The 45,554-nt window shown below is 70.7% G+C and carries 41 protein-coding genes and 4 pseudogenes (1 of these 45 cut by a window edge); 23 read left to right on the forward strand and 22 right to left on the reverse strand.

All coding sequences use genetic code 11. The features are described from left to right. A protein-coding gene (locus ACFYUY_RS30985; RefSeq protein WP_387905560.1) for an ABC transporter ATP-binding protein crosses the window boundary here: on the reverse strand, positions 1-23 show its start. It extends 889 nt beyond the left edge of the window; 23 of the gene's 912 nt are visible here — the first part of the coding sequence; the start codon lies at positions 21-23; its stop codon lies beyond the left edge, outside the window. Positions 24-156: 133 nt separating this feature from the next. Between ACFYUY_RS30985 and ACFYUY_RS30990 the strand changes: the two genes are divergently transcribed. Together ACFYUY_RS30990 and ACFYUY_RS30995 are read left to right on the forward strand one after the other, a co-directional pair. Continuing rightward, positions 157-1,353, forward strand: a complete 1,197-nt coding sequence (locus ACFYUY_RS30990) for a sensor histidine kinase (protein WP_387905563.1) — start codon at positions 157-159, stop codon at positions 1,351-1,353. After that, on the forward strand, positions 1,350-2,060 hold the full coding sequence (locus ACFYUY_RS30995) for a response regulator transcription factor (RefSeq protein ID WP_360209738.1): 711 nt from the start codon (positions 1,350-1,352) through the stop codon (positions 2,058-2,060). The genes ACFYUY_RS30990 and ACFYUY_RS30995 overlap by 4 nt, the downstream gene beginning before the upstream one ends. Before the next feature lie 15 nt (positions 2,061-2,075). On the opposite strand, the gene ACFYUY_RS31000 is transcribed toward ACFYUY_RS30995, so the two are convergent. The 6 genes from ACFYUY_RS31000 to ACFYUY_RS31025 form a co-directional block, all read right to left on the reverse strand. Then, a complete protein-coding gene (locus ACFYUY_RS31000) occupies positions 2,076-2,915 on the reverse strand; it encodes an SAM-dependent methyltransferase (RefSeq protein WP_360209740.1) in 840 nt (279 codons plus the stop codon). A 189-nt stretch (positions 2,916-3,104) separates the two neighbouring features. After that, positions 3,105-3,869, reverse strand: a complete 765-nt coding sequence (locus ACFYUY_RS31005) for a hypothetical protein (protein WP_387905566.1) — start codon at positions 3,867-3,869, stop codon at positions 3,105-3,107. A gap of 116 nt (positions 3,870-3,985) precedes the next feature. After that, entirely contained in the window at positions 3,986-4,612 is a 627-nt protein-coding gene (locus tag ACFYUY_RS31010) for a hypothetical protein (protein WP_387905569.1), read from the reverse strand. After that, positions 4,609-5,649 carry a DUF1648 domain-containing protein gene (locus ACFYUY_RS31015; protein ID WP_360209746.1) on the reverse strand — a complete coding sequence of 347 codons (1,041 nt, stop codon included), beginning with the start codon at positions 5,647-5,649 and terminating at the stop codon, positions 4,609-4,611. The genes ACFYUY_RS31010 and ACFYUY_RS31015 overlap by 4 nt, the downstream gene beginning before the upstream one ends. Then, positions 5,646-5,993, reverse strand: a complete 348-nt coding sequence (locus tag ACFYUY_RS31020; protein WP_360209748.1) for a GntR family transcriptional regulator — start codon at positions 5,991-5,993, stop codon at positions 5,646-5,648. Before ACFYUY_RS31020 ends, ACFYUY_RS31015 begins: the two co-directional genes overlap by 4 nt. Positions 5,994-6,091: 98 nt before the next feature. Beyond that, positions 6,092-7,606, reverse strand: coding sequence for a purine-cytosine permease family protein (locus ACFYUY_RS31025; protein WP_387905571.1), 1,515 nt, complete (start codon positions 7,604-7,606; stop codon positions 6,092-6,094). A 358-nt stretch (positions 7,607-7,964) separates the two neighbouring features. Between ACFYUY_RS31025 and ACFYUY_RS31030 the strand changes: the two genes are divergently transcribed. The 5 genes from ACFYUY_RS31030 (at position 7,965) to ACFYUY_RS31050 (ending at position 13,271) form a co-directional block, all read left to right on the forward strand. Further along, positions 7,965-8,519 carry a universal stress protein gene (locus ACFYUY_RS31030; RefSeq protein WP_360209752.1) on the forward strand — a complete coding sequence of 185 codons (555 nt, stop codon included), beginning with the start codon at positions 7,965-7,967 and terminating at the stop codon, positions 8,517-8,519. A gap of 179 nt (positions 8,520-8,698) precedes the next feature. Continuing rightward, entirely contained in the window at positions 8,699-10,264 is a 1,566-nt protein-coding gene (locus tag ACFYUY_RS31035) for an APC family permease (protein ID WP_387905573.1), read from the forward strand. Between the two features lie 148 nt (positions 10,265-10,412). Beyond that, complete coding sequence (locus tag ACFYUY_RS31040) at positions 10,413-11,444, forward strand: Clp protease N-terminal domain-containing protein (RefSeq protein ID WP_387905576.1); 1,032 nt, start codon at positions 10,413-10,415, stop codon at positions 11,442-11,444. A 3-nt stretch (positions 11,445-11,447) separates the two neighbouring features. After that, positions 11,448-12,128: a GPP34 family phosphoprotein gene (locus ACFYUY_RS31045; protein WP_360209758.1), complete on the forward strand. Its 681-nt coding sequence runs from the start codon at positions 11,448-11,450 to the stop codon at positions 12,126-12,128. A 177-nt stretch (positions 12,129-12,305) separates the two neighbouring features. Further along, positions 12,306-13,271 carry a right-handed parallel beta-helix repeat-containing protein gene (locus ACFYUY_RS31050; RefSeq protein ID WP_387905658.1) on the forward strand — a complete coding sequence of 322 codons (966 nt, stop codon included), beginning with the start codon at positions 12,306-12,308 and terminating at the stop codon, positions 13,269-13,271. A 21-nt stretch (positions 13,272-13,292) separates the two neighbouring features. On the opposite strand, the gene ACFYUY_RS31055 is transcribed toward ACFYUY_RS31050, so the two are convergent. Beyond that, positions 13,293-13,523, reverse strand: a complete 231-nt coding sequence (locus ACFYUY_RS31055; protein ID WP_387905579.1) for an oxidoreductase C-terminal domain-containing protein — start codon at positions 13,521-13,523, stop codon at positions 13,293-13,295. Positions 13,524-14,333: 810 nt separating this feature from the next. Between ACFYUY_RS31055 and ACFYUY_RS31060 the strand changes: the two genes are divergently transcribed. Beyond that, positions 14,334-14,912 carry a GIY-YIG nuclease family protein gene (locus ACFYUY_RS31060; protein ID WP_387905582.1) on the forward strand — a complete coding sequence of 193 codons (579 nt, stop codon included), beginning with the start codon at positions 14,334-14,336 and terminating at the stop codon, positions 14,910-14,912. A gap of 317 nt (positions 14,913-15,229) precedes the next feature. On the opposite strand, the gene ACFYUY_RS31065 is transcribed toward ACFYUY_RS31060, so the two are convergent. From ACFYUY_RS31065 to ACFYUY_RS31075, 3 genes are all read right to left on the reverse strand, one after another. After that, positions 15,230-15,445: a hypothetical protein gene (locus tag ACFYUY_RS31065; protein WP_387905585.1), complete on the reverse strand. Its 216-nt coding sequence runs from the start codon at positions 15,443-15,445 to the stop codon at positions 15,230-15,232. A gap of 251 nt (positions 15,446-15,696) precedes the next feature. Continuing rightward, the gene (locus tag ACFYUY_RS31070) at positions 15,697-17,061 is read right to left on the reverse strand and encodes a hypothetical protein (protein ID WP_387905586.1); all 1,365 of its coding nucleotides are present in this window, start codon (positions 17,059-17,061) and stop codon (positions 15,697-15,699) included. Beyond that, a complete protein-coding gene (locus ACFYUY_RS31075; RefSeq protein WP_387905589.1) occupies positions 17,051-17,821 on the reverse strand; it encodes a hypothetical protein in 771 nt (256 codons plus the stop codon). The genes ACFYUY_RS31070 and ACFYUY_RS31075 overlap by 11 nt, the downstream gene beginning before the upstream one ends. Before the next feature lie 29 nt (positions 17,822-17,850). Here ACFYUY_RS31075 and ACFYUY_RS31080 point away from each other — a divergent pair, with 29 nt between their 5' ends. Next, a complete protein-coding gene (locus tag ACFYUY_RS31080; protein ID WP_387905591.1) occupies positions 17,851-18,729 on the forward strand; it encodes a glycosyltransferase family 2 protein in 879 nt (292 codons plus the stop codon). A gap of 25 nt (positions 18,730-18,754) precedes the next feature. Here the strand turns inward: ACFYUY_RS31080 and ACFYUY_RS31085 are convergent, their stop codons facing one another. Genes ACFYUY_RS31085 through ACFYUY_RS31095 form a run of 3 tightly spaced genes read right to left on the reverse strand, consistent with a single transcriptional unit; the run spans position 18,755 to position 22,017 of the window. After that, complete coding sequence (locus tag ACFYUY_RS31085) at positions 18,755-19,900, reverse strand: DegT/DnrJ/EryC1/StrS family aminotransferase (RefSeq protein ID WP_387905593.1); 1,146 nt, start codon at positions 19,898-19,900, stop codon at positions 18,755-18,757. After that, the gene (locus ACFYUY_RS31090; protein WP_387905596.1) at positions 19,897-20,952 is read right to left on the reverse strand and encodes an NAD-dependent epimerase/dehydratase family protein; all 1,056 of its coding nucleotides are present in this window, start codon (positions 20,950-20,952) and stop codon (positions 19,897-19,899) included. The genes ACFYUY_RS31085 and ACFYUY_RS31090 overlap by 4 nt, the downstream gene beginning before the upstream one ends. 18 nt (positions 20,953-20,970) lie before the next feature. Continuing rightward, positions 20,971-22,017 (reverse strand): NAD-dependent epimerase/dehydratase family protein, encoded by a 1,047-nt coding sequence (locus ACFYUY_RS31095; RefSeq protein ID WP_387905599.1) that lies wholly within the window; start codon positions 22,015-22,017, stop codon positions 20,971-20,973. Positions 22,018-22,141: 124 nt separating this feature from the next. Here ACFYUY_RS31095 and ACFYUY_RS31100 point away from each other — a divergent pair, with 124 nt between their 5' ends. The 8 genes and pseudogenes from ACFYUY_RS31100 to ACFYUY_RS31135 all read left to right on the forward strand — a co-directional run bounded on the left by ACFYUY_RS31100 (position 22,142) and on the right by ACFYUY_RS31135 (position 29,077). Further along, positions 22,142-23,497, forward strand: coding sequence for a tetratricopeptide repeat protein (locus ACFYUY_RS31100; protein ID WP_387905602.1), 1,356 nt, complete (start codon positions 22,142-22,144; stop codon positions 23,495-23,497). 228 nt (positions 23,498-23,725) lie between these two features. Continuing rightward, positions 23,726-24,010, forward strand: coding sequence for a hypothetical protein (locus ACFYUY_RS31105; RefSeq protein WP_387905604.1), 285 nt, complete (start codon positions 23,726-23,728; stop codon positions 24,008-24,010). Continuing rightward, positions 23,980-24,300 (forward strand): hypothetical protein, encoded by a 321-nt coding sequence (locus tag ACFYUY_RS31110; RefSeq protein ID WP_387905606.1) that lies wholly within the window; start codon positions 23,980-23,982, stop codon positions 24,298-24,300. Before ACFYUY_RS31105 ends, ACFYUY_RS31110 begins: the two co-directional genes overlap by 31 nt. A gap of 17 nt (positions 24,301-24,317) precedes the next feature. Beyond that, positions 24,318-24,647: a hypothetical protein gene (locus ACFYUY_RS31115; protein ID WP_387905609.1), complete on the forward strand. Its 330-nt coding sequence runs from the start codon at positions 24,318-24,320 to the stop codon at positions 24,645-24,647. Next, positions 24,620-25,129 carry a hypothetical protein gene (locus ACFYUY_RS31120; protein WP_387905612.1) on the forward strand — a complete coding sequence of 170 codons (510 nt, stop codon included), beginning with the start codon at positions 24,620-24,622 and terminating at the stop codon, positions 25,127-25,129. Before ACFYUY_RS31115 ends, ACFYUY_RS31120 begins: the two co-directional genes overlap by 28 nt. Positions 25,130-25,239: 110 nt before the next feature. Then, the gene (locus ACFYUY_RS31125) at positions 25,240-25,674 is read left to right on the forward strand and encodes a hypothetical protein (RefSeq protein WP_387905613.1); all 435 of its coding nucleotides are present in this window, start codon (positions 25,240-25,242) and stop codon (positions 25,672-25,674) included. After that, positions 25,674-27,683: pseudogene (locus tag ACFYUY_RS31130) on the forward strand (DNA translocase FtsK); the annotation flags it as partial. The gene ACFYUY_RS31125 and the pseudogene ACFYUY_RS31130, both read left to right, overlap by 1 nt. Before the next feature lie 65 nt (positions 27,684-27,748). Continuing rightward, complete coding sequence (locus tag ACFYUY_RS31135; protein WP_387905616.1) at positions 27,749-29,077, forward strand: protein kinase; 1,329 nt, start codon at positions 27,749-27,751, stop codon at positions 29,075-29,077. A gap of 97 nt (positions 29,078-29,174) precedes the next feature. Here ACFYUY_RS31135 and ACFYUY_RS31140 read toward each other — a convergent pair whose 3' ends face one another. From ACFYUY_RS31140 to ACFYUY_RS31155, 4 genes are read right to left on the reverse strand one after another with little or no spacing between them, the layout of a single operon-like run. Then, positions 29,175-29,735 carry a DUF3732 domain-containing protein gene (locus tag ACFYUY_RS31140; protein ID WP_387905618.1) on the reverse strand — a complete coding sequence of 187 codons (561 nt, stop codon included), beginning with the start codon at positions 29,733-29,735 and terminating at the stop codon, positions 29,175-29,177. A gap of 12 nt (positions 29,736-29,747) precedes the next feature. Beyond that, entirely contained in the window at positions 29,748-31,139 is a 1,392-nt protein-coding gene (locus ACFYUY_RS31145) for a DUF3732 domain-containing protein (protein WP_387905621.1), read from the reverse strand. Continuing rightward, complete coding sequence (locus ACFYUY_RS31150; RefSeq protein WP_387905623.1) at positions 31,136-31,612, reverse strand: three component ABC system middle component; 477 nt, start codon at positions 31,610-31,612, stop codon at positions 31,136-31,138. Before ACFYUY_RS31150 ends, ACFYUY_RS31145 begins: the two co-directional genes overlap by 4 nt. Beyond that, positions 31,609-32,748, reverse strand: a complete 1,140-nt coding sequence (locus ACFYUY_RS31155; protein WP_387905626.1) for an ABC-three component system protein — start codon at positions 32,746-32,748, stop codon at positions 31,609-31,611. The genes ACFYUY_RS31150 and ACFYUY_RS31155 overlap by 4 nt, the downstream gene beginning before the upstream one ends. 590 nt (positions 32,749-33,338) lie before the next feature. On the opposite strand from ACFYUY_RS31155, the gene ACFYUY_RS31160 reads away from it, so the two are divergent. After that, positions 33,339-33,899 (forward strand): hypothetical protein, encoded by a 561-nt coding sequence (locus tag ACFYUY_RS31160; protein WP_387905628.1) that lies wholly within the window; start codon positions 33,339-33,341, stop codon positions 33,897-33,899. A 71-nt stretch (positions 33,900-33,970) separates the two neighbouring features. On the opposite strand, the gene ACFYUY_RS31165 is transcribed toward ACFYUY_RS31160, so the two are convergent. Together ACFYUY_RS31165 and ACFYUY_RS31170 are read right to left on the reverse strand one after the other, a co-directional pair. Then, entirely contained in the window at positions 33,971-35,698 is a 1,728-nt protein-coding gene (locus ACFYUY_RS31165; protein ID WP_387905630.1) for a pentapeptide repeat-containing protein, read from the reverse strand. Positions 35,699-36,610: 912 nt separating this feature from the next. Next, the gene (locus ACFYUY_RS31170; protein ID WP_387905633.1) at positions 36,611-38,461 is read right to left on the reverse strand and encodes a hypothetical protein; all 1,851 of its coding nucleotides are present in this window, start codon (positions 38,459-38,461) and stop codon (positions 36,611-36,613) included. Positions 38,462-38,633: 172 nt separating this feature from the next. Here ACFYUY_RS31170 and ACFYUY_RS31175 point away from each other — a divergent pair, with 172 nt between their 5' ends. From ACFYUY_RS31175 to ACFYUY_RS31185, 3 genes are all read left to right on the forward strand, one after another. Next, a complete protein-coding gene (locus ACFYUY_RS31175; RefSeq protein WP_387905636.1) occupies positions 38,634-38,966 on the forward strand; it encodes a hypothetical protein in 333 nt (110 codons plus the stop codon). A gap of 440 nt (positions 38,967-39,406) precedes the next feature. Beyond that, complete coding sequence (locus ACFYUY_RS31180) at positions 39,407-40,471, forward strand: hypothetical protein (RefSeq protein ID WP_387905639.1); 1,065 nt, start codon at positions 39,407-39,409, stop codon at positions 40,469-40,471. Between the two features lie 146 nt (positions 40,472-40,617). Continuing rightward, positions 40,618-41,049, forward strand: a complete 432-nt coding sequence (locus ACFYUY_RS31185; RefSeq protein WP_387905641.1) for a hypothetical protein — start codon at positions 40,618-40,620, stop codon at positions 41,047-41,049. A gap of 446 nt (positions 41,050-41,495) precedes the next feature. Here the strand turns inward: ACFYUY_RS31185 and ACFYUY_RS31190 are convergent. Next, positions 41,496-41,735, reverse strand: a pseudogene (locus ACFYUY_RS31190) (oxidoreductase C-terminal domain-containing protein); the annotation flags it as partial. A gap of 48 nt (positions 41,736-41,783) precedes the next feature. Further along, a pseudogene (locus ACFYUY_RS31195) lies at positions 41,784-41,994 on the reverse strand (transposase); the annotation flags it as partial. 456 nt (positions 41,995-42,450) lie between these two features. Here ACFYUY_RS31195 and ACFYUY_RS31200 point away from each other — a divergent pair. Continuing rightward, positions 42,451-44,931 (forward strand): tetratricopeptide repeat protein, encoded by a 2,481-nt coding sequence (locus ACFYUY_RS31200; RefSeq protein ID WP_387905644.1) that lies wholly within the window; start codon positions 42,451-42,453, stop codon positions 44,929-44,931. A 139-nt stretch (positions 44,932-45,070) separates the two neighbouring features. Then, positions 45,071-45,471: pseudogene (locus ACFYUY_RS31205) on the forward strand (transposase); the annotation flags it as partial. Between the last annotated feature and the right edge of the window lie 83 nt (positions 45,472-45,554).

Consider the following 45,554-nt stretch of genomic DNA (forward strand, 5'->3'; position numbering starts at 1 on the left):
GTCAACCCGGTGACTTCGATCATGGGGTCCACGGTGCCCGGGCGGGCCGGGCCGCCGCATCCGTCCTGGGAGGACACCGGGCGGCGGCGGGTGTCCTCCCAGGCCTTACGACCACGGTCCGATGACGGCTCCTCAGCTCGTCGATACGATCTTCGGATGCTCCCTTCACCCGCTCCGCCGCTGCTCCGGCGCATCCCGCCCGAGGCCTGGGTCGGGCTCGCCTGGTGCGTGGCCGCGGCCTACCCGGCCGTCCTGCTCGGCGGCTCCGCCCGCTACCACGGCGGCGCCGCCGCGCACGGCGGGCTGGCCTTCACCCTGGCCGACACCGCGGTGGCCTTCACCGGCGCCGCGCTGGTGCGCCGGCTGCCGGTGCTCTCGGTCGCGCTGCTGCTCGTCGCCGCCTACACCGAGACCGACGGCTGGGCCGCGAACACCCAGGTGCCCCCGGCCGCACTGCTGGCCGTCTACACGGCGCTCGGCGTGATCACCGCGACCCGGCCGCGCCGCAGCTCCCGCGCCGCGTTCGCGCTGGTGGCGGCCTTCCTGGTGCTGCACATCGGCCTGGTGAACGGCGCCACCGTGGGCATCTTCACCGGGACCCACCTCGGCTCCGCGGACGGCGCCGCCCTGCTCGCCCTACTGGCCTGGCTCGTCGGCCGCTCGCTGCGGCAGGGCCGGGAGCACGCCCGGGCGTTGAGCGCCCGGGCGGCCGCCGAGGCGGTCACCGCCGAGCGGCTGCGGATCGCCCGCGAGATGCACGACACCGTCGCGCACACCATCGGCATCGTCGCCCTGCAGGCGGGCGCCGCCCGCCGGGTCATCGACAGCCGGCCGGAGCGGGCCCGGCAGGCGCTGGGCGAGATCGAGGCCGCCGGCCGGGAGACCCTGGCGGGGCTGCGTCGGATGCTCGTCGCCCTGCGGCAGGCGGACGGCGGAGCCCCGGACGTGCTGCCGCAGGGCCTGGCCGACCTCGACCGGCTGGCCGGGGCGACCACCGCGGCCGGTGTCCGGGTGGAGGTCCGGCGCCGGGGTGAGCAGGGGCCGCTGCCGCCGGAGATCGACCTCTCGGCCTACCGGATCATCCAGGAGTCGGTGACCAACGTGCTGCGGCACGCGGACGTCCGCGACTGCGTGGTCTCCGTCGACCGCAGGACGGCGGGCGAGGTGTCCGTGGAGATCACCGACCGGGGCCGGGGCCGGGGCGGCGGCGCCGACCGGGGTGCCGGCTTCGGTCTGGCCGGGCTGCGTGAGCGGGTCGCCCTGCTGCACGGCGAGTTCACCGCCGGCCCGCTGCCCGGGGGCGGCTTCCGGGTCGCCGCGCGGCTGCCGATCCCGGTGGGGGTGGACGGATGATCCGGGTCCTGCTGGTCGACGACCAGCCGCTGGTGCGGGCCGCGCTGGAGATGGTCATCGCGGAGACCGCTGACGTCGAGGTGGTCGGCGAGGCCGGCACCGGCGCGGAGGCCGTCCGGCTGGCCGCCGAACTGCGCCCGGACGTGGTGGTGATGGACCTGCGGATGCCCGGCATGGACGGCATCGAGGCCACCCGCCGGGTGACGGCCGGCGGCGGGCCCGGCCGGGTGCTGGTGCTGACCACCTTCGACGACGACGACCACGTGTACGGGGCGCTGCGCGCCGGGGCGTCCGGCTTCCTGGTGAAGGACATGGCGCTGGACGACATCCTCGCAGCCGTCCGGGTGGTGGCCGCCGGGGACGCCCTCATCGCGCCGAGCGTCACCCGCCGGCTGATCTCCTCCTTCGCGAGCCGGGCCCCGGATCCCGCCGCGGCAGCCGGCGCCTCCGGTCCGGCTGCGGCGGGCGTGGCGGGCGTGTCGGCCGTGGCGGCCCGGCGGCTGGAGGCGATCACCGGCCGGGAGCGGGAGATCCTCACCCTGGTCGGCCGGGGCCTGTCCAACCCGGAGATCGCCGCCGAACTGGTCCTCAGCACGGCCACGGTGAAGACCTACATGAGCCGGCTGCTGGCCAAGCTGGACGCCCGCGACCGGGTGCAGCTGGTCATCCTCGCCTACGAGGCGGGCCTGGTGTCCGTCCCGGGGTGACGGCGACCCGGGGGCTTAGCGCTTGACCGCCACGCCCGCGTACATCGCGATGTCCTGGTCGCGGACGGGCTCGGCGTCCGGGTCCGGGTGCCAGCGGTGGACCAGGGCGACCCCGGGTTCGAGCAGCTCGTAGCCGTCGAAGAAGGCCTCCGTCTCGGCCTTGTCGCGGATCTGCAGCGGAATGCCGCGCGCGTTGTACTCCCGGCCGACGCCGCCCACGCCGACCGGGTCGGTGTCGCCGGTGAAGACGGTCAGCACCAGCATGCTGCCGGGGGCCAGGGCGTCCATGAAGCGGCGCACGATGCCCTGCGGGTCGTCGGCGTCCAGCACGAAGTGCACGATGGCGACCAGCGAGAGCGCCACCGGCCGGGACAGGTCGAGGACCTCGCGCAGCCGCGGGTCGTCGAGGATCGACGCCGGGTCGCGGAAGTCGGCGTCCACGTAGCAGGTGCGGCCCTCCGCGGTGCTGGACATCAGGGCCCTCGCGTGGGTGAGCACGATCGGGTCGTTGTCGACGTACGCGACCCGCGCGTCCGGGGCGACGGCCTGGGCGATCTCGTGCACGTTGGGGGAGGTGGGGATGCCGGTGCCGATGTCGAGGAACTGGCGGATGCCGTGCTCCTCGGCGAGCCGGCGCACCGCCCGCTGCATGAAGTCGCGGGTGGTGCGCATGGAGACCGGCAGGGCCGGCCAGGCCTCCACCGAGGCGTGCGCGGCCACCCGGTCCGCCTCGAAGTTGGTCTTGCCGCCGATGAGGTAGTCGTAGACCCGGGCCGAGTGCGGGACGTCCATCCGCAGGTCCACCGACGGGTATTCCTGCTGCGCGCCGCGCTGCGCCCGGACCTCGTTCGACATGCTCGTCCTCCCGTTGACTGGTGCTCCGTCACCGGCCGCCGCGGTGGCGGACCATGGTGCGCATGGTAACGGTGCTCCGGTACGACGAGATGACGATCCCTCGGCCGTCGGCTCAGGGGACGCCCGACGGCCGGGGGCACGGGGCCGGCTCGTGACGCCCCCGGGCCGCCGGCCCACCGGCCCACCGGCCTAACGGGGTTGGGGCTCCGCGCCGTCCGCGGCGGCGGAGGACTGCCGGGGCAGCGCCGTCGCGCGGGTGAACGCGCCGCCGGCCGAGGCGAGTTCGAGCGCCGCGCCGATCCAGGCGGCACCGAAGGCCCAGGTCGCGAGCCACTCGCACAGGTAGACCGGCCGGACGGACCAGTCGTCGCCGAAGCCCGTCACCGCCGCGAGGACGGAGCACAGCAGCGCGACCGGGATCACCACCCCGGCCGCCAGGTAGCCCGCACCGACCCAGGACGCCTGGCTGGAGCGGGGGTTGCGGAAGGAGAAGAGGCAGAACATCGCCAACATGGCGAACAGCAGCCCCGCGAAGACGAGGTGCAGCACGCCGACCGTGGTCTGGAAGGCGGTCGGGTGGTCCGGGGTGGTGGGGCACAGCGCGACCCCGAGGGCGAACACGCCGGCCGCGGTGCTCCAGCGGTCGTCCCGCCGGTCGAAGCGGTAGCAGATCAGGAACACCCCGAGTGCGCACAGGCCGCCGACGAAGAGGTTGCGGGTGCTGGTGTAGTACGAGCCGCTCATCGACACCGGCCAGAAGCCGGCCGTGCTGCGCCCCGTCAGTTCGGCGAACAGCCAGTTGCCCGCGGGCAGGGCCGGTGGCAGCAGCACGCCGATCAGGCCGACGCCGAGGCGCAGCGAGCCGACCGTCCGTTCGTCCTGGATGCCCCTGCCGTTCCGGGTGTCGAGCGAGTCCTGTCGAAGGGTTCTCTCCGCACGCCAGTCATGGGTCACGGCCGCCTCCTTGCTTCCGAGAGCCGCTGTCACCTGGTGTACCCGCTCAACTACCCCGCGCCACACCGCGGGGCCGGGCGGTTTCCGGCCGCCCGGCCCCGCGGTGTGGCGCTCCGTCAGGCCTTGAGCGGGTTGGCGGTGAGGTCCACCACGGCCTTGCGGGGGTCGGCGGTGCTGTAGGTGTTGAAGTGGGCGACGCAGGCCAGCACGAGGAGGCGGGAGATCCGCGGGTCGTGGATCCGGACGCCGTAGGTGGCCCGGACGCCCGCGTGGCGGGTGAGTTCGAAGCCCGCCGACTCCGCGGAGCGGTAGTGCACCCGGAAGGCCAGGGCGGTGTCGACCACGCCGCGGTCGAGCAGCGGCAGGCTGCGGCGGGCCCGGTTGGCGAGGCCGACCGGCTCGCCCTCCAGGGCGGCCAGGCCGTGCTGTTCGAAGGTCCACAGGTCGGGCCGCCAGGACCGGGAGCGGTGGTCGACCCGGCCGATCGGGGAACGGTCGGCGGCGGCCGCGGAGAAGTTGTCGACGTGGCCGAGCAGCTGGTCGAGCCGGGGCCCGCCGAACACCCGGTAGGCGGCGCTGTGGTCGTAGGCCGCGTCCTTGTGCATCCGGGCCACCGGCTCGCGGGAGCCGTCCGCGTGCACCAGGAAGGTGGTGTGGGCGCGGCCGTAGTCCACGGCGACGGTGAGCTCGGTGAGCTCGGTGAGGGCGGCGAGGGCGCCGAGGTCGGCGTGGGAATCGGTCATCGGTGATCGTCTCCGTGCGTCACGGCCGTCCGGTCGGACCGGGCGATCAGGGAGTTGAGCAGGGCCGCGCCGCGCTCGGCGTCGTCCAGGCTGACCGCGAACTCGGCGCCGCGCCGGTTGCGGACGACCAGGCACGTCCCGCGCCGCAGCATCACGGTGGTGCCCAGGCCGTTGATCCGGTAGCCCCAGCCGCCGGCCTGGGCGGGGCCGCGCTGCTCGGCGCGGGCCGACTCGAGGTCGGCGGGGGACCAGCGCCGGGCGGGCCAGCCGAACGGGCCGAAGCCGAGGTGCAGCCCGCGGGCGGTCACCCGGGCCCGGACCGAGGAGCAGGCGAGGACGATCACCGAGGTGGAGGCGAAGGGGACGACCAGCGACCAGTTGAGCGCGATCAGCCCGCTGGCCGGCGCGAGCAGCCCGCCCATCGCGCAGACGCCCAGCACGGCGGCCGTCAGCTGCAGCCACGGGTTGACGACCCGGGAGAGCCAGACCACCTGCTCGCCCGGTGGGACGGCCATCACCGGGGCCCCGGGCGTCGGGCGCGGCCCGGCCGGGGTGGCGCCGCGCGGACGGGCGGCCAGCCAGGTGAGCAGGCCGGCGAGCGCGCTCGCCGCGACGACCGCCGCCACCGCGGTGCCGACCGGATCGGCGTCCTGCCAGCGGGCGTGGTCAAGGTTGGCGTGCACGATGGAGGCCTGGGCCCCCGTCAGCAGCACGCCGCCGGCGGCCAGCGCGGCCCCGGTGGCGCCGCGCGCCCGGCCGGTGGCCGCCCGGCGCCCGAAGCGGTGCAGGGCGGCGGTGGCCAGCACCAGCACCAGCCATGTCCCGGCCGGGAACAGTGCGGCCCCGGTCGCCGTCATCGAGCCGTCCGGGTCGTGGCCGCCCCAGTGGGTGGCGAGCGGGTCGGGCAGCCGGTGCCGGGCCGCCCACGGCAGGGCGACCAGCAGCACCAGCACGCCGGCCGACCAGGCCGCCGCTCCCCAGACCGCGCCCCGGTGCGGTGCCCCGCGCTCCTCGGGTATCGGTTCCCCGTCCGTCACGACATCCCCCTGATCATGTCCACGAGATCGTTGCCGCTGTAGCCCGCCCGGGCCGCGTCGGCGACCAGCCGGCGGACCCGCTCGACCAGTTCGGAGCGGGTGTCGGCGTCCGCCGCGACGGTGATGCCGCGGCCCCGCCGGAACTCCAGCACGCCCTCGTCCCGCAGCGTGCGCAGCCCGCGCAGGACGGTGTTGGTGTTCACCCCGAGCGCCCGGGACAGGTCCCGGGCGGGTGGCAGCCTGTCCCCGGGGGCGCACTCGCCCTCGGCGACGGCTCGACGGATGGCGCCCGCCACCTGCTCGTGCAGGGGGCGGGCGTCGCCGGTGTCCAGCTTCAGCAACATGGTGCCAATGACGATAGCACTATTCGATTGTCGTTGATCATCGCGGACGGGGTCGGGCCCCTCCGCCGGGCCCGTCCGGCGGGCCTCGCCGCGGAGCCTCAGACCGCAGGGTCCCGGACCGCGGCGCCGCGCCGGTCGCCCGGCACCGGCACCGGCTCCGCGGCGGAGCGCTTCGGCGCCCGGCCGCGTGCCCCGCGGGAGAGCAGCAGGTACAGCGCGGCGGCCAGCGCCCCCGAGAACAGGAAGCTGAGGTCGATCCCGCCGGTCAGCGACAGCAGCGGCCCCCGGTAGGCCGGGGTGTCCACGGCGGCCAGCCCCAGCACGCTGCCGGCCGCCCAGGCGGTCGTCGCCGGGACGTTCCAGCCCGCGCGGTACCAGTAGACGCCGCCCCGGGTGCGCTGGTTGAGCACCTGCAGCGAGTGCCGGTCGTAGTCCCCGCGGAACCGCCGGTGACCGATCAGGGTGATCACCGCCCACGGGGTGCCGATCGCCGTCAGCACCAGCACGAACGAGGTGACGGCGTCCTGGGCGTTCCAGACGAAGTGGCCGAGGAAGACCAGCACCGCCGCCAGGGCCGCCACCACGTAGGTGGCCTGCAGCCGGGTGGCGCGCGGCAGGATGGCGTCCAGGTCCAGGCCCATGCTGTAGAGCATCAGGCCGGTGTTGCCGGCACTGCCCAGCAGGCCGTTGAGCAGCAGCGGCAGCAGGAACCAGGCCGGTGCGCCGGCGATCAGGCCGTGCACGTAGTCGTTGCCGGCGCCGGTGGCCACCGCGGTGAAGGTGCCGAACACCTGGGGGATCAGCAGGCCCAGGAACAGCCCCAGGCAGGTCGACCGGAGCACCGTGCGCCCGGAGTGCCGGGCGGGGGAGACGTACCGGGTGTAGTCGCCGAGCAGGGTGATGAAGGCGATCGGGCCGCTCAGCCCGGCCGCGACCACCGCCAGCAGCCAGGTCGGCCAGAACCCGCCGAGCAGGTAGGCGCCGTGCGCGGAGCCGTCGAAGTGCGGGGCGAAGGCGAACAGCCCGGCCAGCAGCAGTGCGCCCATGGCCCACATCAGCACCCGCTCCAGCTTCAGCAGCAGCCGGTAGCCGAAGACGGCGGCGGTGGCGCTCAGCACGGCCAGCACGGTGTACGTCGCCACGTACGCCACGCCGTCCGCGGGCAGACCGAGCATCCGGTTGAGCGCGCCCACCACCACGTCGCCGCCCACCCAGAGCGACAGCGCCGTGTAGCCGAGGGACAGCAGCAGCCCGACCACCGAGCCGATCAGCCGGCCCCGCACGCCGAAGAACGCGCCGGAGCTGGTGGACAGGTTGGTCGCGGTGCGCAGCGAGACCAGGGCCAGCGGTGCGGTCAGGGCGATCCCGGCGACGGTGCCGACCAGCAGGGCGGCGATGCTGCTCCAGAAGGACAGCCCGAAGGAGACCGGCAGCCAGCCGAAGACGACGACGCCGAACGCGAGGTTGGAGCCGATGAGGATGCTGGCCACGTCGCGGGGGGTGCTGGTCCGCTCGGCGTCGGGGATGGTGTCCACCCCGTGCTGCTCGACGAGTCCGGAGTGCCCGGCCCGGGCGCCCTGATCGTGGGCGGTCTGCGGCACGGTGTTCGGCATGAGGGAGGCCTTCTGGTGCAGGGATCCGCCCGGAGTCGGTCCCTCCGGACGGCCTGGCAATCCTTCGCCGCGCGGGCCGGGCGGAACAAGGGCGATCCGGACGAACTGTCACGTCCGGAATCCGGAGCCCGCTTGTCGTTTTCCACAAGGCCGCAGGTCGGACGGTGTGGGGCGGGCCGCGCGCGGAGCGGCCCGGCCGCCGGTGGACGGGCGGCGTACGGAACGCGTTCGGAACGGGCCCCCGGGCGTCAGGAGTCCGTCAGGGCCGGCCGGCGGCGGGCCCGGGCGCGGTTGGCTGGAGGCCGGCACACCGGGCCCGGCAGGGCGGCACCGGGACGCGACGAGCGAGGACGGGACCATGGACGGCGACGGGCGGCACCAGGACGGCGGCACGGGCAGGGTGGTGGTCGGGGTGAGCGGCTCGCCGGGCAGCCTGGCCGCCCTGCACCTCGGCGTGGCCGAGGCCCGCCGCCGGGGCGCCGTGCTGGTGCCGGTGCTGGCCTGGGAGCCGCCGGGCGGCGAGTACGGCTACCGGCGCTCGCCGTGCCCGCCGCTGCTCTCGGCGGCGCGCGAGGCCGCCGGGCAGCGGCTGCGGGACGCCCTGGACGCCGCGTTCGGCGGGGCCGACCCGGGCGTGCCGCTGCACCCGACGGTGTTCCGCGGCGAGCCCGGGCCCGCCCTGGTCGCGGCTGCCGACCGGCCGGCCGACCTGCTGGTCCTCGGCCGCAGCGGGGGGTTGCTGCGGCGGGGCTTCCGGCGTCCGGTCGCCGCGTACTGCGCGGGCCGGGCCGGCTGCCCGGTGCTGGCCGCCCCGGTGCCCGGGCTGCTGCACGACCTGGAGGCCCTGCACCGGCGCACCCGGTGGCACCTGCCGGTCGGCCCGGTGCCCGGGCTCCTCGGCCCGAGGGGCTGAGCGCGCCGACGCCCGGCCCGGGCGGTCCGCCGCCGGTCACGGCGCCCGCCCGGCCGCGCCCGGCCGGGGCTCCCGCCCGGTCGGCGTACTCGCCCGGCCGTCGCGCGGCACCGGGGTTACGCTGAGACGGCCAGATCGGCCCTCGTGGCCCCCGCTGCGTACACAAGGGGGTGGGATCCGTGTCGGTCTCCCCGACCAGCCCCCCAACCGGCGTTCCCACCGGCTCCGGTGCGGGCGAGAAGGGTCTGAAGACCGGCGCCCTGGGCCTGTTGTCCTCGGTGTGCATCGGTCTCGCCTCGACCGCTCCCGCCTACAGCCTGGCCGCCACGCTGGGCATCATCGTGGTCGGTGTGGGGCTCCAGGCGCCGATCATCACCATCCTGGCGTTCGTCCCGATGCTGCTGATCGCGTACGCCTACAAGGAACTCAACGCGACCGACCCGGACTGCGGCACCACCTTCACCTGGGCCGCCCGCGCCTTCGGCCCGCGCACCGGGTGGATGGGCGGCTGGGGGATCGTCGTCGCCGACATCATCGTGATGGCCAACCTGGCCCAGATCGCCGGGGTGTACGGCTTCCGGCTGATCGGCCTCGACTCGTTCGCGGACAGCAAGGCGTGGACGACCGCGGCCGGGGTGCTGTGGATCGTGGTGATGACGGCGATCTGCTACATCGGCATCGAACTGTCGGCCGCCCTGCAGCGCTGGCTGCTGGCCGTCGAGGTGGTCATGCTGGTGGTCTTCTCGGTGACGGCGCTCGTCAAGTCGTACGGCTCGGGCGCGCCCGCGACGGCCATCCCGGTGGCCGCCTCCTGGTTCAACCCGTTCAACATCCCGTCGACCTCGGCGTTCACCGCGGGCATGCTGGCCGCGGTCTTCATCTACTGGGGCTGGGACACCGCCGTCTCCGTCAACGAGGAGACCGCGGACTCGAAGCGGACGCCGGGCCGGGCGGCGGTCATCTCCACCGTGCTGCTGCTGCTCATCTACGCCCTGGTGTCCACGGCCGCGCAGTCCTTCGCCGGGGTCGGGACGGACGGCATCGGGCTCGGCAACCCGGACCACTCGGGGGACGTGCTCTCCGGCCTGGGCGACGCCGTGTTCGGCACCACCGGCTTCGGAGCGGTGCTCAGCCGGCTGCTCATCCTGATGGTGCTGACCTCGGCCGCCGCCTCCACCCAGACCACGATCCTGCCCACCGCCCGCACCACCTTCTCGATGGCCAGTCACAAGGCCATCCCGACCGGCTTCGCCAAGGTGCACCCGCGGCACCTGACCCCGACCTGGTCGACGGTCGCGATGGGCCTGGTCTCGATCGCCTTCTACGTGCTGCTCACCGTGATCAGCGACAACGTGCTGGCCGACTCGATCGCCTCGGTCGGCCTCGGCATCGCCTTCTACTACGGGCTGACCGGCTTCGCCTGCGTCTGGTACTACCGCCGGGTGCTCACCCGCAGCGTCCGGGACTTCGTGTTCAAGGGCGTCCTGCCGTTCGCGGGCGGCCTGATGCTGCTGTACTTCTTCGCCTACGGCGCCTTCGACGTGTACGCCGACCCGGACTACGGCGCGACCTCGATCGACCTGCCGGTCATCGGGAGGGTCGGCGGGGTCACCGTGATCGGGCTGGGCGCGCTGCTGCTGGGCGCGGTGCTGATGCTGGTGCAGTGGGCCGTCCAGGGGTCCTGGTTCCGCCGCCCGGACGTCCCGGTCGGCGTCGCGGACCGGGAGACCGCGCCGCCGTCCTGACGGCGCGTCCGCCGGTACCGCCGGCCGTTCTGCCGACCGTCCCACCATGGTGCCGCCGTACCACCGCAGCCCGGATCCGGGAAACCACGTGTAAAGCCATCGCAAAGTGGAAGTATGGTTCCGGCAAAGGAGTGCGGTGGGAGGGGCGATGGAGACGACGCTGGAACCGGACTGGCGCACGCTCGGCGTCCTGGGCGCGGCCCGGGACGCGCGCGGCGCGCAGGGGACGCGGCTGGGGACGGAACACCTGCTGGCCGCCGTCGCCGCGGCGAAGGGCCCGGCCGGCGAGGCCCTGGCCGCCGCCGGAGCGGACACCCCGGTGCTGCTCGCGGCCCTGTGCGCGCGCCGGGGCGCGGCCGGCTGGGCCGAGGGCGACGACGCGGGGGCCAGCGTGCCCGCCCGGGAGGTCCTCGGCGCCACCGGCGAACGCGGGGACCTGCTCAGCGGCGCCGCCGCCCGCGCCCTGGCCGGCGCCATGGAACGGGCCAGGCTGGACGGTGCCCGCAAGTTCACCGCGGAACACCTGCTGCGCGCCCTGCTCGCCGACGGCCGGGCCACCCGCGCCACCGAACTGCTGCACGCGGTCGGCGCCGCGCCGCGGGCGGTGCTGGAACGCCTGGACGCCGCCGAGCCGCGCGCCGTGCCGCCGGGCCCGGGCGCCGCGCCCGGCCCCGCCACCGGCCTCGACCCCCTGCTGCGCCCGACCCGGGACGCCCTCCTCGCCCGCGGGGCGCACCCCGTCCCGCGCTGGCGGCGGCTGCTGACGCCCGGTGCGCCGGGCACGGCGGCTCCGGCCGGGCTCCTCCGGGCGGAGGCCGACGCGCAGGCCGAGCGCCTCGGGCGCCGCGCACCGGGCACCGAGCACGTCCTGCTCGCGCTCCTGGCGGTCCATGAGGTCACCCGCCGGCAACCGGAACTGGCGGCCCCGCAGACCGCCGACGACGGCGGCGGTGCGGCGGTGGCCGGGCTCGGCGTCGACTACGCCGGGGTGCACGCCGCCCTGACGGCCGGACAGGTGCCGCTCGCGGCCGACCCGAGGTCCGTCGAGGCGTACCTCTCCGAGGCCGGGCGCGGCCGGGGAACGAATGCGCTGGTACGGGCGTTGCTGGCCGAGGACACCCGGGCGCGGCGACTGGTCGAGGCGCTGGGGGGTGGCCGGTCCGTACAGGGAAAGGAATAGCACATGCACGTCACCCTCGCCGAGGAGCTGATGCTGCTCTCGCTGGACGACGAGTCCGGTGTGGCGAAGGACGGTTCGAGCGCCGGATGGGCGGTGGCGGGCGGCCTCCTGGCCGATCTCGCACTGGCCGGGAGGATCGCCGTGGAGGAGGGCCGGATCACCGTCACCGACCCCACCCCGACCGGCGAACCGCTGCTCGACGAGCGCCTGGAGCGGCTCGCCGAATGGGTCGGGCGCAAGGCCCCCGGCAAGGCGAAGGCGACGGACTGGCTGACCAAGGACCACCTGACGGCGGTCCGGGCCACCGTGCAGCGGCTGTGCGAGCGCGGCCTGGTCGTCGAGGAGCGCCACCGCGTCCTCGGCCTCTTCCCGGTCCGCCGCTACCCGGAGGCGGACGGCTCCGTCGAGCGCGAACTGCGGGCGCGACTGGCCGACGTGATCCGCCACCACGTGACGCCGGACGTGCGCACCGCGACCCTGATAGCCCTGCTGCACTCGGCCCGGCTGCACGGCCTGGCCTTCCCGGACCTGCCCCGCAAGCGGGTCGAGCCGCGCTTCGCGGAGATCGCCGCGGGCGACTGGGCGGGGGACTCCGTCGGCCAGGCGATCCGCAACATGCAGGCGGCCGTCGCGGCCATCGCCGTGGTGACCGCGGCCACGGCCGCCACCACCGTCGTCACCTGACGGGCGGTGCCGCCGGGCCCGCCCTCCGCACGGCGGGCCCGGCGGGCGGCTCGGCTCGGCGGACGGGCGCAGGGCCCTCTTGACGCTCCGGATTGGTCCAGTCCATGGTGAGCGGCGGCCAGTTCGCCCCCACCGCAAGGAGCGCCGCCCGTGACCTCCCGCCTCCCCGCCCTCGCCGTGCTGACCGCCCTCACCCTGGCCTGCGTGCCCCCGGCCACCGCCGCGGGGCCCGGGTGGGCCGTGGACACCGCCGCGCCGGGCGGCACCGTCGTCACGGTGAGCACCGCCAAGCAACTCCAGGCCGCGCTCGCGGCCGCGGTGCCGGGTCGGACCATCCGGCTCGCCGACGGCACCTACCGCGGCACCTTCCGGGCCGCCGCCCCGGGCACCGCGGCGGCCCGGATCACCCTCACCGGCTCGGCCGCGGCCGTCCTCACCACCCCGACCGGCGGCGGCTACGGCCTCCACCTGGACGGCGCGAGCTACTGGACCGTCCAGGGCCTGACCGTCACCGGCGCCCAGAAGGGCATCATGGTCGACGCCGCGACCCACGTCGTCCTCGACGGCGTGACGGTGCACCACACCACGATGGAGGGCGTGCACTTCCGCAACTCCAGCAGCGACGGCACGCTGCGCGACTCGCGGATCCACGACACCGGCCTCGACCGGGACGGCCTGGGCGAGGGCGTCTACGTCGGCACCGCCAACACGCTCTCCGACCACAGCGACCGGGTGCGGATCACCGGCAACACCTTCGGCCCGAACATCGGCGCCGAGAACGTCGACCTCAAGGAGGGCACCACCGGAGGCCTGGTCTCCGGCAACACCTTCGACGGCGACGGCCTCACCGGGCGCAACTACGACGACTCCTGGGTCGACGTGAAGGGCAACGGCTACGTCGTCGAGAACAACACCGGCGTGCGCACCACCGACGACGGCTACCAGACCCACAGCGTCCAGCCCGGCTGGGGCTGCGGCACGGTGTTCCGGGGGAACCGCTCCGACCTCACGGGCGCCACCGGCCCGGACCGCTACGCGATCGACGTCACCGACTACTCCGCCGCCTGCCCGGTGACCATCGGCCCCGGCAACACCGTCACCGGGGGCCGGGGCCTGGTGAACCCCGGCGTCCCGGTCGGCTGACCCGCGCGGGCGGCCGCCGCCTCAGAGCTCCCCGAGCGGGGCGCCCGGGTCGGCCAGGGCCTTCGGGTCCACCGTGCGCCCGGAGCGGACGAGTTCGCGGACCGGGTCGGTGACGTCCCAGACGTTGACGTTCATGCCGGCGAGGATGCGGCCGTCCTTGAGCCAGAAGGCGAGGAACTCCCGGGTGGCCGGGTCGCCGCGGGAGACCACCCGGTCGTAGCCGCCGGGCTCGACGTAGCCGACGTACTCCATGCCCAGGTCGTACTGGTCGGCCCAGGACCCGGGAACACCCTTGCGAGGGGAGAACGGACTTGTCGCTGGTCAGTGTCGACTCCACGACCGTGCGCGCCCACCACCACGCCGCCGGGATGCCCGTAGGCGAGGACTTCATGACGGCCCTGGAGGAGGCCGCGCGGGAGCAGGAGATGGCCCGGCAAAAGAGGGCAAGTCGTGGGAACAGAACTGACAGGACGAGCGCGGACGCATCGGACGGCTGCGCAGGATCCGCGTGAAATAGGCCCGTTCAGCCGGCTGACTGACCAGCAAAGGTCTATCTCGGCGCCGACCGCCGGTGCGGTCGTCTCGGGGCCGCGCTGAAGGCGGCGGCGGGGCGTAGTCGTCGCTCGGGGCGCCGGCCGCAGCGCGGTCCTGCGCTCCGAGGTCCAGATCAAGGGTCGTGCCGCGCGGCGCAGCGCCGCCCATGGGCGGAAGCGCTCAGCGTGCGTTCTCCGGGGAGCGCCGGGTTCTCGGGGGTGACCGGTGCGCCGTCCCGGTGCACGGGTGATTGCCGTGAAGGGACTTGCCGTAGGCATCTCGACCGGCCTGCGCTCACTGGCTGGCGAGGGGTCTCCGTAGACGGCGAGGAACGCGCCGAAGAGGGCGAGGTGTCGAGTGGTGGTGTCGCTGTTCATGGTGTCCTTTGAGGTCGGTCCTGACGGCCGGTCGGGGCCGGCGGCCGCGTGTCGCGTGGAAATGGCTCGGGCTGCTCGCCGTCGGCGAGCAGCCCGAGTTGGACGTGGGGAACGGTCCTACCAGGGTGGTTAGTTGTGCAATGCTTCCGAAATGGCGCCCTTATCCGAGTCCCAGTACGCAGCCCGGCTCGCGCAGTGCGAAATCGATCCCGAGGAGTTGTTGGGCCTCCTTGAGGAGGAGCAGGTCCGCACGGTACTGCTGGACAGGCTTCGTACCGAAGGAACGAACCGCGAGTCCGGAGAAGTAGCCAATCTGGTGCACTTCGTGGAGTGGCTGGCGTTGCGGCGACTCGGGCCGGCTGCCGAACGGCCCCAGATTCCGGGAACGGACCAGCTCTACGTTCTGTCGTTCGCCAGGGCGACCAGTTCGTACGTGAAGGTCGGACGTACCACCCGCTTCGGTGCGGGTCGGCTACGTGAGCTTCGGGCCGAAGCGGAGCGCGGCGGGTACGTGCTGCTCGAGGCCTGGGTCTCCGAGCTGGTCGCCGACGCGCACCCCTGGGAGCACGTGGTGCTCGGAGAGCTTCGGCGCCGACATCCGGGTGAGAGCAGAGGCGAGTACTTCTACGGCCTCGACTTCGACGATGCACGCAGCGTCGTGGACCAGCAGCGGTGCTTGGTCGCGCCCCGCTCGTTCGGTCTCACGGACTCTTCACGGCGGCCGGCTTGAGAAGGAAGGGCGGGGCGAGGCGGCGCATCGTGTCGTGCCTGTCGGGTCCGTCGAGGCGATGACGCTGTTGATCGCGACGGCGGTGGACACCGGGGTCAGCGCCTGTTGACCAGCCAGCGCTGGGGGATGGCTCGGCCACGTCCTTGATCAGATACATACGGCAGACGCAGAAGAGCCCCACCGGGAGCGATCACCCGGTCCTCGCCCGACAACGTCGCCCAGAAGCGGTGTGCCGTGACGCTCAGAGAGGCTTGCCGTTCGGCCTCCGCCAGCTGCTCCTCGTCCAGCCCGCGCAGCGCGGCCCCAAGGTCACCGCCTCACACCGGCAGAGATGAGAGGACTGCCTGCCGCTCGGCCCCCGCAGTCTCCAGTTGCTGCGCCTGACGCAGGTCGGTCAGGTATTCGAAGGCCTTCTGCTTGCCAACGTCGAGAAGCGTACGTGTGAGCGAGTCCTTGCCCATCCGCGCCTCGCCACGATCCCGGTCCGGGAGAATCAAGACCACGGCCCGAAGGGCGCGGGCGGTGTCGCGCACAGCGCCCGAAGTCAGCACCCCGGCGGGCGCGAGGCCGGCAGCGAGGCCAGGTGAGCGGGCGGTAGCGCCGGCGCTTCCAATATCAGCCGCGCGGAGCTGTCCAGGCTGTTGCCCGGACCGATGAGAACCTCTCCGACTCCGGGGAGGTGGCGAGATGATCGCCAAGCCTTCGCCGACAAGACCGCAGGCGCCAGGCTGTACTCGCTTTCCCCACGCAGAGTTGCCCCGCAGGACGATCAGGGCTGGCCGGCTCACGCCTGAGCTGATGACCGGTTGTTCCACCGCTCCTCCTCCGTCCTGTCCCGCAAGTGCGCGACGAGCCAGGGCACCAACTGCGGGGCCGCCACAGCCGCCACCTGTTCGGTCGGGTGAAGGAGGCCGAAGGAGCACTGCTCGGCTGTCCAGACGGTCACCCGGGTCAGCGGCGCGGCCGGGTTCACGCCGAGCTCTCCCTTCGGGCCGCAGGTGCTGTTGAACGGCGCGGTGACGTTCTGGCGGTTCCAGTACGTCCACGCTTCCGCGGCCTTCTCCTGCTCGAAGAGGTGGTAGAGCTGCGGGTACCGGTCCAGGAGGCGGACCTCGCGGAACAGGAGCTGGCCGAGCAGCGGGGTGGCCGACGTCCGCAGCTCGTCAGTGGTCGCCGCGGTGAAGGTGAACGTGGAGGCGTCGGCGGCTGGTGTGAGGGCGGTGGTCGTGAAGCGGTGGGAAAGGCGGTCGCGAACGAAGCCGGCGGCCGTCTCGGAGAGCCCGGGCTCGATGGTGTCGACGAGCTGGATCAGTCGATGGTGGCCGGGGTAGAAGCGGCCCAGGTCGAAGAGGGTGCCCATGCCGTCGACTGCGGTGAGGGCGAGCTGCTTGTAGAGGTGGTTGTTCATCTCGCCCAGCTCGGCGTAGGACTTCGTCGCGGTGCTGGTGGAGTGGAGCATCAGGTACTCGGCGACGGTCTCGAAGTAGAGGTAGCCGAGGTAGGGCATCACCGGCACCGCGGCGGCCACCCGGTCGAGGAAGTGCCCGGCTTCCGGGCGCGTGCGGCCGGCGGCGAGGCCCAGCATCAGGTCGAGCAGTGGCGCGGCGGCGCGCACCCGGTCGGCCACCGACCGGGCCACCTTCTCGTCCTCGGCGGGCGTCAGGGCATGGCGGTGGCGGTCGAAGGCGCGCCGGTGCACGGCGCCCAGGCGCAGGTAGTCCAGACCCGCCGCCTCGGCCGGACGGTCGGGGGTGATCTCGATGACCAGGGGCGTGCTGCCGCGCCTACTGTCCAGCTCGGGCCGGGTGCCGAGGAGGTGGGCGCCGAGGTTGTGCGGGCGCAGCGCGCCGCCGGGCAGCGGGGTGAGGGGGGAGCCGTAGATCGCGCCGACGAGGCAGCCGGTGGAGGCGAGCAGGTGGCCGCTGGTGCGGACGGCGTCCAGGGAACGGGTCAGGTGCAGCAGGTGCAGGGGGCGGCCCGAGGCGAGGGCGGTAAGCATGGCGTTGCCGTCGGGCCGTAGCACGTGCCCGTTGGGGGTGTGCTGGAGGTACTGGCGCCAGTGGTCCGGAGCGGCTGCGAGTCCGGCGGGCAGGTGCGTGCCGGTCGGGGAGTCGAGGTCGGTGTGGGCGAGATCCCAGTCAGATGGCACGGGGCGTCTCCTCTTCGGTCGACAGGACGCGGAGCGCCAGGTGGACGGCGTGGGTATCGGTGGCACCGCCGAGGCGGGCCTGTTCGGTGAGCACCACCAGCTCATGGGCGAGGACGGGGGCCCAGGCGGGGACCTGGACGTGCAACTGGTGGAGGGCGGGCCACCAGCGGGTGGCGGGGAGGCGGTAGCGGTCGAGGGCGTCGGCGGCCTTGAGCAGGTCGACGGCCAGCCGGTGGCGCCGGTAGGCGGCCTGCTGCTCGGGGGTGAAAGCGTGATGGGGGACGTCGTGGAGTGCGACCGCGGTGATCGCCTCCGGACTGGGGGCGTGGCCGAACGCCGTGTGGAGGTTGGCGTGGTGCTGGGTGAGCCAGTTGGCGGCGCGCCGGCCGTGGCCGGGGTCGGTGCGGTCGTTGAGGCGGCGGCAGTCGTGGCAGGCTGCCGCCGCGGCGAGCGCGAGCACCCGGCCGGGTGCGAGGTGGTGGCCGGCGGCGAGCAGCTGGACGAGGACGGCGACCCGGGCACAGTGCAGGACGCCGTGGATGGAGGTGGTGGTCTCCGTGCGGGCGAACCAGGACCGATCGGGTACCAGGACCGTCGCGGGGTGTGGCAGTCTGGGCCGCGCACCCGGACCGCCCGGCCGCCGGCTGGCGATCCACGCCAGCATCGGCCGGTCCATCACCTGGTGGTCGGGCAAGCGGCCCGCGGCCGCCAGCTCGTACAGCGGCCGACGGGAGTCGGTGCTGGGTGTCGGAGAGTTCATCGAGTCCTCGAAGGGTCAGGTCGGTTCGCATGGGCGTCACGCTGGGCGTGGTGGTGCTGACGATGGGCAACCGGCCCGCCGAGCTGGCGGCGTTGCTGGAGTCGGTGCAGGCCCAGGACGGCGCCGACATCGGGGTGCGCACGGTGGTCCTCGGGCAGGGCGTCAAGCTGCCCGAGCTGCCCCAGTGGGTGGACGCGGTGGAGCTGCCGGAGAACCTGGGCATCCCTGGAGGCCGCAACGCCGGCGTGGAGCGGCTGCGCGAGCTGGGCGGCGTCGACGTCCTGGTGGTCCTGGACGACGACGGCCTGCTCCCCAAGGCCGACACCTTCCGGCTGATCCGGGAGGCCTTCGAGGAGAACCCGCGCCTGGGCATCGTCAGCTTCCGGATCGCGGACGAGACCGGCTTCACCCAGCGCCGCCACGTCCCACGCCTCGGCGCCTCCGACCCGATGCTCTCCGGCGAGGTCACCACCTTCCTCGGCGGCGGCCACGCCATCCGCATGAGCGTGATCGACCAGGTCGGCGACTTTCCCGCACCGTTCTTCTACGCTCACGAGGAGACCGACTTCGCCTGGCGGGCCCTGGACGCCGGCTGGCGCATCGACTACCGCGCCGACATGGTCCTCCAACACCCCCGCACCGACCCGGCCCGCCACGCCACCTACTACCGGATGACCGCCCGCAACCGCGTCTGGCTCGCCAAGCGCCACCTCCCCGCGCCCCTGGTGCCCATCTACCTCACCTCCTGGGCGGCCTACACGATGCTGCGCCGCCCGCCGATGTCCGGGCTGAAGGCGTGGTGGGGCGGCTTTTTCGAGGGCGTGCGGGTGTCGTGCCCGCCGCGCCGTCCGATGCGGTGGAGCACGGTGCGCAGGATGGCCGCCCTGGGCCGGCCGCCGGTGTTCTGACCGGCCGACCCAGAGCAGCGTCAGGTCAGGACCAGACGGTGTGGAGGGCGTCGATGACGCGCTGCACGTCCGTGCTGCTCATGGCCGGGTAGCACGGCAGGGACAGCTGCCGGGCGGCGATGTGCTCGGTGACCGGCAGGCTGCACTCCACGTACCGGTACGCGGCGAGCCGGTGGACCGGTTTGAAGTGCACGCTAGTACCGATCCCGTGAACCTCCCGCAGCGTGTCGGCCACCGTGTCCCGGGTCCGGACGCCCACGGGGTCGATCAGCACCGGGTAAAGGAACCAGCCATGCCGGACGCCCTCAAGGACGGTCGGCAGCCGCAGCCCCGGCAGGCCGGCCAGCGACTGGTCGTAGGCGGCCGCGATCTGCGCGCGCCGGGCGGTGAAGTCGGGCAGCTTCCGGAACTGCTGGAGGCCAACCGCTGCGGTGATGTCTGGCATCGTGTACTTCAGGCCCGGCACCGTGACCTCGTAGTCGGCGGTGCGCTGCGCGCCGTGCCGCTGCCATATGGAGGTGTCGATGCCGTGCCGGCCCAGCAGCCTGGCCCGCTGGACGAGGTCGGCGCGGCCAGCGATCATCCCGCCCTCCCCGGTGGTCATGACCTTGTTGGCGTAGAAGGAGAACACGGCCAGGTCGCCAACGCTGCCCGCCCGCGCGCCGTCGCGCCAGGCGTGCAGGGCGTGGGCGGCGTCCTCGATCAGCAGCAGGCCGTGGTCGTCGGCGAGCTTGCGGAACGCCGCGAGATCGGCAGGCTGGCCGCCGTAGTGCATGACCACGATCGCCCGGGTCCGGGGCGTGATCGCCTTCTCGGCCGCCGCCGGGGCGAGGTTGTAGGTGACGGGGTCGACCTCGGCGAATACCGGGGTGCCGCCGGCCTGGACGATCGCGTTTGGGGCCGCGCAGAACGTCAGGCTCGGGGTGATCACCTCCTCACCCGGGTTGATCCCGGCTGCGAGGAGCGCCAGGTGCAGGGCGGCGGTGCAGGACGACACCGCGAATGCGTCCTCCGCCCCGAGCGAGTCCCGCACCTCCTGCTCGAACCGGGCGGCCTTCGGCCCGGCGGTCAGCCAGCCCGAGCGCAGCGTGTCCAGGACCTCGGCCTCCTCCTCGAGGCCGAGCGACGGCCGGTTCCATGGCAGGAACGGAGCAGCAGCAGCGGTGGTCACGACTGCCCCCAGGCGGCCGTGTACTCGGCCCCGTACCGCAGGCACTCGGGGGTGCCCATGGCGCGCACCGTGCCCGAGGTGTAGGCGGCGATCAGGCCACGGTGGTTGTCGAACTGCGCCTGGTCGGGATCGTTGACCGTGCCGGTGAGCAGCAGGTCGGCTACTTCCTGGACACCGTCCTTGAGGCTCGTGGAGCAGGCACCCGGCATCTGCCGCTGGAGGCGAGCGAAGGACACCCGGTAGTCGCGCGCGTCCGCCTCGTCCCGCTCCGGCCCGCGCTGGATCACCGCTCCGGGCACGACGGCGGCGACCGTCTCGGCGATGCCGACGATTGTGTGGTTCTCCTCGTCGCTGCCCACGTTCCACGCCCCCGCCAGCCGCTCCTCCAGAACCCCGGCGAGGACACGGGCCACGTCGCCGACGTGGACGAGCGGGCGGCGCTGGGAGCCGCCGTTGAGCGGGATCCGACCGGTGGCGGCCGCGCGGGAGGCCATGGAATTGACCACGGAGTCCAGGCGCTGGCGCGGCGAGGAGCCGTGCACGGTCGCCAACCGAAGGCTCGTCAGCATGGTGTCCGCGCCGAGCACGTCGGGCAGCCGCCGTTCGGCCAGCACCTTCGTTCGGGCGTAGATGCCCAGCGGGTTCGGCTCGGTGTCCTCGTCCACGGTGCCCTCGTGCATGCCGTAGACGCTGCACGACGAGAAGAACACGTAGTGGCCGGCGCCCGCCGTCTTGGCGGCCTCGGCGGCGATCAGCGGGGAGGCGTAGTTGAGCTCCACGGCCAGGCCCTCATCGACCTGGCTGGCCGGCTCGCCGACGATCCCGCCGAGATGCACGACAGTGTCCGCTCCCGCGCAGGCCCGGGCCAGCAGCGCCGGGTCACGCAGATCCCCGTACTCGAACCTGGCAGCGCCGGGCAGGAGTCGGCGGAGATCGTCGCCGCGGTTGTAGATCAGGCCGTCGACCACGGAGACGTCGTGGCCGAGTGCGGTCAGGTGGTGGGAGGCGACGGAGCCGATGTAGCCGGCGCCGCCAAGCAGCACGACACGCATGGTGGGAGGTCCCTTTCTTCAGGCGGCCAGGGTGGCGGGGGTGGTGAACCAGTCAGGGATGGCGCCGGGCGTCGACTTGAGCCAGGCCACGTACCGATCGATGCCATCGGCGAGGGTGATGGTGGGGTGCCAGCCGAGCATGTCGGTGGCTCGGCGGGTGTCGGCGTAGCCGCCTCGCGGGTCACCGCCCGGCATGGGCGTCTCCACGAACGCCGCGTCCGGGTAGTGGGAGGCGATCAGGTAGGCGATCTCGCGGACCGAGGTCGGAGTGCCGGTGCCGATGTTGATCGTCTGCCCGGCGGCCTGGTCGGCGACGAGGGCGAGGATGGTGGCGTTCGCGATGTCGTCGACGTGCACCATGTCGCGCACCTGCCGGCCGCCGCCGTTCAGCCGCAGCGGCTGCCCCGTCTCGGCGGACATGGCCATCCACGGCACCATCCAGGAGTGCGACCCGGGCTTGGGCACCTGCGGGTCCCCGTAGACCGAGAAGTACCGCACGATCGCGTACTCGGTACCGGAACCGCCGAGCATCAGGCGCACCTGGTGCTCGCCCCACAGCTTGGTGTTGGCGTATACCGAGATCGGGGTGAGCGGCTGCTCCTCGCTGAACCGTGCAGCGCCGCCGCCAGCCGCGTCCCCGTGGCCGTAGACGGAAGCGGAGGACACGAACACCAGGCGCTTCACCGGCGACTCGGCGACCGCGTCCAGGACGGTCTGGGTGCCGTGCACGTTGGCGGCGAACGCGGTGTCGGGCCGTCGGGTGCAGGCGGCGACGTCGGCGTACGCGGCGGCGTGGATCACGAAGTCCGCGCGGCCGGCCAGCCACCTCACCGTCGCGCGCTCGCGGACGTCGCCGAGCACCACGTGGGCCGCGTGCCGGTCCACCTCGAACTGGTCCCGCACCGAGTGCGGGTAGGCGTCGAACCGGTCCAGGACGATCGGGTGGGCGCCGTGCGCGGCGAGTTGGGCGACGATGCGGCTGCCAACCAGTCCGCCGCCTCCGGTGACCAGCACGCTGGAACCGGCAAGCTCACGCAACCGCGGATCGGGATACGCGTCAGCCATGAGGGCTGCCTCCTCTGAAGTGCGGGGTTGTGACCTCAGTGAAGCCTCAGGCCACGCGCCGGCGGTACGGTGATGGGCCTCCCGACTCGTTCAATCCGTTCAAGATCCTTACAAGGGGTATGAGTTGACGGAGCATAAGAAGACGAACCGGCTACTGTTAGCCGTCGTTGAGGAAGCGGGGTGTACGTACCAAGCCCTGGCGAAGGCGGTCCGGGCCGTCGCCGCCGAGGCCGGAGTGACCCTGCGGACCTCGCCGTCGGCCGTCCACTCCTGGATCGCCGGCGGCACTCCAACAGGCCAGACAGCGGCCTACATTGCGGAAGCGCTCACCCGAATGGTGAAGCGGAAGGTGACGCCGTCCGAAATCGGTCTAGGCTGCGACGGCATCGGGGAGGCCATGACCGCCGATCCCCTCGCCACTGTTGCCGATCTCGGGAGGCACCTCGTGCACCGTCGCCGCGACTTCCTCGCCCTCACGTTCTCCACCGCAGCCGTCGGGCTGCCGCTCGTCTACGACCACCAGGCCGCCGCCGCAACGCTCAGCGCCGCCAGGAACGGCGGCCGCGCCGGCGCCAGAGAAGTAGCCGCGGTACGGCAACTCACCGCCGCCTTCCGCAGCACCGACGACCGGCTCGGCGGCGGTCACGGCCTCACCACGACGGTCTCCTACCTGACCGACACCGTCCTGCCGATGCTCCAGGCCGCCTACCCCACCGAGGCCATACAGCGCGCGGCCTACGGGGCGGCTGCTGAACTGGCCACCCTCATCGGCTGGAAGCTCCACGACCTTGGCCGAGAGGGTGCCGCTCAGCGGTACTACCTGCTCGCCTTCCAGCTCGCGTGCTCTTCCGAGGACGCCGGCCACGCCGCCTGGCTGATGCGCGCGCTCGTCCACCAGGCGCTCGACCTCAACCAGCCCATGAACACGGTGCAGCTGTCGGAGGCGGCTCTCGCGCGATCCCATGGCAAGGTGGACCGTGGCACGCAGGCGCTGCTCCTCGTGACGGCGGCGCGCGCGTACGGTGCGAGCGGCGAGGGCCGGAAGGCCGCGCGGGCACTCCTCGCGGCCGAGGACGCCATGCTCGCCTGCCGGGATGCCGTCCCCACCTACGCTGCCGCCTCAGGTCCGGTCGAAGCCACCGTGGCATCGCACATGGGCAGGACCCTGACCGCGGTGAAGGACTACGCGGCGGCCGAACGGCACTACCGCACGGCGCTGGAAGGGCGCGAGTCCGGCGCCTACCAGCGGGTTCGTGGCTTGACCCTGGCCAACGTCGCCAAGTCCGTCGCGGCGCAGTCCCGTCACGAGGAAGCCGTCGTCCTGTGGGGCCAGTGTCTCGACCTGATGGATGGCGTAGCGTCCAACCGGAACCGGAAGGAGCTGACGACGGTTCGCTCGGCCATTGCCGTCTACACCGGGCGTGGAATCCCGGGCGCCGCCGGCCTGGCGAAGCGCGTGGCCAAATTCGCCGCTGCCTAGCCGGGCTTCCCCTCGAGCTTGTAGGGGCGCGGCCCGCCCGCGGTCCGAGTGCCGCCGGCGGGCGCAACGCGCTATACCTCGACGGTCAAGTCCGATGGTACGTAGAAGAGTTGATGTTTCCAGTGGCCCGATCAACTGGGGAGGCTGGGCGCGTTGGCCGGACTATCCGGCCCCAGCCCACGGCCGGGCACGCCCTGCGGCGTTCCCAGCCCCGATCCGCAGGCCACCATGTCCAACCCCGTCGCGCTGGCACTGGACCGGCCCACCCCCGAGAACCTGCGGACCGCCCGCGACAAGCACCGCCGCAGCGCCGCCGACGAGACCCTCGGCCCCTCCGCCCGCCGCCACCACGAGCACGCCGCCTGCGGCTACGACTGGGCGCTCCAGGCGATCGACACCGACCCGGAGGCCGCGCACCACCACCTGGGCTACGCCGCCGCCTACGCCGAGCAGGCCCGCCACCACGCCGTCTCCAGCCGCCGATGGACCCTGGCCCCTTCTGCGAGTGGCTGACCCGCAGCGGACAACTCCCGGACGACTACACCAGCGACGAGGCGGACGACCGACTGGTACTCGCCTACCGCGCCGGCATCAACCACCGCATCGGCCCCGAGAGCGGCTGGACCCGCACGATCCCCGCCTACGACACCCTCGCGATGTGGCGCCTGACCACCATCGCCACGCAGTTCCTCGACAGCTGCGCCTCCGGAACCGGCCACTCCTCCGCTGAGCTTCGCGCCGCGAAGGCCCTCACCGACCGCCTGGCCGACCTGGCCCACCGCCAGCTCGCTGCCGCCAAGTGACCCGCGAGCCGGGCCGCATGCCAACTCCGAAGATCGTGATCGCCCCATCGCCCATGCCCGCGCCCTTCCAGCGCGCGGATCTCCAGGGCCCGTACGACACCGCACTGGCTGCCGCCGCGCTCGAACTCCTCGCCGCCAACACCAGGACATTCCGCCCGGGAACGGCCAGCATTGAGTTCACCACCGAAGTCGGCGGCCCACGCATCCAGGCCCTGTGGCCCGAGGTCTGCACCGTCCTGGTCACCCCGCACCGGCGAGAGCTGTGGCGGCGTCGGGGGGCGAACGCATATCGCTCCGCGACCACCTGCGGATCTAGGACATGGAAGGTCTCCTGCCCGATGCCCTGAACGTCAGCGGCCTCCCCGTGGTCCCGATGGGCGCCGGTGCCCCTGCCCGCCACCTGCTCCGCCTGCCCGACCCAGACGTAGCCGGCGCGCTTGCCGCCCGCATCCGCAGCCAGCACCCCGCCGCCAGCGCCCTGCTCATCAGCCTCGACTCTGAGAACGGCACGGTGGACATCGCCGTCGAGCACATCGTCGGCCCTGACGGGACCTCCCTCGCCGCGATCCCCAGGGACCGGGCGTTCGCCCCGGCGCCGCAAGAGGCCTGGTGGTGGCGCAGCCGCAACGAGACCGTCTGGGCACTCCGCCACCTGTGGAGGCACCCCCAGCACCGCGCCCGCCACTTCCGGCCGCAGGGCAGCGAATCGCAGATGTGGAACAACGGACTACAGGCAGTCCTCCTGCCCGCCGTCCCCGCCCTGCCTGCCGGGGATGCCAGCCGAGCGCCCGCCAAGCCGGTATGTGGCCGACGGGTGCTTCTCAGCTGAGGAGGCCGTCTCCGGCTCCTCGGTTCGGTTGAAGTGAAGACCGGCTCGGCGGTTCTCGGGCATGATGCTGCTGCAGGTAGACAAGGGGGCTCGTGGTGGCGGGTGTTGAGGTGGCGATCCTTGCCGAAACTGGCAGGTTCGACTCGGGGGATGCACGGTGGCAGGATCAGGTCACAGCGTTGCATACCGAGTTGCGTGAGGAGGCCGGGACGGTCTTTTCCCGGGGCGTGCCCGAGCCGGGGTGGAAGGGCACCGCCGATACGGTGCTACTGGCGTTGGGTTCCTCCGGTGCGCTGACCGCCGCCGTGGCGTGTTTTCGGGCGTGGCTGGCTCGGGACAAGACGAGGACGCTAACCGTGACCTGGATTGACGAGGCTGGGGACGAGCGGTCGATCCGGGTCAGCGGCGACAACCTCGACCAGGCATCGTTCCAGGCGCTTGCCGAGGGGGTCCGCAGTCGTCTCGGAGACGGCAGCGACAACGCCGACCAGGCATCGTTCCACGCGCTCCCCGAGGCGGTCGACAGTCCTTTCGGAGACGGTTGATGGCGGAAGCGGGGCGCCATCGGGCGCTTCTGATCGGTAACGAGAGCTTTCCCCGTGACCCGCACGCCCTTCTCGACCTGGACGGGCCCCGAGTCGACATCCAGCAGCTGCAGCAGGCACTGACAGACGAGCATGTCGGTATGTTCCGAGGTAGTGACGTCCAGCAGCTGTTCGACAACGGGATCCAGGACCTCAGGGAGCAGGTCGACGAATTCTTCACCGCGGCCAACCGTGAGGACACCCTGCTGTTGTACTACAGCGGCCACGGCCAGACCGACGAGCGGGGAACGCTCTACCTGTGTGCCAAGGACACCAGCACCAACCGCCTGCGGGCTACCGCGCTGAGCGCGATCGAGATCAACAACATGATCGACGGCTCGCCGGCGGGCACCACCATCGTCATCCTCGACTGCTGCTACAGCGGCGCTTTCAAGGGCGCCGCCAGGACCCCGGCTGCGGGCCGGGGCAGGTACGTGCTCACCAGCAGCAGATCGACCCAACTCACTCTGGCGGCCACCAGCCCTGGCCAGCCCAGTCCGTTCACAGGTGCGCTCGTGCGCGCCCTGCGGCAGGCCCGGCCCGCGGGACACCTGACGGTCGTCGAGCTGTACCGACAGGTGTACCAGCGGATGACCGAGAGCTCCGTAATTACCCCGCAGCTGAGGATCGCAGGGGAAGGCGACGTGATGATCGCCCGGGGCGCGGCCCCGCTCCAGGGCACTTCGGCGGGCGAGCGGGCCCCCACCCTGGAGAAGATCCCGGCCAGGCGTTCCGTGGGCCCTATCGGCACGTTTCCTGGCGAGGCCAACGTAGGTACCGCGCTGGCGCCCCAGCCGCCCCACGTCCCCTTCTACACCCTGCCGCCGTACGAGCTACTCGAGCGCGGCGCCCCCTCCAAGGGTCGCACCCAGCGCAACGACGATGAAGTAGCCCAACTGCAGAGCGTGTTCGCCGAGTTCAAGATCGACGCCAGGGTCATCGGCTTCTACCGCGGCCCTACGGTCACCCACTACGAGGTCGAGCTCGGGCCCTCTGTGAAGCCAGGGCAGATCACCGCGCTGACCAACAACATTGCCTACGCCGTTGCTACCCCCGACGTCCGGATCGTCTCGCCGCTCCGAGGGGAGTCCCCGGTCGGCGTGGAAATCCCCAACCCGGACCGGGAGATGGTCGCCCTCGGCGACCTCCTGCGCTCGCGCACCGCTGCGGAGGATCCGCACCCGATGCTGGTCGGCCTGGGCAAGGATGCCCAGGGCTACGCCGTGATGGCCAACCTGGCCAAGATGCCGCACCTGCTGATCGCCGGCGCCACCGGCGCAGGCAAATCCTCCTGCATCAACAGCCTGATCACTTCGGCGCTGGTGCGCACCACCCCCGACGAGGTCCGGATGATCCTTATCGACCCCAGGCGGGTCGAACTTGCCGCCTATGAGGGCATCCCACACCTGATCACCCCGATCATCACCAACCTGAAGAAGGCCGCCGAGGCCCTTCAGTGGGTGGTGCGCGAGATGGACCTGCGCTACGACGACCTGGAGGCCTTCGGCTTCCGGCACGTTGATGACTTCAACGCCGCGATCCGCGCTGGCACCATCCAGCACCCGCGCGGCAGCGAATGGGAGATGGTGCCCTATCCGTACCTGCTGGTGGTCGTCGACGAGCTGGCCGACCTGATGATGGTCGCCCCACAGGAGATCGAGGACTCGGTGGTACGGATCACCCAGCGAGCCCGCGCCGTAGGCATCCACCTAGTGCTCGCCACACGGCGCCCCTCGGAGGACGTGGTCACCGCCCTGATCAAGGACAACATCCCCTCCCGGCTGGCCTTCGCCACCTCGACCATGGCCGACTCCCAGGCCATCCTCGGCCAGCGCGGCGCGGAGAAGCTGCTCGGCAAGGGCGACGCCCTGTTCCTCCCGATGGGCGCCTCAAAGCCGGTCCGCATGCAGAGCGCCTTCGTCACCGAGGCCGAGATCGCCAAGGTGGTCCAGCACTGCAAGGACCAGCTGACGGCCCTAGTCAGCCCTGCGGGCTAAGCCCTGCGCTCTGGTGCGGGGCTCTCTAGGGTGGAGTGATGGGAAAGAAGGAGGGGGCGCGCCCCCGGGGGCAGCGTCGCAGTTCAATCAGTTCTTCGGTGCCGGGATGGCAGAACCTGGGGCCGCTGCTTCCGACAGGCAAGCCCTTCGTCCGTAGAGCGAGGAATGGGACCACTGGGGAAGAGGCGGTTTTGAAGTTCCTCAGTGACCAGAGGAGCGAGCGGCAGCAGCGCTTCTTCGCGGAGGCTCGCCGGATGAACGGGATGACCCCCACTCCCGGTGTTCTACCAGTCCTGGACATCGATTGCGCCGATGAAGAGCGTCCTCAGTGGTACGTCATGCCTCTCGCGGAAAGCCTCAAGGGCGTGCTTGACGAGGTGGAGTCGTTGCAGGAGGTCGTGGCGCCCTTTGTGGTCCTCGCTGACACCTTGGCGGCACTGGAGAGTGAAGGTATCTACCACCGCGACATCAAGCCGGACAACCTGTTCTGGCACGACGGCGGCCCGGTGCTCGCGGACTTCGGCATCGCCTACTGGGGAGAACCAGGCCCGACCCAGCCTGTTGAGAAGGTGGGCCCGATGGGATTCCTCGCTCCCGAGATGTACACAGCCGGCACCGACGCGGGCGAGGTCGGCGCCAGCGCCGACGTGTACGGGCTGGCGCAGACCCTCTACGTGGTGGCTCGTCGCGAGGGCCGCTATCCGCCCGGCGGTCCGCTACGCGCTGACGAGGAGGTCTACGCCTTCCGGCAGTGGCAGGACACGCGTGGCATTTCTGGTTTTCGGCACGTCCTGGAGGCAGCCACGTGCGTCACTCCCTCTGCACGCCTCACCATGGCGGAGCTCGCCCGCCAGTTGCGCGTTTGGCTGCAGCTCGAACGGGACTCACCGATCCTCCCTCGGTCATCTGATAATCGGATCTTGGGGCGGGGGTTCTTCGACGACATGTTCCGGCAACTTGAGAGAGACAAACAAGCCACGGTTCGGGATATGGCGCATGCTCTCGACAAACTTGCCGATGAGTACTTCTCAGCCGGCGATGACGCCACAGAAGGGGGGAAGAATGACTGGCTGGGGAAGCACGAGTGGCCAGAGCAGCCAGCAGGAACCGTGGGTGTGGAAGGCGTGAGGTTCGTTTATCACGTCGAGGACCCCGCCGAGGGTCGGCGAGTTGTGCTTGGGGCCGAGACCGAGGGCGGCACTGTCTCCTTCGCAGTCGAGCTCCAGAAGTTTGCGTCCACCCAGTGGCAGCTTGTATGGCAGAGCGCCACCACCCCGAGGCACCAAATGCGTCTGCCTTCGGTTCAGCAGGAGCTGGCAGGTCTGATGAACCAGGTGATGGATCAGCTTACACAGTACGGCTACTGACGCGTGAGGCATGGACTTCTGTCCAGCCACCCGCGCATAGCGGCCTGGCAGGGCCCACGGACGGACTTCCTGGGGTGAGAATCCGCCCGGCCGCTCATTAGCTGCCTGGGGTCGTGGACTCCATCCAGGTCGATGGTACAAGTCCTGAATCGTTGCCGTAGCGCCAGCGTTCGACGACGTGCTGGCTGAAGACCGGGTCGTCGAGGTCAGCGTGTTCCATGACGATGACCTGCATCTTGCCTTCGAGTTGCTGCAGCGTTCGGTGTATGGCCTCGTAAATGTTCAATAGATGCGTGCGGTCGTTGGTCTGCAGGACTTCCTCGCCGGTCGGTTCCGCTGGGAAGTACACCTGCGACGGTTGGTCGAGAACCAAGACGTTGGGAACTGGGCTCTGGTGCCTGGTGAACCACTCATGGAGGCTCAGATGGGTGGACACGTGGTAACCCAGGTGGTTCTCGGCACTCCCCATATCCTTGAGCTGGACTGGTCCGTCGGCGGTGTCGGCGACCACAGTGAGCCGGTTGAGGTCGAGCCGGATGGGCGAGGTCGCGAAGTCCAGGTCCAGGCTCATGGCTTTCTCCCTGATGTCCCGGTTGATCAGGGACAAGAAGCTGGCGAGGCGCTCGTCCTGAGTGCTCCCGCTGAGCTGTTCCTCCAACCCCGCGATCTGCTAACGCAGTTCGCCACGGCGGTCCAGGGCACGAGGCACCGAGGCCTGTTGGGCGATCGTGTCGACGTAGAAGCTGATACGTCCCTGGACGATGGCGGCCCTGCGCAGGTCATCGGGCTCCTGTTGGGTCGTGCGCAGGCTCGAGGTGAGTTCTTGAACCTGTTCCTGGTTGCGGGCAAGGTCTGAGCGAAGCTCTTGCAGGCGGTCTTCCTGGTCGGCGATGAGCCGTCGGATAGCGGGGGTGTCGTTTCGGATGACCCCGAGATCGCCGTCGAGGAGGGCGAGGTCCCGTGTGAGGCCGGCGATAGTGTCGTTCGCCGAGGGGATGGTGCTGTTGCAGACGGGGCAGTGATGGACATCCCTGGCGTCTGTGTCCTGGCGGAGGAGGCCGAGGGACGTGAGGCGGGCACGCTGTTCGATGGCCTGGTTGCTGAATTCGTCGTTCTCGGCGAGGGCGCCCTTGAGGTCGGCGATCCGAGCCCGAGCCAGCGCGAAGTCCCGACGCAGATCCGCTCGGCGGGCGTGGAGGGTCGCAAGGGGGTCGCCATCGGTCGCGTGGGGCCGCAGTGTGCCGCCGTGGGCCAGGTCATTGCGGAGACGACGGAGGATCTGAAGGACATCGTCTGCCGGTTGCGCGCCGGTCTGCGGGGGCAGCAAGCCGGCTTCGATGGCTTCGATCAGGAGTGCCTGAGCCTGGCCGCTGGCAGGGGTTCGGTCTGCAGATACGGCGAGTTTGGCCTCGTTGTCGGCCAAGTCCCGGCGAAGGTTACGGAGCTTGTTGTGAAGCAGGGCTTGCTCGGGGTCGACCGCGCCGAGGAAGTACGGGACGACTCCCCGGATCGTGTTCGGCCTCCACTCCTCGCCCTGCGAGTGGAAGAGAACATCGGGGTTAGCGACTTCGTTCTGAGCCTGGAGGCAGAAGAAGAGGGCATGGCGGACGGACGGGGCTATGAGTGTGTTCTTGCCGACGGCCGGCACACGGACGGTGTTGTCGATGCCGCAGAAGTCGCTCAGGTAGGCCTTGGCGGTGTCCTCGGGCGTCGTGAAGCGAAGATCTTCCAAGGCCGGTGGCAGGCTGCCGGGGGCCTGGGTGAGCACACACATCGTGGTGCTGGTCTTGGCGTTGTCCTTGGGCGCCTGACGGGCAACGAAGAGCTGCTCACCGGGCTTGGTGAGGGTGATGCCGTAGGTGCTGACGTAGGTGCGGACCTTGCCCGCTTTGACGGGGTAGTCGGAGCTGGCGAGGCAGTAGTCGATGATCGTCAGCAGTGCGCTCTTGCCACGTCGGGAGTCACCCGTGACGATGTTTAGGGCGCCGAGCTGGAAGGAGACGGTACGCATCTGGCCGGGCTTCTTGCCGTAGATTGTGACCGATTTAATTTGGAACGTCACGGTTTGACTCCGAGAAGGGCCAGGACTGTGCTGAGGCTGCCCGTGCTGGGCAGCCAGCGCCCGAGGAACTGGGCGGCCTGCTGGATCGCGATGGTCTGATTGGTGGCTCCCTTGACCCCCTTGGTGGTGGGGCCCAGGGCCAGGGTGAGTCCCTCTGTTGTGGCCAGCAAAGTCCTGGTCTGGAGGGCAAAGAGGACGCCGGGGCGAACCACGGCGGCGAGGGGGGCCGCATTGCGGGTCATGGCGATGCGTACGCCGTCATTGGCCTCGAGCCACTTCATCAGTCCGCTGTTCAGAGTGCTCGGGAGGGCTGCCCTGACCGCGGGCTGAAGGGCCATGATCCCTGCGACGACAGCCACGGGCAGCGGACAGGGGGAGTCGTACTGCTGTTCGTGCCCTTGGACGGCGCGGGTGCACAGGAGCGCGGTGAAGGCGGGGTTGTACAGGGCGCGCTCTTCGCGGCTGAGGTTCATCCAGGCACCTCGACGGGCTCAAGGAGCTGCATCAGGCGGGCGGCGAAGTCGGGGTGCCAACCGACTCGGCGCTCGTCTGCGAGCATCTGGTAGGAGCCCTTGGTCACGAAGACCTCGTCGCATCCGGTGCGGATCTGGAAGCGGGCTTCTTGGTCGACCCATCGGTAGATGAGCTTGGCCTCAGCCTTCTTCTGCTCCTCGGTGGCCTCGGGGCCGAGTTCTTCCTCCATCACAGCGAACCGGGCTTCCCACTCTTCCACCAGCCGACGCTCGTACTCGCCGATCTCGCCAGGTCGTAGCAGGTTCTCGTTGGTCCACCGCGAGCGCTGCGCGAAGGCGCGCACGTAGTCTCGGACTGCGAAGCGGATGCGTGTGGAGCCCACTCCGATGAGTCCCAGTTGCTGGACGAAGATCTTCTCTGCCAGTTCCGTGGGGTCGCCGGTCATGAGGGTGATGTCGCCGTCGATCGGCAGATTGTCGTACTGAAACTGTCGCTGGAGGCTACTGAATACCTCGTCGAACTCGACGCCAGTGATAGGGCTGCCACCTGGCGTGCGCATCTGCTCGATCACGCGGTCGTAGAACCACCCCTCCAGCCGGTTCAAGAAGGCTCTGGCGGCGTCGTGGCCGGCGGCCACGGCCGCGAGGCGAAGCATCGCGGTCCGGACGTCGGCGATGTCCTCTGTACCTCCGACGACCTGGACTCGCGCAAGCAGAGCGCTCTGCAGCGGCTTGGCCATGCCGGTCAGTGCAGCGAATGACTTCAGGAGGTCCCGGCTCGTAGTCTTTGAGGCTTCGGCTGCAGCGCAGAGCTGTTTCAGGGCCCGCTCCTCGTCGCGGTGTCCCGTGTCGCGATGCTGGAGGAGATAGCCGACGCTGTCTACAGGCAACTCAGCTGTGGTGAGCAGGTAGAGGTTCGTCTCGTCCAAGTCGATGCGCCCTGCCGTGGCCGCCTCTGCCCAAATCCGGAGGGTCTTCCACAGATCCTTCGACGTATCGGTCAAACGCACGCCCTCGGCACGCTGTTTGAGCTGTAGAAGGTCAGTCACGGAGCCCACGTGCTGCTCGATGTCGTCGGCGGCCTCAACCGCGATGCTCCAGTCAGGGCCGGCGCTCATCCACTGCTCGAAGCACATGTGCAGAGCCTTGGCGAACTGGAACAAATAGCCCAAAGCTGACGCTGACGCCTCATACTGCTCTCCGCCGTCTGCCATCACACCCCCAAAGCCAGACCGGTCCCGCGATCATTCCATGAGGTCGATGATCCGCGTAAGGGTGGGTGCAAACCTCGAAGCGCGCCGTACCGGGCAGACACGCCGCCGCGGTGTGCCGGCAGAGCGTAGTGGTGGAGGACTGGTCGGACAGGCCGAAGAGCTGCATCAGCCCGGTGTCCGCCGAGCTGGCGTCTCACCCACTCCAGATCCCCCGAAGATCGGGGTGACGTGCTCCCGCTGAGCCGGGCTTCGCTCGGCCCAGGCGGAGATGTGGCCGCGCTGGAGCTGCTCCGGGCGTGGGCGGGGCCAGCTGGACTTCACCGCGTTGCTGCGCTCCCCCGCTGCGCGGGCCGCCGCCAGCACGCAGGTGCTGTAGGCAACCGGAGCACGCACGGGTTCCTGAGCAGTGGGGACTGAGGAGAACGCCGCAAGTCAGCAGGTCAACGGGTCATGTTCGGGTCGTCACCCGATGGCGTGAGATTCTTGCGATCACTGGCAGATTCCACAACCCGATGGCCGGGATCTCGCTCACCACCGCGGTACCCGTCCCCACCCCGCTGCCCAGCGACCGGCTGCGTGGACTCCTGGACCGCCTCGACGGCCCCCGCGCCCGCCTCGCCGTCGCCCTGGTCGCCGGCCACGGCGTACGGCCCCTCGAAGTCGCGCGGTTCAGGCTCGACGACCTCGACCTCATCCGCCGCACCCTGTGGATCCGACGCGGCGACGACCACCGGCACACCCTCTACCTCGACGCTCTGACGCTGGACCTGCTCGCCGCCTGGCTCCAGGAGCGCCGCAGGAAGTGGCCCACCTCACCCAACCCGCACCTGTTCATCACCAGCCAGTCCGCCCACCACCCCGCCCAGCCGCCCCTGAGCTACTGCGGCCTGCGGGCCTCCTTCGACCAGACCGGCACGCTGCCCAAACAGCTGTGGTCCGACCGCGTCCTCGGCGAGGCCAAGCACACCACCGACCCCGTCCACCTCGTCCGCGTCTTCGGCATCCACCCCCACACCGCCGTGCGCTACGTCCACGCCGCCCACCCAGATAGGGCTCTCGCGAAGATCCGCTAAGCACGCCGGCTACTTCTATGCCCATCGTGGCCCTGACGCTCTCGACTGCTGAACATGCTCCGGGTGGCGGTTCAGCGCTTGATGCGTCCGCGGATGGCGAGGACGGCGAGGGCCAGGAGGGCGGGTTCGAGGAGGCGGGAGGTCATCTCGATGTAGGTGCCGGCGGTGGTCAGGTCTTGTCCGCTGGAACGGAAGACCACGGAGTTGAGCGTGATGTTCAGGGCCTTGTCGAAGCGTTTGCTGGTGAACCTGTCCGTGGCCGGGTTCTTCGGGTCCTGCTTGTCGATCGTGAAGGTGACCTTTCCCCCGCCCGGCGGAACGGTGCCGGTCGCTTCCTGCTTCGGAGAAGACGCGGGCAGGCCGAAGGCCATCAGCAGCACAATCGTGGCCAGCATGGAGGCGGCGAGCCAGCCCAGGGCACGGGAGGCACGCAGACCGTAGCCGGATAGCAGCCAGTACCCCCACAGCAGACCGCGTTCGACTCTCGAGTTGCCGGTGCCGTCGTGGCGGCGCATCTCGCACTCACCGTAGTAGAAGTCTGCAGCGCCAGGCTCGTTCTTGCCGTCCTCGAACGCCTTACGGAGCTGCCGGTAGACGGCCGCCACATCGTCCGGGTCCGGGGTACGGGCCGGATTCGGATGATGCGGGCCGGTACGCCACCGGTCGGTCGGCGGCACAGTTCCCGCAGGCACGGCCGACTGGCCTGCGGCCCGCGCCCGCCAGTGGTGCTCCTCGGCAAGTGCGCGCCGACGTGTCCAGTGACCGATCCATATGCCCCGGCGGTGCCATCCGGTGGGCGGAGGAGCAAAGATCGTGCGGCCCTCCAAACGTAGCTGATCGAGGTGGAAGGCTCCAGAAAACAAGCAGTCGGATACGTCGGTGTCGGTCAGCACTAGGTGCACAGCGTCCACCCCCTGCACCGAGGTCACCCGCACACCTGCGGGGCCGGACAACAGACTTTCGTCTACGACACCACCAGCGGTGAACGGGGCGGGGTGAGCGGTGACCGCGACTGGAGCCGTCAGCACCGCATAACTTAGATCTGCGGAGGCGTAGCGCAATCTCACTGTGGCCGTCGAATCCCACCGCGTCTGCACAAACTGCACCTCACGCGCCGCCATCTCCAGCGTCACCGGCGTGCGGAACACAGCACCAGACAGATCCAGCGTCCCTGAACAGACAATCGGCCCCCATCGCGAAGTCATCGAGAACGTCGCCTTGTCGAACTGGCCGTTGCCTGCGACTCGCACTCCGACGAACCGGGCGTCGCCGGAGAAATGTACTGAGTCGAACCGGGCGTCGCCAGCGAACTGAGCCCTGTTAAATATGGCGCTGCCGGCGAACTTGGCCTCGACGAACATAGCGACGCGGGAGAACCGTGTCCTGAGGAACCATGCGTGACCGGAGAACTGCGCCGCAGCAAACCAGACTTCGCCGGAGAACCGCGCCTCGTCGAACCAGGCGTTGCCGGAGAAACGTGTCCAGTCGAACCGAGCGTCGCCAGTGAACTGAGCACTCTCGAACCGGGCCTCACCGAGGTGGGGGTGCGTGGTGGCGGGGTCGCGGAGGGCGGTCAGAAGCCGGTTCAGAAGGTCTTCGGTGAAGGGTGTGCCGCGGTGGTCGATGTCGGCGCCAGGTGTTAGGCCCGTCAGATAGGCGTCGCGATCGGTGTCGGTCAGGTGGGCGAGACAGGCGGTGTGGCCGGGGACGTGGATGCCGCGGCAGCCGACGGGGTCGGTCCCCGGGTCTGCGCCGCGGGCGCAGTACGGCCAGGACGGTGCAAGCGGAGGTGTGCTCATGGTGTGACGGCTCCAGCAAGAAGAAGTGTGCCGGGGACCGCCCGGACGGGCAGCAGCCTGGGCCGGGCGGCTGCGCTGATCAGTCGCGACCAGAGGGAACGGGTTGTGCGCGATACGGGTTCCTCCCGGATACACGCCGCGGCAAGGTCCTCGACCTTGCGGTCAGGAGCGAGTTCCTCGACAGCGAACGCGATACGCCGTAGCGGTCGCTCCCGCTCCAGCTGCCACACGACCAGCCGCACCTATGCCAGCACCCGTCGCTCTCGCCGGAACTTCCCCAGCCATTCACCTCGCACCCACCTCAGCCTGCCAGCCCGGCGCCAACCACACCGCACGTTCAGCAAACTGAACACCCAACCGCTACCTACGGCGCCGCCACTCGCAGGGGGCGTGGTGGTCCCAGTCCTCCTGACGGCCAGATCGTCGCAAAGAGTACAAGCGCAGCCTGCCGACCCAGCGGCCGAGCCAGCTGGCATAGCGGAGCGGTCAGGAAGGCCAGGGCCAGCATGAAAGCCCTCGGCCGTCAGGTACGCCATCGGGGACGCAGCTCCGCCTGGGCTGCACCATTCAGCGTTGATGCCACGGTACGTTGGCAACCTGTGCGCTCTATCGCCATTACAGCGAGTAGACGGGCTGGTTCCGCGTCTTCGTTCCACACGAATCTGCGAACCTGCGCGCTTCAACCTGGGACTCCTCGCGCTGCCGGGCCGCGACGTCCGGGACCCCCGTTGCGAGACCGATGGGAGGCGCTGGAGCGTTCGCCGGGGCCGGCCGCCCTTGCAGATTTAGACGGTGCGACCGAGCACGCCAAGAGTCCGGCCTCGCTGTGACAACGATGCCTGCGGGAACCGGGCCTATTGTCGCTCCCGCTCCACGAGCGCTCGTCCACGCACCGCTCGAGGAGTGAGTGACTCAAAAGCTGGTAGCGGACACGTCGATGAAGCCATAGGCCCGGAACATCTCCACCATGGCGTCTCGGGCCAGGGAGCGCCGCTCCGAGTCCGTCAGATCGAGCGGTACCTCAACCGAGATGAACATCTCCGTCAGGTGCTCGATCCGGCTGCCGCTATGGCCGAGGGACGCGAGATCCAGGACGTCGCGCAGGAGCCAGCGGGAGGCCACTGGTTCGCTCGGCTGCGTCGCGGTCACGATCAGCCCGATCTGCGGGGCGCCGCGCAGAGGAACATCCGCTGGCACAGAGGCCGCAGCAGGTAGTAGCAGCTCGGTAACCGTGGCCCATCCCGCGACAAAGAATTCCAGTAGTTCCTCCGGAGACATGCGCGCCTGGTCTGCTGCAGCGGAAGGCAATCCGAGGCCCTCCCCCCACGCCTGTGGATCACCGACTTGCAGTTCCGCGCACGCGATCACGTCCATGACTCCGGGGTACGGAAGAGTGATCATCATCCGTGAGCTGAGACCGCTCGGGCCGCCCTCACCGGAAAGCGAGCACATGTAGGCCGCGGACCGAGAGCTGTTCCAATCCGGGCAGCGTTGCCATACGCCAGCGCGAAGCTCGCGCCCTCGCCGTGAGGACAATACCGTCACCGCCCCGGCCAGACGGCTGAATGGCAGGACTTGCTCCAGTTGTCCACGCGCATCAGAGGAGATGTCGAAATGCTGAGCGCCGATCCATGGGACGTCGGCCACAACCCGCAGTTGGAGATGAGGTGCCGTCGGGAAGTCGGCCCAATGCGAGGAGGCTCGTGGCTTCTCGAAGCTTATCCTCGGCTCGGGCTCCCACCGCCAGCTCGTCGACTCCGGTGAGAGACGCACAATCCGGCCGGCTGAGCGCCCACCGGCCAGTTTGACCTCGGTGGCTGCCTCGTCGATTACCGCCGCACCGGCGGACGTGACTGGAAACCCGATCGCGCCGAATGGGTCATCGGCACAGTTGAGGGAGCCGATCCGGTGTAGCGCCGCCCACACAGCCTCCGGCACGCCCAACACTGGCCTGTCGGCACCCGCACACAAGATCCACCCAGGACCAGGGCTGCTGCCAACCAAGCGCTGGAGGACTCCAGGGCCCTGCAACTCAACGTCGGCGCTTGCCTGCCACGCGGCGCTCCCACCGGGCAACTGCGCGGCAGCGGCCTCGAATTCCAGCCGACGCTCTGAACCTCGGCCGATCTCGGACCGCGGATTGGTGCCTGCGGTCAGAGAAGAAGCGATGCGCTCAGCGAGTCCGCTCTGGAAGTCCTCAGACTTGAGCAATGCCGACAGGTCGCCCACGGGTGACTGCTGGCTGACGGTCTGCCCCTGGGCCGCATAGCCATCGAAGTTGTTGAGGATGTACTGGACAGCAACGTCGGCGACCTGCCGCGGCTGAGACAGCAGACCGTTCGCGTTTAGGACGTTGGCCAGCCGACGGTAGACCTCCAGAAAGGTGGTCCGCCTCGCTCCCAACTGGCGGGCAGCCAGGTAGTAGCGGTCCGGATCTCGGTCCTTCCACTCGGGAGGAATCACGAGGTAGGAGGCCGCAGTCCGGTCCTGAAAGAGATGGTTCGTCATCTCTTCGCATAGGGCCGACAGCGCGTCCACAGCTTCCTGATGCGCGACTGAAACCTTCTCGTCGAGGAAGTCGAAGAGGTCGTCCCGGAGCATCCGCAGGGTGGTATCCGCGCCTTCCGCAACGGTCAGCGGAACACGGTAGAGGGGAGCTTCATTGCGGAAGAACTTGATCCAGGGAGCCTCACTGTCCAGGGCCCTCATGACCCGAAGGGCCTTGCTGGCATCCGCACTGAGCCTCGCGCTGTCGCCAACCATGTCCTTGCTCCCCACCTCACACCGGACCACGCGGAGCAGACTCTAGTGCTGTCGTGTCCCAGCTGACGGCGATTGCATCCTCAACGGCGGTGCTGGCGGCGAAGACCTGAGAACATCGTGGCGACGGCACTGTCAGACCGAGAAGATCAATGACTAGACAGGACGGTGGACGATGACTGAGCCGATTCCAGGACCGGTCTTCACCTTGAACAACTACGGCTCTGGGGCTGTCGCTCAGGGGGTGAACGTCACCCAGAACGTAGGATCCGCGCCCGCCGATCTGGTCGGCCTTGTGGTCCAGCTCCGCGGCCTCGCGGTCCACATGGGATCGCGGCACGACCAGTTCACTGCGGACGTCGACCTCCTGGAGAACTCCCAGACTCCAGCCCCCGATCGTGCGAGCGCCTGGCAGCGAATCAAGGACGCGCTCACTCAGACGATCGGGCAAGTTGGCGCCTCTGGCATCCTCCTGGCAGGCGAGCAGGTCGTCGCGGCCATCAACTGAGCCTCCCGCTGCTCTGGCCCTGGTTGACGCGCCCCAGCGGGACCCCCAGACCGAAGCATCTGCTGGCCGGCCACCACATGTACTGTGCGATATCCAGTGGGTTCGAGCGAGTGTCTCTCCCTCGGATTGACCGCGTTGTCCCAGGTCGGCAACGCGCGAGGGCTCGGATGACCCGAACGGATCATGATGGTTCTTCAGGATTCCCGACGAACCATCATGATCTCCGCATAGAAGTGCAGGCCAGCGACTGCGAAACCCCTGGTCGGATCGCTGCTGCGCGCTCACCGGCCGATGGGAACCCACGGGATATCGCACAATCGGCCTGGTGCTCACGCACCAGCATCTCGGCCGTGTCCGGCTTCGGCTGACGGGCCCCACGCCGTGCCCCGGACCTGAGAGGCTGGTCTGTCCGGCCGGGGGGGTCGGGGAGGGAGGGTGACATGGCAGAGTCGGAGCAGGTGCCCGTCCGTGGGCCGGGGCTGGTCGCGCGGGTGTCCCGGTGGGTGGTCGACCGGAGGCAGACGGCACCCGGCAGGCGCTCCGTCGCGACGTGCACGAGAGCGGGGGAAGCACTCGAACGGCTCGGCACCGGGCGGACCATCAGCGACCGGTTGCAGACGGCCGTGACTAGCTGCTACTACGGCGGGTTCTCGATGGCCGCCCTCAAGCTCGCCATCATGGCCTTCGTCGGCCTGTTCCTGGCGATGCCTGTGCTGACCCTGGCGAGGAAGGCCGTGCACCTGGGCGAATCGCTCGGCCTGCCGCCCGGGACCGCAGCGGGAATCGCATTGACCGTGGCCACCATGATGTTCGGGTTCCTCACGGGCCCGGCGGCCAAGGTGGCAGCTGCGGTCTCGAACTACCAGGCCGCCAGTCCCCTTCCCGGCCAAAGTCCCGTGTGGGAAGGCGCGGCGAACCGCTACCGCTTCGGCTTCGCGGTCATGCTCCTACGCGGCATCGACGAGTGCGCCGACGTGCAGGAGGCGGTGTCCCCGACCGAGCTGGCCTGGGCAATGGTCGACCTTGCAACCACGCTCCACTCGGTGGAGACACAGGCGAAGGACGCCGGTACCCGGCGCGGCACGATCGCCTTCCTCGGCGGCCGGTCCAGGCGCCGGGCCGCCCGGCGCCACGGGCGCACCGTCGCGGCCGCAGTGCGCCGCGCCACCGCCGAGCTCGACACCGATCCGCGGGCCGCCGCACCGCGCATCGCGGCGATGCTCCACACCATCGCCGAGCAGTACGTCGAGGGCTGCATCACCGCGCTGCTGCCGCAGGACGAGCTCGAAGGACTCCATCCGGCCCGGAGCTGGGAGGGCGTCAAAATCGCGGCGTGGGCGGTGAGCGCGCCCGCTCTCACCTGGGGCACCGAGCTGCTGCGCCTGGAGGGGGCGATGCAGACCAGCATCATCGCGGGCGGGATGGTCGCGGTCGGCGCCTGCCTGTACGGCGGCCGGGTGCTGGCCAAGGCCGCCGAGGTGCTGCCCCTCATCGGCGGCCGCTGACGGCAGATCAGCCGGGCGGCGCCGGTGGCCGCCGATGCCGGGGTCAGCCTCCAACGGCGGGTTCGCCGGGGACGGAGGCGTGGTGCTGCCCGGCGCGAACGGCGGGTCGAGGTCGCGCTCGGGCTGCGCTGTTCGCCAACCATCCGGTGTCGAGTGTCGCGTGGCACGGTCTGATCACTGCTGTCGAGCACCTGGACTTCGGGCTGACCGCTCTGGCGAAGACCCAGACCCTTTATCCGGCGGTGTACTTCACGACGCTGCGGGTTGGTCTGCTGGGCGCCGCCCAGGCCGTGTGGGTCCTGGAGCCGACCATGCGGAGGGAGCGGCAGCTGCGCGCGCTCACTGCGGCGGCCGCGAACTACAACGAGCAGCGGAAGATGATTGGGGCGCTCTCGCCGTCCTCGCCCGAGCAGCAGGCGGAGCTCGCGGTGGCGAAGGGCAGGCTGGCGGACCGGCTGGAGGAGGCCGCCAAGGCCGCTGAGTCGATCGGTGTCGACCCGGTCAAGGCGCGAAAGCTCACGCTGGTCGCGACCGACGTCAGTCCCCAGGAGAGCGTCAGTGGGCTTCGGGGGCGATGAGCGCTTCAGTGACGGAGGCGATTTGGTCAGTGTCAAGGGGGAGGGTCCTCAACAAGCCGGCTCCCTCTCGTCGGTTGTCCGTGCGCGTTGCTTTCAAGGAGGTGGGTAAGTGGTGGGTCGTGGCCCAGGGGACGGGCCGGGGACGGGGCCTCTGGTCCCGGGGACGCTGCGGGGACAGCAGACGTGGAGTACCGTGGAGAGGGATGGACCCAGGCGGCCGCCGTATTCGGGCATTGCGTACCAAAGTGGAGCCTGGTGGGCCACCATATATGACGGTGGAACATATTTTCGATACTGGGGGTCAAGTGGCCGGATGGGTCGCGCGGCGCGGCTCGGCCAGGGTTGTACGCCCGCCGGAGGGAGTCCTGGCCACCGAACCGGTCCCGTTCGTGCGGCCCGCAGTGGTGGTCGGTTGGCTGCTCGCTGGCTGGGGCTCCGGTGGGGGCTCAGACCTCGCCGAGGGGGATGTTTGGGTTCGCCAGGCGGTCGGTGTCCACCACGCGCTTGGAGACGATCAGGTTGCGGATCGGGTCGGTGACGTCCCAGATGTTCATGTTCATGCCGGCGAGGACTCGGCCGTCCTTGAGCCAGAACGCGATGAACTCGTTGGCCTTTACGTCGCCTCGGAACACGACCCGGTCGTAGCCGTCGGGCTCGACGTAGCCGAGGTATTCCATGCTCAGATTGTCCCGCGACGCCACCGGCTCTTCAGGATGCCGGGGCGTCCAGTCGGGATCGGTCCAGGACTGCGGCAAGTAGAGCGTCCGGCCGATCGGGGTCCGGCCCAGCTCGTCGGAGTAGGCGAGGAAGACGCCGGCTTGGCGGGTTCTCGGTGCGGCCGTCGGTGCCGGAGTACTGCCGCTGGACTCCGGCGAAGGTGGTGCCCTTCTTCACGAAGCCGGTTTCGTCGATGATCAGTACGCCGTCGTCGGCGCCGAGGTGTTCGCCGAATCCCAGTCCGGTCGCAGGCCAATGTTCGACGAGGGTGTGGTTGTCCGACGGCTGTCGCCGCCTCTCCCCACCTCGCCTGGGCCGGGACGACGTTGCCGGCCACCCGACCCGATGGCCAGTCAGAAACACTCCACTGACTGTCGGGGCACCTTCCCCCCGTGCCCGACGCGCCCACGCCGGCGCCGAGCGTGCAGATCCGGTCCCCGGGCGATCAGCCACTGGATCAATGGCGACAGCTCGGACCACAAAGGAGTCGATCAACGGCCGGCAGACGGCTGCCGCCCGCGCAGTCGGCGCCCGGCCCGCTAGCGTCGCCCCACAGGGTCGGGGCGGCCAGCGGGAGGGAACCGAGTGGCGAGGTGGCGGCAGAACTACACCCCGGGTGTGATCATGGCGTTGACCGGGGCGCGCTGCCAGTGGCCCGGGTGCGGACGTCCACTGGCCGCACCAGTGGACGACGAGCCGGTGCTGGACGGCGAGATCGCCCACATTCGCGCCTCGCGGCCGGGTGGCAAGCGCCACGATCCCGGTTGGACGCGCGAGCAGTTGAACGGCTTCGGCAACCTGCTCTTGCTGTGCGCGCCGCACCACAAGGTCATCGATGGCAGGAAGGCTGACAACTACTCGGTGGCGGAACTCGAAGGCTGGAAACACGAGTACGCCGCGGTCATGAACGCCTTCTGGCGTCGGGCCCCCGATGCCGGCTCCACTCAGCTGCCCGCGCCCTCGGCGGCATGGCGGTCGTGGCCGACCGTCGCCGAGCTCGACCCGCCAGCTGCCGGGGTCCACCCCGGGTGGCCGCACCGCGGCGACGTCCTGCCGCAGTACGTTCCGCGGGACCTCGATCCGCAGCTCACCGACCTCCTGGCCCAGGCCGGCGCACGCGGAGGACTGGTGCTGGTGGCCGGTGACACCGCGTCCGGCAAATCCCGACTCGCCCACGAGGCGAGCCGCCGAGCCCTGCCCGACCACCTGGTCCGCCTCGCGCCCAGAGGCGGCCTGCGGGAGGCGATCGCCGCCGTTCTGCGCTGCCCGAAGCCCTGCATCCTGTGGCTGGACTACCTCGAGCGCCATACTGGATCGGACCGGCTGCGATCGCAGGACGTGGCCGAGCTGAGGCGATGTCGGATCCCGATCCTCTCCACCGTGCACACCAAGCACTTCCCAGCCCCCGCCACCCACCCGCACCGGGACAACGGGCGAACGACCGAGCCCGTGCTCTCGCAGGCCGTGCTGGACCAAGCCGCGACCGTCTTCCTCGCCCGCTCCTGGAGTGCGCCCGAGCTGGCCCGCGCCCGCGCCACGGACGACCCGCGCATTCGGAGCGCCGTCGACAACTGCACCCACGGGGGAGTGAGCGAGTTCCTCGCGGCTGGCCCAGCACTCTGGGCAACCTGGCAGGCAGCGTGGCGGATCGGCGGGCACCCCACCGCGGCTGCCTTGGTCCGCAGCGCGGTGGACCTGCGTCGGGCAGGGCTCCAGGGCCCCCTGCCCACCGATCTGCTCACCCGCGCGCACCGGTACTACCTGGCTGACGCCGGCGCCGACCTGCTGCGCCCCGAGCCCCTCGACGTGGCGTTCTTCTGGGCCCGGGAGAGCCGGATCGGGATGACCAGCCTGCTCCAGCCAGCCGCGGACGGCGCGCACCTCCTCTGTCCCGCCCTCCTCGATGGCGCACCGCGATCCGAGCCGGCCATCCATCCGCTGCTCTGGTTCGAGGCACTCGGCAGCGCCCCGGACCTCACCACCACCCTGACAGTCGTGTCCAACGCGGAGCGGGAACACCCGTCGATCACGCCCTGGCTCTGGCGTTGCCTGCGCGAAGCCGGCCTCACCCGGGCCGTTTGGGGCGAGGCCTTCGCCCTGATTCGGCAAGGCCGGCCCGAGGACGCACTTGACGTCCTGCGCGAACACACCGAGCGGCACGACCCGCTGGCACGCCGCTTCACCGCCCTCGCCCTGAAGGAACTCGGGCGCCTCGACGAGGCGCAGGCCGCATGCCATGAGGCCCACGCGCTCGGAAGCCCTGACGGCCTGGTCGACCTGGCTCAGATACTGGTCGAGCGGGGCCGACTGGATGAAGCCGAGAACGCCCTCCGCCGGGCTGCACGAGCCGGAGCAACCAACGCCTGGTTCAATCTCGGCGTCCTCCTCGCCGACCGGGGGAAGACCCGACCAGCCATCCGCGCCTACCGCAAGGCTGTGGCCGCAGGGGACCTGGACGCACTGGGGAACCTCGGTGGACTCCTCGCCGACACCGGACAGACCCATGAGGCCGAGACCGTACTGCGGCGAGCGGTCGAACTGGGCAACCGGGAAGCGGAGCTGGAACTGGCCAACGTCCTCAAATACCTCCACCGCACCGACGAGGCCCAGCAGCTCTACGAGCGGCTCATCGATCATGGCGACGCCCGCGCCCGGATCAACCTCGGCAACCTGCACGCTGCCAACGACAGCCCTGAGCAGGCCGAGCAGGCCTACCGCGCGGCCCTGGAAGCCGGACTGCCCGTCGCCCACGAGTACCTGGGACGCCACCTGGCCGGCCAGGAACGCTGGCACGACGCAGTACCGCACCTGCGGCACGCGGTCGAGCAGGGCGCTCCCGGCGCCGGCCTCCGTCTCGGCTACGCACTGCAGCAGGAGGGTCGGACCGAAGCGGCCAAGGACGCCTACCGCGACGCCGCCCGCGCCGGTGATCCCCTCGGCGCCGTCGGCTTCGCCTGCCTGGCCGACGAGACCGAGGCCGACGAGCGGCGCCTCCTCCTGCAGCAGGCGGTCGACGCGGGAAGCCCGGACGCGATGCTCGTCGTGATGGTCGAACTCGACCACTCCGGGCACCCCCGCGAGGCCGAAGCCCTTCGCCGCCGCATCACCGCCTGCGGGGACCCCCTGGTCTCCGGGCTCCTCGCCACCTACGCGCCCGTCAGCTGACGCTCCCTGGGCCGCAGGCCCGTCTGGCGGTTACTCAGGGGGCGACAGAGCCGGACGTCCTGTCCCTTTACTGATCGTTTCAGAATGACTTTGGCTCAAGGTCTTGCGCTCGGGTGATCTTGGTCGGCAGGGTATCCGGGTGCGTGATGATCTTGTTCCGGACGATCTGTGGGAGTGTGTGGCTCCGCTGCTGCCACCCGCCCCCGAGCGGCGTCGGCGCTATCCCGGGCGACTGCGTGTCCCGGACCGGGCAGCACTCGCGGGTGTGCTGTACGTGCTGCGAACAGGTGTCGCCTGGTGAGACGTTTCCGCGGACGCCGTGAGCTGCTCGGGGGTGACGGCCTGGCGCCGACTTCGGGACTGGACCGAGGCTGGCGTCTGGCCGCAGCTGCACGAGGCCCTGCTGACAGAGCTGCGGGCCAACGGCTTCCTGGACATGGACGATTGCGCGATCGACGGCTCCCACAACAGGGCGCTCAAAGGGGGGACCGCGTTGGCCCCTCGCCCGTCGACCGCGCACGGCCGGGGGACGGCGTCCCCTGTCGTGGTGTAGCGGATCATCGTGAGGGTGTGCGCCGGGGGCGCGTCGTCGTGTGAGCCCCACTCCCTGCCCAGCAGGCGGG

It is taken from the genome of Kitasatospora sp. NPDC004745 (genome assembly GCF_042873275.1).
Taxonomy (GTDB): Bacteria; Actinomycetota; Actinomycetes; order Streptomycetales; family Streptomycetaceae; genus Kitasatospora.

Excerpts from the sequence above, each read along its gene's own strand:
- ACFYUY_RS30995 (WP_360209738.1), top strand. The coding sequence starts at position 1,350 with ATGATCCGGGTCCTGCTGGTCGACGACCAGCCGCTGGTGCGGGCCGCG.
- ACFYUY_RS31160 (WP_387905628.1), top strand. The coding sequence starts at position 33,339 with ATGGCCGGGATCTCGCTCACCACCGCGGTACCCGTCCCCACCCCGCTG.
- ACFYUY_RS31115 (WP_387905609.1), top strand. The coding sequence starts at position 24,318 with ATGCCAACTCCGAAGATCGTGATCGCCCCATCGCCCATGCCCGCGCCC.
- ACFYUY_RS31010 (WP_387905569.1), bottom strand. The coding sequence starts at position 4,612 with ATGACCGATTCCCACGCCGACCTCGGCGCCCTCGCCGCCCTCACCGAG.
- ACFYUY_RS31150 (WP_387905623.1), bottom strand. The coding sequence starts at position 31,612 with ATGAACCTCAGCCGCGAAGAGCGCGCCCTGTACAACCCCGCCTTCACC.
- ACFYUY_RS31155 (WP_387905626.1), bottom strand. The coding sequence starts at position 32,748 with ATGTGCTTCGAGCAGTGGATGAGCGCCGGCCCTGACTGGAGCATCGCG.
- ACFYUY_RS31180 (WP_387905639.1), top strand. The coding sequence starts at position 39,407 with ATGGCAGAGTCGGAGCAGGTGCCCGTCCGTGGGCCGGGGCTGGTCGCG.
- ACFYUY_RS31090 (WP_387905596.1), bottom strand. The coding sequence starts at position 20,952 with ATGCGTGTCGTGCTGCTTGGCGGCGCCGGCTACATCGGCTCCGTCGCC.
- ACFYUY_RS31030 (WP_360209752.1), top strand. The coding sequence starts at position 7,965 with ATGGACGGCGACGGGCGGCACCAGGACGGCGGCACGGGCAGGGTGGTG.
- ACFYUY_RS31170 (WP_387905633.1), bottom strand. The coding sequence starts at position 38,461 with ATGGTTGGCGACAGCGCGAGGCTCAGTGCGGATGCCAGCAAGGCCCTT.
- ACFYUY_RS31110 (WP_387905606.1), top strand. The coding sequence starts at position 23,980 with ATGGACCCTGGCCCCTTCTGCGAGTGGCTGACCCGCAGCGGACAACTC.
- ACFYUY_RS31000 (WP_360209740.1), bottom strand. The coding sequence starts at position 2,915 with ATGTCGAACGAGGTCCGGGCGCAGCGCGGCGCGCAGCAGGAATACCCG.
- ACFYUY_RS31020 (WP_360209748.1), bottom strand. The coding sequence starts at position 5,993 with ATGTTGCTGAAGCTGGACACCGGCGACGCCCGCCCCCTGCACGAGCAG.
- ACFYUY_RS31135 (WP_387905616.1), top strand. The coding sequence starts at position 27,749 with ATGGGAAAGAAGGAGGGGGCGCGCCCCCGGGGGCAGCGTCGCAGTTCA.
- ACFYUY_RS31120 (WP_387905612.1), top strand. The coding sequence starts at position 24,620 with ATGGAAGGTCTCCTGCCCGATGCCCTGAACGTCAGCGGCCTCCCCGTG.
- ACFYUY_RS31055 (WP_387905579.1), bottom strand. The coding sequence starts at position 13,523 with ATGGAGTACGTCGGCTACGTCGAGCCCGGCGGCTACGACCGGGTGGTC.
- ACFYUY_RS31075 (WP_387905589.1), bottom strand. The coding sequence starts at position 17,821 with ATGAACTCTCCGACACCCAGCACCGACTCCCGTCGGCCGCTGTACGAG.
- ACFYUY_RS30990 (WP_387905563.1), top strand. The coding sequence starts at position 157 with ATGCTCCCTTCACCCGCTCCGCCGCTGCTCCGGCGCATCCCGCCCGAG.
- ACFYUY_RS31060 (WP_387905582.1), top strand. The coding sequence starts at position 14,334 with ATGGCGCCCTTATCCGAGTCCCAGTACGCAGCCCGGCTCGCGCAGTGC.
- ACFYUY_RS31165 (WP_387905630.1), bottom strand. The coding sequence starts at position 35,698 with ATGAGCACACCTCCGCTTGCACCGTCCTGGCCGTACTGCGCCCGCGGC.
- ACFYUY_RS31045 (WP_360209758.1), top strand. The coding sequence starts at position 11,448 with ATGCACGTCACCCTCGCCGAGGAGCTGATGCTGCTCTCGCTGGACGAC.
- ACFYUY_RS31175 (WP_387905636.1), top strand. The coding sequence starts at position 38,634 with ATGACTGAGCCGATTCCAGGACCGGTCTTCACCTTGAACAACTACGGC.
- ACFYUY_RS31025 (WP_387905571.1), bottom strand. The coding sequence starts at position 7,606 with ATGCCGAACACCGTGCCGCAGACCGCCCACGATCAGGGCGCCCGGGCC.
- ACFYUY_RS31105 (WP_387905604.1), top strand. The coding sequence starts at position 23,726 with ATGTCCAACCCCGTCGCGCTGGCACTGGACCGGCCCACCCCCGAGAAC.
- ACFYUY_RS31040 (WP_387905576.1), top strand. The coding sequence starts at position 10,413 with ATGGAGACGACGCTGGAACCGGACTGGCGCACGCTCGGCGTCCTGGGC.
- ACFYUY_RS31095 (WP_387905599.1), bottom strand. The coding sequence starts at position 22,017 with ATGGCTGACGCGTATCCCGATCCGCGGTTGCGTGAGCTTGCCGGTTCC.
- ACFYUY_RS31080 (WP_387905591.1), top strand. The coding sequence starts at position 17,851 with ATGGGCGTCACGCTGGGCGTGGTGGTGCTGACGATGGGCAACCGGCCC.